This is a genomic window from Streptomyces sp. NPDC091416 (assembly GCF_044756845.1).
Taxonomy (GTDB): domain Bacteria; phylum Actinomycetota; class Actinomycetes; order Streptomycetales; family Streptomycetaceae; genus Streptomyces.
The window spans coordinates 414564-470494 of record NZ_JBIVTU010000008.1 but is presented as its reverse complement, the minus strand read 5'-3'; the positions used below and the strand labels follow the sequence as shown (position 1 = coordinate 470494).

Below are 55931 nucleotides of genomic sequence, written 5' to 3'. Positions count from 1 at the left end.
GCCGTCCGAACGCCCGGGCGGAGCCGCCCGCTGTTATTCGCTGTGCAGTTCCCCGGTGCGCGACGAGCAACTGAAGGTGACCGTCAAGCGCACGGCGGGCGGGTACGCCTCCCACTGGATCTGCGACCACGTCACCGAGGGCGACACCCTGGAGGTGCTGCGGCCCGCGGGCACCTTCACCCCGGACTCGCTCGACGGCGACTTCCTGCTCCTGGCCGCGGGCAGCGGCATCACCCCCGTGATGTCCATCCTCACCTCAGCCCTGCACGCGGGCACCGGCGCGGTCACCCTCCTCTACGCCAACCGTGACGAGCAGTCCGTCATCTTCCGCGACGAACTGGACGGCCTGGCGCGGGAGTACGGAGACCGGCTCACCGTCCTGCACTGGCTGGAGTCCGTCCAGGGCCGGCCCACCGCATCCGGTCTGCGCGGGCTGGCCCGCCCGTACGCCGGGCGGCCCGCCTTCGTCTGCGGGCCCGGCCCGTTCATGGACCTGGCGGCCGGCGCGCTCACGGACCTGGGCCTGCCACCCGGCCGGATCACCGTGGAGCGCTTCACCTCACTGACCGGCGACCCGTTCGGGGAACGCGAGCCCGTACCGGAGCCGGACACCGCCGGGCCCGTCAGCACGGCCGAGGTGGAGCTGGACGGGGTGAGCCACACCGTCGACTGGCCCCGGAACAAGCCCCTGCTCGACGTGCTGCTCGCCGCCGGACTCGACGCGCCGTACTCCTGCCGGGAGGGCAGTTGCAGCGCCTGCGCCTGTGTCCTGACCGAGGGCGAGGTGGCGATGGAACGCAACGAGGTCCTGGACGCCGCGGACCTCGCCGACGGTCTGATCCTCGCCTGCCAGGCCCGCCCGCTCAGCGACCGGCTGAAGGCCACCTACGACGGCTGAGCCGCCCCTCCCGCACCCGTTCTCCGTTCCCACTCGACCCGGATGAGGTTCGAACCGTGACCAAGGCGACCGCCGCGATCGTCGGATCCGGCAATATCGGCACCGACCTGATGTACAAACTCCTGCGCTCGCCCGACATCGAGCCGCGCTGGATGATCGGCATCGACGAACAGAGCCCCGGCCTCAAGCGGGCCGCCGACCACGGACTGCACGCGAGCGCCGACGGCGTCGACGCGCTGCTGGCCGGTGACGAGCGCCCGGACCTGGTCTTCGAGGCCACCTCCGCCTACGTCCACCGGGCCAACGCCCCCAAGTACGCCGGACTCGGCATCCAGGCCATCGACCTGACCCCCGCCGCGATCGGCCCGGCGGTCGTGCCGGCCGTCAACCTCGGCGACCACCTCGACGCGCCGAACGTCTCCCTCATCACCTGCGGCGGCCAGGCCACCATCCCGATCGTGCACGCCGTCTCCCGGATCACCGAGGTCGCCTACGCGGAGATCGTCGCGAGCGTCGCCTCGCCCTCGGCCGGGCCCGGCACCCGCGCCAACATCGACGAGTTCACCCTCACCACCGGCCGGGGCATCGAGACGATCGGCGGCGCCGCCAGGGGCAAGGCGATCATCATCCTCAACCCGGCCGAACCGCCGATGCTGATGCAGGACACCGTCTTCTGCGCCATCCCCGCCGATGCGGACCAGGACGCCGTCACGGCGTCGATCCGGAAGACCGTCGCCGAGGTGGCCGGGTACGTACCCGGCTACCGGCTGCGCGCCGAGCCGCAGTTCGACCGGCCGACCGCGGTCAGCGGCGGCCTCGCCCGCGTCGCGGTCTTCATCGAGGTGGAGGGCGCGGGCGACTTCCTGCCGCCGTACTCCGGAAACCTCGACATCATGACCGCCGCCGCCACCAGGGTCGGCGAGGGCTTCGCCCAGCGGATCACCGCCCGCCGCACCGGCGCCTGACCGCCGCTCACCGAGGAGTACACGAGCCATGCCCTACAGCTCCGACCTGGACATCCGGGTCACCGACTCGTCCCTCAGGGACGGATCGCACGCCAAGCAGCACCAGTTCACCGTCGACCACGTCACTTCCATCGTCGGCGCCCTCGACGACGCGGGCGTGCCCGTCATCGAGGTCACGCACGGCGACGGCCTCGGCGGGTCCTCCTTCAACTACGGCTTCAGCCACACCCCGGAGCAGGAGCTCATCAAGGCCGCGGTGAAGACCGCCCGCCGGGCGAAGATCGCCTTCCTGATGCTGCCCGGCCTCGGCCTCCAGGACGACATCCGCGAGGCCGCCGGAAACGGCGCCGCGATCTGCCGGATCGCCACCCACTGCACCGAGGCCGACATCTCCGTCCAGCACTTCGGCCTCGCCCGCGAACTGGGCCTGGAGACCGTCGGGTTCCTGATGATGTCGCACAGCCGGCCGCCGGAGGACCTGGCCCGGCAGGCCCGCATCATGGCGGACGCGGGCTGCCAGTGCGTGTACGTCGTCGACTCCGCCGGCGCCCTCATCATGGAGCAGACCAGCGACCGCATCGCCGCCCTGGTCGCCGAGCTCGGCGACGACGCGCAGGTCGGCTTCCACGGCCACGAGAACCTCGGACTCGGCGTCGCCAACTCGGTCCTCGCCGTCCGCGCCGGGGCCACACAGATCGACGGGTCCACCCGCCGCTTCGGCGCGGGCGCGGGCAACACGCCCGTCGAGGGCTTCGCGGCCGTCGCCGAGAAGCTGGGGATCCGTACCGGCATCGACGTACTGAAGATCATCGACGCGGCCGAGGACGTGGTCCGGCCCGTCATGGACGGTGAATGCCTGCTCGACCGGCTGTCACTGACGATGGGGTACGCGGGCGTCTACTCCAGCTTCCTGAAGCACGCCGCGCGTCAGGCCGCCGCCTACCAGGTCTCCGGCGCCGAGATCCTCATGGAGGCGGGCCGCCGCAAGCTCGTCGGGGGCCAGGAGGACCAGCTCATCGAGATCGCGGTCGCCCTCGCGGCGAAGAACAGCTCCGGGACCGCCCAGCACTCCTCGGGGAAGTGAGAACCGCCATGTCCAATCCCGTACTCGAAGCAGTCGAGGCACGCGCCGACGAGATCCGCGCGCTCGGACCCGCCAACGAGGCGCTCGGCCGGCTCGACGACCAGGCCGCGAAGATTCTCCGGGACGTCGGGGCGATGCGCATGCTCCAGCCGAAGACGTACGGCGGCCTCGAACTGCATCCGCGCGAGTTCGCCGAGACGGTCATGAGGATCGCCGCCCTGGACGGGGCGACCGGCTGGGTCACCGGTGTCGTCGGCGTCCACCCGTGGGAGATGGCGATGGCCGACCCCCGCGTCCAGGAGGAGATCTGGGGCGAGGACCCCGACACCTGGATCGCCTCCCCGTACGCGCCGATGGGACTCCTGCGGCCCGTCGACGGCGGGTACGTCTTCAACGGCCGCTGGCAGTTCTCCTCCGGCACCGACCACTGCCGCTGGATCTTCCTCGGCGGCTTCCTCGCCGACGCCGACGGAAACCGGATCAACCCCCCGCAGTCCGTGCACGTCATCCTGCCCCGCGCCGACTACGAGATCGTCGAGGACTCCTGGGACGTCGTCGGGCTGCGCGGCACCGGCAGCAAGGACGTCATCGTCAAGGACGCCTTCGTGCCCGGCTACCGCGTCATCGAGTACAACAAGGTCGTGGACGGGTCGCTGGCCGCCGAGGCCGGGCTGACCAACCCCGCATACCGGCTGCCGTTCTCGGCCGCGTTCCCGCTCGGCATCACCGCCGCCGTGATCGGCATCTGCGAAGGCGCTCTCGCCCACCACCTCGACTACCAGCGCGGCCGGGTGCAGATCACCGGCCAGGCCGTGAAGGACGACCCGTACGTCCTGTACGCCATCAGCGAGGCGGCGGCCGAGATCGCGGCGGCCCGTTCGGCGCTCCTGGACAACATCTGCCGGATCCACGACGCGGTGGCCGCGGGCGAGGAGATCGGCTTCGGGCGCCGGGCCGTCGGCCGGCGCACCCAGGCGGCCGCGGCCTGGCGGGCCGTTCGCGCGGTCGACGAGATCGTCGCCCGGTCCGGCGGCAACGCGATGCGGCTGGACAACCCGATCCAGCGCTTCTGGCGCGACGCGCACGTGGGTCTCACGCACGCCATCCACGTGCCGGGATCCGTCTTCCACGCCTCGGCCCTCACCGAGATCGGCGTCGAGCCGCCGCAGGGCCCGATGCGCTCGATGATCTGACTCCTTCGACCGACCGCTGACCGGTTCAGAGAGGAACACTCATGACACAGATCCGCCAACTCGGCTATCTCCGGGTCCAGTCCAGCGACATCGGGCGCTGGCGCGAACTCACCGTGGACGCCCTCGGCTTCGCCGAAGGATCGGGGCCGGACCCCGAAGGCCTGTACCTGCGCATGGACGAGCGCCGCTCCCGGCTCGCCGTCCTGCCCGGCGACACCGACCGGGTGCTGTCGGTCGGCTGGGAGGTGCGGGACCAGTTCGCCCTCGCCGCCGTCGGCCGTGCCGTCGAGGCGTCCGGTACGGGAGTGCGGCCGCTCAGCCGTGAGGAGGCGGACGACCGGGGCGTCGAGCAGGGCATCAGGTTCGAGGACCCGGCGGGCGTGCCCGTCGAGGTGTTCTTCGCTCCCGTCCTCGACCACAGCCCCGTGGTGACCGCGCTCGGCCAGCGGTTCGTGACCGGCGGTCAGGGAATGGGACACATCGTCCTGCCCACCACCAGCCCGGACGAGACGATCGCCTTCTACACCGAGGTGCTCGGATTCCTGCCCCGCGGCTCGATGAGGCTCGGCGGCGGGTCGCCGCGCCGGGTGCGTTTCATGGGGGTCAACGAACGCCATCACAGCCTCGCCGTCTGCCCCGCACCGCACGGCGAAGCGCCCGGCCTCGTGCACCTCATGGTCGAGGCCGACAGCCTGGACGCGGTCGGCCGCGCCCTCGACAACGTGGGAAGGCAGGGCTTCTCGCTCTCCTCGACGCTGGGCCGGCACACCAACGACAAGATGGTGTCGTTCTACGTGCGCGCGCCGGGCGGCTGGGACGTCGAGTACGGATACGACGGGATGCGCGTCGACGAGGCGCACTACACCGCCGAGGAGATCACCGCCGACAGCTACTGGGGCCACGACTGGTCCGGCTCCGAACCCCTGGCGGCCTTCACCCCGCCAGGGACGGCCACATGAGGGCCACCCGGCCGGTGACACCGGTGCCCGCCGCGACCGTCGGCCACTACGACGCGGAGAGCGACGTGCTGGTCGTCGGCTTCGGATGCGCCGGAGCCGCCGCGGCGTACGAGGCCGCGGCGGCGGGCGCCGAGGTCCTCGTCCTGGAACGCGCCGGCGGCCCCGGCGGGTCCTCCGCGCTGTCCGGCGGCGAGCTGTATCTCGGCGGCGGGACCCCGGTGCAGCGGGCGTGCGGTTTCGAGGACAGCGCGGACGACATGTTCGCCTATCTCGACGCCGCGCTCGGACCGCACGCCGACCAGGAGAAGCTGCGCCTGTACTGCGAGGGCAGCGTCGCGCACTTCCAGTGGTTCGTGGACCGCGGGCTGACCTTCGAGCCGGCCCTGTGGTCCGCGCCGACCTGGATGCCCACCACCAGGGACGGGCTGATGTGGCTGGGCGAGAACGCCTGGCCCTACAACGAGATCGCACGCCCGGCGCCGCGCGGTCACCGCTGCGCGACCGAGGCCTTCGGCGGCTGGCTGGTGATGGAGAAGCTGGTCGCCGCCGCCGAGGACGCGGGGGCGGCCGTGCAGGCCGACACCCTGGCCACGGCACTGATCGTGGACGGGAGCGGCCGGGTCGTCGGGGTCACGGCACGCCGTCACGGCCGGGACCTCGCCTTCCGGGCCCGCAAGGGCGTGGTGCTGACCACCGGCGGGTTCGCGGACAACGAGGCGATGCTCGCCGACCACGCCCCGCACCTCATCGGCCACGACAAGGTCAGCGACGGGCTCGACGACGGCAGCGGCATCCGGATGGCCGCCGCGCTCGGCGCCGCCACCCGGCGGATGGGCGTGGTCGAGCTGGCGCTGACCGCGCTTCCGGCGATGGTCACCCGGGGCATGCTGGTCAACGCCCACGGGCAGCGCTTCATCAACGAGGACGTGTACCCCGGCCTGTTCAGCGCGGCCGCCGTGCTGACGCAGCCCGCCCCCTACTGGGTGCTCATCGACGAGGAGGGCTACGAGTCGATTCCGGAGGCGGAGCGCTGGGGCGTGGTGCCCCGGTTCGTCACGGAGACCCTGGCGGAGCTGGAGACCGAACTCGAGATGCCGCAGGGCGCCCTGGAGTCCACGGTCGGCACGTACAACACGCATGCGGCGCAGGGCCGGGACCCGTACTTCCACAAGGACCCGCGCTGGCTGAGGCCGTTGAAGGGCCCGTTCGCGGCGGTCGACCCGAGGGCCGGCTTCCACCGGGGCGGTCGGCCCGGCGCGGCGGGCGCCGGAACGGGCGCCGCGGGGTTCACGCTCGGCGGGCTGCACACCACCGTGGACGGGGTGGTGCTCGACGTGTCCGGTGAACCGGTGCCCGGGCTGTACGCCGCGGGTCGGGCCGCCTCCGGCATCCACGGCGAGGGGTACGTCAGTGGCACGTCACTCGGCGACGGGACGTTCTTCGGGCGGCGGGCGGGTGTTGCCGCCGCCGGCGGCTGAGCGCGGAGCGGGGGGTTGCGCGCGGCTGCCCGGGTGTCCTCTCCCGGCTCTGCGGCCGGGAGAGGACAGGCCCCGGCGGGGCGCCGGTGCTCAGCCGGCGACCGCGGCCAGATCGCCCGGGGCGTAGGCCCCGCCCTGGTTGCCGAGGATCACGCCGAGCCGGTTGGTCGCGTTGATCATGGCGATCAGCGAGACCAGCGCGATGGTCCGGTCGTCGTCGTAGTGCTTGCGGACCCGGGCCCAGGTCTCGTCCGAGACCCCCTGGCAGCCGTCGATGATGCGGGTGCCCTCCTCGGTCAGCGCCAGCGCGGCCCGCTCGGCCTCGCTGAACACCGTGGAATGCCGCCAGGCGGCGACCAGGTTCAGCCGGGCCGCGCTCTCGCCCGCCGCCGCGGCGTCCTTGCCGTGGATGTCGACGCAGAAGCCGCAGCCGTTGATCTGGCTGGCCCGCAACTGCACCAGCTCCTGGGTGGACCGCGGCAGCGCCGATGCCTGGATCAGCTGGCTGACGGCGAAGATCCGCTTGCCGATCCTGGCACCGGTCTCGTTCTCGAACAGGTTCATACGGGGTTCCATCTCGGCGTCCTCGCTCATGGGATCGTGTGCCACGCGGTTCGTCCGTGCGGCGTGCTGATGCCCATGAGTCGCCGGCCGCACCGGCCCTGTGACAGGACGGCGATGTGACGCGGGCCACCCGGATTTCCTGTCACAGGAGCGCGGGCGGCGGCGACTTGTGCGTGACACGGCAAGGACACGACGGACAGGGGCCGACGATGGACGAGTACACGGGGCGGGCGGCCGGGGCGGGCGGCGGCCCGCGAACGGCGCGAACGGACGCGGCCACCGAGGCGTTCGTCGCCCACCGCAACCTGCTCTTCACCGTCGCTTACGAGATGCTCGGCTCGGCCGCCGACGCCGAGGACGTCCTCCAGGAGACCTGGCTGCGCTGGGCGGGCGTCGACCGGGCGACGGTGCGGGAACCGCGCGCCTTTCTGGTCCGCATCACCACACGCCAGGCGTTGACCCGGCTGCGTACGCTGCGCCGGCGCAAGGAGACCTACGTCGGCCCCTGGCTGCCCGAACCCCTGCTCACCGCGCCCGATGTCGCCGAGGACGTCGAGCTTGCGGACAGCGTGTCCATGGCGATGCTGCTGGTACTGGAGACGCTCGCGCCGACCGAACGGGCGGTGTTCGTCCTGCGCGAGGTATTCGACCTCGGCTACGAGGAGATCGCGCAGGCCGTCGACAAGTCCGCTGCCGCGGTTCGGCAGATCGCCCACCGGGCACGGGCCCACGTCGCGGCGCGCCGGCCGCGCGAGACCGTCCCGCCGGCCCGGGCCCGCGGTGTGCTCGCGGCCTTCCAGCAGGCGGTCGCCACGGGCGACCTGCAGCGTCTGCTCGACATGATCGCCCCCGACGTCGTACTGCTGACCGACGGCGGCGGAGTCGTCCGGGCCGCCCTGGAGCCCGTCGTGGGTGCACGCTCGGTGGCCGACGTACTCCGCAGGATCGGCGCGGCGGAGATGCGGCCGGCCGAGGTCAACGGCCACCCGGCGCTGATCGTGCGCACGGGCGGTGCGATCGACACCGTCCTGGCGGTACGCCTGGAAGGCGGCCTCATCGCCGGGCTCTACGCCGTACGCAACCCGGAGAAGCTGTCACGCGTCGAGCGGGAGACCCCTGTGGTCCGCTGAGCCCGCACAGGCGCGAGAGCGACGCCGGCCACCGGTGGTCAGGTGAGCTGCCGGCCGGTTCCGGCCGGTGCGGCGCCGCTCCCGTCGGCGAGTTCGATCGTGCCCCGCACCGTGGCCTCGCGGATCGTGTCGCGCAGCGACCCGCAGCCCTCGAAGGCCGGGCCGGCCCCTTCGCGCTCCGCGCAGAGGGCGCTCGCGCCGCTGTTCCACTGCACGCTCGTCTGCTGAAGGCTGCTCTTGCGTACGAGCACCTGCGCCGCGCACCGGCCGCATGCCAGGGGCCGCATCGGCGTGCCGTCGACGAGTCGGTTGTCGACCCGCATCAGACCGGCCGGCCCTCGGCGGCAGCGGCGGCCTTGCGGGCCAGGTTGGCCTCGACCTCCTTCTGCCACGCCTCCACGGGCCGCGTGGTGTCCAGCTCGAACTCGAACCGGTCGGTCATCTCCGGCTTCACGTCGGCCGCGTCCACGTAGAACTGCTCGTACCAGCGGCGCAGTTGGTAGACAGGGCCGTCCTCCTCGCAGAGCAGCGGGTTGTCGATGCGGGCCTTGTTCTGCCAGATCTGGATGTCCTGCTCGAAGCCGAGCTTGATGAACTGGGCCATTCCGGCCGCGAGTTCGTCGGCCGCGCTGCCGGGCATCGACGGCGAGCGCTTGACGATGATGCCGTACTGGAGGACGAACCGGTTCGCGTCGACCGGATAGTGACAGTTGATCAGCACGGACTGCTGGTCACCGGTGTCGTAGTGGTACGTCAGGTCGTCGATCATGAAGGACGGACCGTGGTACGAGGCCAGCGAGTCGCTGCCGGTGGTCTTCGGCTTGTCGCCCTGCTCCTGGGGGCGGGCGTCGGGGCGGCCGGTCGCGCGCATGTGCTGGGTGGCGGTGTGCCCCTCGAAGACGTTCTTGAAGAACGTGGGGAAGGAGTAGTGGACGTAGAAGAAGTGGGCCATGTCCACCACGTTGTCCACGACTTCGCGGCAGTTGGCGTCGATGGTGGTCTCGTACCAGAGCCAGTCGGTCCACTCGTCGCTCGTCGCGCCCTGGATCCGGGGGATGACCACGTCGGCGGGCGGGGGATTGCCCTCGGGGTCGTTCCAGACGAAGAGCATGCCGTCCTGGTCCAGCGTGGGCCAGGACGCCGTGCGGGCCCGCAGCGGCACCCGCTTGGAGTACGGGATCTGCTTGCAGCGGCCGTCACCGCCCCAGCGCCAGTCGTGGAACGGGCAGGCGACCTCGTCGCCCTTGACGGTGCCCTGTGAGAGGTCGCCGCCCATGTGCCGGCAGTAGGCGTCCAGCACACTGAGCGTGCCGTCGCCGCTCCGGAAGACCACGAGCTTCTGGCCGAACGCCCGGACCGAGTGCGGCTTTCCGTCGCGGTACTTCTCCGAGAGGCCGAGGCAGTGCCAGCCACGGGCGAAGCGCGTGGGTGCCGCTGCGGCTTCGATGGCCCTGACGTCGTCGGGTGCTGATTCGACTGCGCTCACGTTCTCTCATCCCCTTAAGGACGCATGGTTTCCGGGTTCCCGGACGGTAGGCCCGCCCGCCGGTGCCCGGCCGGGAGAGTCCCACTGACCGGAACCGTGATCCCGGGCGGGCGGCCGACCGGTCCCGGTCGGTGGGACCGGGGCTTCGCGATGCCTGCGGCCGCCCGTACGGTCCGCCGACCTCTGCACCGCACGACACAGCCAAGGAGCCCGTGATGAACCGATTCGACGGCGTGAAGGTCCTGCTCACCGGAGCGGGATCGGGCATCGGGCGGGCGACCGCGCTGCGCCTGGTGTCCGAAGGCGCGGTCGTGTTCGCCGTCGACCTGTCACGCGAGGGCCTGGCGGACACCGTCGCGGCGGCGGACGGGCCGGGGCGGATCGTGACCCGGGTCGCCGATGTCGCCGAGGAGGACGCGGTGGTCGAGAGCGTACGGGCCGCGGCCGAGGTCCTCGGCGGCATCGACGTCCTGGTCAACGTGGCGGGCATCCACCGGACGACGCCCATCGGCCGGCTGACGGTGGCGGACATGGAGCGGCTCTTCGCGGTCAACACGGTGGGCACGGCGCTGTTCTGCCGGGAGGCGCTGCGTCATCTGCCGGACGGCTCCGGTGTCATCGTCAACGTGGCGTCCTCGGCGGCGGCGCACGGGAACCCGTACATGAGCGCGTACGCCGCCTCCAAGGGGGCGGTCCTCGGCTTCTCGCTGTCCCTGGCCGCCGAGGTCGCCCACCGCGGTATCCGGGTCGTGCCCGTCTCGCCCGGGACCGTCGCCACGCCCCTGGCCGGCCCGCACGTGCTGCCGCCGGACCTCGACACCTCGTACTACGCGCGGATCCGCGCGCCGTTCGGAGCGGCACGGCCCGAGCAGATCGCCGGGGTGATCGCCTTCGCCGCCTCGCGGGACGCGGGCTACCTCACCGGGGCGGAGCTGCGGGCCGACGGCGGATCCCACATCTGACGCGGAGGCCGGCCGCGGAAAGTGAACAGCCGGGCCACTGAGCGGGACTGGCTCTTGCCTGATTCGAGAATGAATTCTAGTTTTCGGACTCATCAGTGTCCCGGCCCAACGGGCCCCTCACACCCCTATGGAGAGCCATGACCGAGGCCGTCATCGTCGAAGCCGCGCGGACACCGGTCGGACGGCGCCGCGGTGTCCTGTCCGGACTCCATCCGGCGGAGCTCCTCGGGTTCGCCCAGAAGGGGCTGCTGGAGCGGGCCGGCATCGCCCCCGACACCGTGGACCAGGTCATCGGCGGCTGTGTCACCCAGGCCGGTGAGCAGTCCAACAACGTCACCCGCAACGCCTGGCTGCACGCCGGACTGCCGTACACCACCGCCTGCACCTCGATCGACTGTGCCTGCGGATCGTCCCAGCAGGCCGTCCACCTGGTCGCGGGACTGATCGCCTCCGGCGCCATCGAGATCGGCATCGGCTGCGGTGTCGAGTCCATGAGCCGGGTCTTCCTCGGCGCCGCGCTCACCCCGGACAACGGCTCCCCGGCCCCGGAGGGCTGGACGCTGGACATGCCCGACCAGTTCACCGCCGCCGAGCGCATCGCCCGCAACCGGGGCATCACCCGGGCCGACGCGGACGCCCTCGGCCTCGCCTCTCAGCAGAAGGCCGCCCGCGCCTGGGCCGAGGGCCGCTTCGACGGGCAGATCATCGACGTCCCGGCCCCCGTCATGGGGGCCGATGGGCCCACCGGCGAGACCGCGCCGGTCAGCCGCGACCAGGGGCTGCGCGCCACCACCGCCGAGGCGCTGGCCGCCCTGCGGCCCGTGCTCCCCGACGGCATCCACACCGCAGGCAACTCCTCCCAGATCAGCGACGGAGCCGCCGCCGTCCTGATGACGAGCCGGGAGCGCGCCGCCCGCGAAGGACTGCGCCCCCGCGCCCGGATCGTGGCCTCCGCCATGGTCGGCTCCGACCCGTACTACCACCTCGACGGACCCGTCGCCGCGACCGAACGGGTCCTGCGCACCGCCGGGATGAGCCTCGCCGACATCGACCTCGTCGAGATCAACGAGGCCTTCGCCTCCGTCGTCCTGTCCTGGGCCCGGGTCCACGAGGCGGACATGGACAAGGTCAACGTCAACGGCGGCGCCATCGCGCTCGGTCACGCCGTCGGCTCCACCGGAGCCCGGCTCGTCACGCAGGCCCTGTACGAACTGGAGCGGACCGGGAAGTCCACCGCGCTGATCACCATGTGCGCCGGTGGAGCGCACGCGACCGCCACCGTCATCGAACGCATCTGAGGGGCGCGCCATGACCATCGGACTCACCCAGGAGCACCTCGACCTGCGCGACGCCGTACGCGCCTTCGCGAACCGGCACATCACCGAGGACACCCTCCGAGCGGCGGCCGACGCCGACAAGGAGACCCTCCCCGCCCACTGGAGCGGCCTGGCCGGCCAGGGCCTGCTCGGGCTGCACCTGCCGGAGGAGGACGGCGGCGCCGGGTACGGGCTCGTCGAACTCGCCGTCGTCACCGAGGAGCTGGGCCGCGCGACAGCCCCCGGGCCCTTCCTGCCGACGACACTCGCCTCGGCCGTTCTGCACGCCGCCGGACACCGCACTCACCTCGCCGCGCTCGCCGCCGGCAGCACGCTCGGCGCGGTCGGACTCGCCCCCGGCACCCTCGCCCTGACCCGCGCGGCGGACGGCACCGTCACCGTCACCGGGACCTCGGAGCTCGTCATCGGCGGACAGCTCGCCGACGTGTTCGTGCTGCCCGCGTCGGACGAGGGCCGGACCGCCTGGCTGGTGCTGCCCCGCGCCGCCGTGGAGACCACCGACGTCCGCAGTCACGACCTCACCCGCCGCTCGGCCCGGGTGACCGTACGCTCGCTGGCGGTCCCCGCCGTCGACCTGCTGGACCTCGACCCACGGGTCCCGCGGGACCTCGCCGCGACGCTGTTCGCCGCGGAGTCCGCCGGCCTCGCCGACCGCTGCGTGAGCACCGCCGCACAGTACGCGGGCGTCCGGGAGCAGTTCGGCCGGCGCATCGGCCAGTTCCAGGGCGTCAAGCACCGCTGCGCACGCATGCTCGCCCGGGCCGAACAGGCCCGCGCCTGCGCCTGGGACGCCGCCCGCGCGCACGACGTCGTGGACCGGGCGGAGGCCTCGCTGGCTGCCGCGGTCGCGGCGGCGGTCGGTGTCGACGCGGGTTTCTCCGTCGCCAAGGACTGCATCCAGGTGCTCGGCGGCATCGGCTTCACCTGGGAGCACGACGCACACCTCGCACTGCGCCGCGCCCAGACCCTCCGGATCACACTGGGCCCGGCCGCCGCCTGGCGCCGCCGCGTCGCCCGCCTCACCCTGGACGGCACCCGCCGCACCCTGAGCGTGGAGCTGCCGGCCGAGGCCGAAACCGTACGCGAGCACATCCGCGCCGAACTGCGCCGCGCCGCGGCCCTGGACGGCAAGGACCGGCTCACCCACCTCGCCGACCACGGCTACACCGCACCCCACCTGCCGGCTCCCTGGGGCAAGGGCGCGGGACCGGTGGACCAGCTCGTCATCGCCGAGGAGCTCGGGGCCGCCGGCCTCGCCCCCGTCGACATGATCATCGGCGGCTGGGTGGTGCCCACGATCATCGCCCACGGCGACCCGGCCCAGCAGGAACGCTTCCTCGCGCCGAGCCTGCGCGGCGACATCCGCTGGTGCCAGCTGTTCAGCGAACCGGGCGCGGGATCCGACCTCGCCGGACTCACCACCCGCGCCGAGAAGGTGGACGGCGGCTGGCGGATCACCGGGCAGAAGGTGTGGACGTCCATGGCCCGGGACGCCCACTGGGGCGTCCTGCTCGCCCGTACCGACGCCGGCGTGCCCAAGCACAAGGGCATCTCCTACTTCCTCCTCGACATGACGAGCCCCGGAATCGACATCCGGCCGCTGCGGCAGATCACCGGGGACGCCGAGTTCAACGAGGTCTTCCTCGACGGCGTGTTCATCCCCGACGAACTGCTCGTCGGCGCCCCGGGCGCCGGCTGGAAGCTCGCCAGGACGACGCTCGCCAACGAACGCGTCGCCCTCTCCCACGACTCGGTCGGCTCCGGCGCCGAGGCGCTGCTGGAGATCGCCGCGGCGTCGGAAGGCCTCGACGACGAACGGCTCAGCACGCTCGGCGGCCATCTCTGCGACGCCCAGACCGGTGGCGTCCTCGCCCTGCGCACCACCTTGCGCACCGTGTCAGGGCAGCAGCCCGGCGCCGAGGCGTCCGTCGCCAAACTGCTCGGCGTCGAACACCAGCAGCAGGTCTGGGAGACCTGCATGGACTGGCAGGGCACCGCCGCGCTCACCGGTGAGGGCGAACGCCTCGATGCCACCTGGCAGTTCCTCAACGCCCGCTGCCTTTCCATCGCGGGCGGCACGACGGAGATCCAGCTGAACATCATCGGCGAGCGCATGCTCGGCCTGCCCCGTGACCCCGAGCCCACCGAGAAAGGCTGACCATGTCCATCGACCGCGACAAGGCGCTGACCGCGGACCCTTCCGTCCGCGAGATCCACTGGACCACCCGTGACGTGCTCCTGTACCACCTGAGCCTGGGCGCCGGCGGAGACGCGGCCACCGGGCCCGAGCTGCACCTCACGTACGAGAACGGACTCGGCGTGCTGCCCACCTTCGCGATGGTGGCGGGCTCCGGCATCTCGGCCGGTGAGGCGGACCCGCCGGGCCTTCACCTGCCCGGCATCGACATCGACCTGCGGGCCGTGCTCCACGCGGGCCAGGGCCTGGAGGTCCACCGGCCGCTGCCGGCCTCGGGCACCGCCACGCTCACCTCACGCGTCGCCGAACTGTGGGACAAGGGCAAGGCCGCCCTCATCGTCCTGGAGTCCGCCGCCACGGGCCCGGACGGCGAACCGCTGTGGACCTCCACCACCCGCATCTGGGCGCGCGGCGAGGGCGGCTTCGGCGGAGAGCCGGGCCCGGCGGAGGAACCGGCGGCGCCGGACCGTCCGGCCGACGCCCTGCTCATCTCCACCACCACGCCCCAACAGGCCTTGTTGTACCGGCTCAACGGCGACCTCAACCCGCTCCACGCCGACCCGGCCTTCGCGCGGGCAGCCGGCTTCGACCGGCCGATCCTGCACGGGCTCGCCTCGTACGGCCTCCTCTGCAAGGCCCTCGTCGACGGTCTCCTCGACGGCGACGTCACCCGGCTCACCGCCCTCACCGTGCGCTTCGCCGGCCCCCTCGTCCCCGGTGAGTCCCTCGCCACCTCCGTATGGCGTGAGGAACCGGCAGGCGACGGTACGCGGCGGCTCGTGCTGCACGCCGGCTGCCCCGAACGCGACGGCTCGCCCGTGCTCACCCACGCCACGGCGACGGTGACGGCATGAGCGGCCTCCGGCACCAGAGCGATGCGGACACGGCACCGGTCACCGGCCCCCGGCTGGTCGCCGAACCGCACAAGGACGGCGTCGACGTGGCGGTCGCCGCGGCCCGCCGGGTGGTCACCGCCCTGCTGCGCGCGGGCGACGGCACCGGCGCGGACATGAACGAGATCGCCGCCCGCCTCGACGCCGTCGCCGACGGACTCGGCGCGAAGGCGCCCCCCATGGGCGACCGCCTCGCCGAGATGTGGCGCGGCGAGGGCGTCACCCGGCACGACCCCGTCACCGGCCCCGAGAACGCCCTGGCGCCGCCGCTGCACCTGCACGGCAAGGAGGACGGCTCCGTCGAAGGCGTCGTCACGCTCGACCTGCCCTACCAGGGACCGCCCGGCCATGTGCACGGCGGGATCTCGGCGCTGCTCCTCGACCACACGCTGGGGGTGGCCAACCACTGGGGCGGGCCGTCCGGGATGACGGCGGAACTGACCCTGCGCTATCTGCGGCCCACCCCGCTGTTCGAGCCGCTGACGGTCATCGGGCGCCAGATCTCGGTGGAGGGTTCGCGGATCCGTACCGTCGGCGAGATCCGGGCCGGCGGCCGCACCTGCGTCACCGCGGAAGGTCTGTTCATCAACAAGCAGCTTCCCCGGCCGAGTTGAGGAGCACCGAGTGACGGGAAACCTGGAAGGCAAGGTCGCGCTGATCACCGGCGCCGGGCAGGGCGTCGGTCAGGGCATCGCCCTGGCTCTCGCCGCCGAAGGAGCTTCGGTGGCCGTCCTCGGGCGGACCGCGGCGAAACTGGAGGCAACCTGTGAACTGCTGCGCGAACGGGGCGTGAAGGCCGAGCCGTTCGTCCTCGACGTACGCGAGACGGACCGGATCCCGGCCGTGGTGGAGGACGTCGCGGAGCGCTTCGGCTCCCTCGGCATCCTGGTCAACAACGCCTACTCCGGCTGCTACGGACCGCTCCTGTCGCTCAGCGACGAGGAGTTCCGCCGAGGCTTCGTCAGCGCCCCGTTCGCGGCCTTCGCCTTCATGAAGGCCGCCCATCCGTACCTGAAGCGCGACGGCGGCGGAAGCGTCATCAACCTCGTCACCTCCGCCATGGTCCGCTGGGACCTGAGCACGTACGGGGCCTACGCGGCGGCCAAGTCGGCCCTGCGTTCCCTGACCAGGACCGCCGCCAACGAGTGGGGCCGCGACGGCATCCGGGTCAACGCGATCGCTCCGCACGCCGTGTCACCCGCCTACGCGGGCTGGCAGGCCGCCCACCCCGAGGAGGCCGCGGAGTTCTGCGCGTCCATCCCGCTCGGGTACGTCGGCGACTGCGAGCAGGACATCGGCCGGGCCGTGGCGATGCTGTGCGGCCCGGACGCCCGCTATCTGACGGGCGCCACCGTGCCCCTCGACGGGGGCCAGGCCAACTTCGGCTGAGGCCCCTCCCGGTCAGCGGGACGGCCCGGCCCGGGCCGTCCCGCCCGGGGCTAGCGTCGCCACGCCGGGCGCCACGATCACCACGGGACGCGCCGCGGCCACCACGGGACGCGCCGCCACCAGCACGGGAGACGCCGCGCGCCCCGCCCCCGTAACCACACCGGCAGACCCGGCCACCGGGTGAGAGGGACCGACGTTGCCACACGAGACGATTGCCGACCTGCTGCTCGCCAGGGCCGGGGACGACCACCCGGGCCTGCTGACCCGTGAACGGTCCTGGACCTGGGGACAGGTCGTCGAGGAGAGCGCGGCCCGCGCCGCCTGGGCCAGGAGACTGCGGACCGACGGGCCGTTCCACATCGGCGTACTCCTGGACAACGAACCCGAGTACGTCTTCTGGCTGGGCGCCGCGGCCCTCGCGGGCGCGGCCGTCGTGGGCATCAACCCCACCCGGCGCGGCGCCGAACTGGAGCGGGAGGTACGGCACACCGACTGCCAGGTGATCGTCACCGACCGGGCGGGCGCCGCCCTGCTCGACGGACTGGACATCGGCGTCGGCCGGGACCGCTTCCTCGTCGTCGACGCACCGCAGTACGCGGACCGCCTCGCCACCCAACCCCGCCGGCCCGCCCCGGACCCCGAGGTCACCGCCACCACACGGATGCTGCTGCTCCTGACCTCCGGCACGACCGGCACGTCCAAGGCGGCGCTCTGCTCGCAGGGCCGGCTCGCCGCGCTCGGCGCCGCCAACAGCGCCAAGTACGACGTCACCCGCGAGGACGTCTGCTACTGCCCGATGCCGCTGTTCCACGGCAACGCACTGATGGCGCTGTGGGCCCCCGCCCTGTCCGCCGGCGCCACGATCGCGCTCACCCGCAAGTTCTCCGCCTCCGGGTTCCTCCCCGACGTGACCCACTTCGGCGCCACCTTCTTCACCTACGTCGGCAAGGCGATCGGCTACATCCTGGCCCGCCCCGAGACCCCGGGCGACGCCGACAACCGGCTCACCCACGCCTTCGGCACCGAGGCCTCGCCGGAGGACGCGGCCCGCTTCCTGGAGCGCTTCGGCTGCCGTCTCGTCGAGGGCTACGGCTCCAGCGAGGGCGCCGGCATGCTCAGGCGGGTCCCCGACGCGCCCACGGGCGCGCTCGGCATGCCCGCCCGGGACGGCGTCCGCATCGTGCACCCCACGGACCGGACCACCTGCCCGCCCGCCGTGCTCGACGCCTACGGCAGGGTGCGGAACCCGGAGGAGGCCATCGGCGAGATCGTCGACACCGAGGGCGCCGCCCGGTTCGAGGGCTACTACAACAACGAGGCCGCGAACGCCGAACGCGTCCGGCACGGCTGGTACTGGACCGGCGACCTCGGATACGTGGACGAGGCCGGCTACTTCTACTTCGCGGGCCGCTCCGGCGACTGGATCCGCGTCGACGGCGAGAACATCTCGGCCCTGCTCACCGAACGCATCCTGCGCAGGCACCCCGGTGTCGTGGCCGCCGGAGTGTTCGGCGTACCCGACCCCCGCTCCGGCGACCAGGTCATGGCCGCCGTCGAGATCGCCGGGGGCGCCCGCTTCGACGACCTGGACCTGCCGGCCTTCCTGGAGCTCCAGGAAGACCTGGGCACCAAGGGGGCCCCGCGCTTCGTCCGCGTCTCCCACGCGCTGCCGACCACCGGGTCCAACAAGCTGCGCAAGAAGGAGATGCAGCTCGACGGCTGGCGCACCGACGACCCGGTCTACCGCTGGGCAGGCCGGGGCCGGCCCGCGTACGCGCCGATGACCGTCGCGGAGAAGGCCGCGCTGCGCGCCGAGTTCGAGGCCAACGGGCGTGCGCGTTTCCTTCCCTGACGCATCGTCAAAAACTAGCGGTAGCGAGCGAGGAGAACCACACATGCAACTGCGCGAGAGCGCCGCGCACCAGGAGCTGCGGCGGGAACTGCGAGCGTACTTCGCGGGTCTGATGCCCGAGGACGAACGCCGCCGCGTCGGTGAGGAGGGCGTGGGCGGCGACCGCTTCCGGGAGGTCGTCAAAAGGCTCGGTTCCGATGGCTGGCTCGGCATCGGCTGGCCCACCGAGTACGGCGGCCAGGGACGCTCGGTGGAGGACCAGTACGTCTTCTTCGACGAGGTCCAACGGGCCGGTCTGCCCTTCCCGTTCGTCACCGTCAACACCGTCGGTCCGACGCTGATGGCGTACGGCTCCGAGGAGCACCGCAAGCGGTTCCTGCCGGGCATCCTCTCCGGCGACATCGTCTTCGCGATCGGCTACACGGAGCCCGGCGCGGGCACCGACCTGGCCTCGCTGACCACCCGCGCGGTCCGGGACGGCGACACCTACGTCGTCGACGGCAGCAAGATCTTCACCAGTGGCGCCAACACCGCCGACTACGTCTGGCTCGCCGCCCGTACCGACCCGGACGCCCCCAAGCACAAGGGCATCTCCATCCTGATCGTGCCCACCGCCGACGACGGCTTCTCCTGGAGCCCCATCCGGACCGTCGGCGGCATGGTCGTCACCGCGACGTACTACAGCGGGGTGCGCGTCCCGGCCGCCGACGTGGTCGGCGAGGCGGACGGCGGCTGGCGGCTGATCACCGCCCAGCTGAACCACGAACGCATCGGACTCGCCGCCCTCGGCGGCCGCATGATCCAGCTGTGGGAACGGGTCCTGGACTGGGCCCGGGACAACGGCACGGCCGACATCCCCTGGGTACGGCAGGAGTTCGCGCGCACGTACGCCCGGCTGGAGGCGATGCGGCTGATGAACTGGAAGATGACGTCCGCCGTCGCCCACGACGCCCTGACCGGAGCGGACGCGGGAGCCGCCAAGGCCTACGGAACCGAGACCCACATCGCCGTCCAGCGCGGGCTCACCCAGATCCTCGGCGCCGCCGGCCGCATCCGGCCCGAGTCGCCGGGCGCGGTCCTCGCCGGACAGGTCGAACAGCTCTCCCGCCAGGGCATCGTGAACACCTTCGGCGGCGGCGTCAACGAGATCCTGCGCGACATGGTCGCGACCCAGGGACTCGGGCTGCCGCGCAAGGGGCGTGGCGCATGACCGGGACCGCCGGGCAGACCGGGCCGGGGTACGAGGAGCGCCTCCAGTCGTTCGCCGGGCGCGAACTGCGGGCCACCACCCCGGGACAGGACCCCGTCAACCAGCCGATGATCCGGCACTGGGCCGAGGCGATGGGGGACACCAACCCGGTGTACACCGACGCCGAAGCGGCCCGCGCCACCGGCCGCGAGGCAGTGGTGGCACCCGCGTCGATGGTCCAGGCGTGGACGATGCGCGGATACGCGGCGACCGCCGGCCCGCCGGAGGGCGCCGCATGCGGCTTCGACGAGCTCGTCGCCACGCTCGACGAGGGCGGCTACACCTCCGTGGTCGCGACCGACTCGGAGTTCACCTTCCTGCGGGAGCTGGTCCCGGGGGACCACATCGCCGTCCGCGAGCGTGTCGAGTCGGTCTCGGCGGAGAAGCGGACGGGCCTGGGCACCGGACGGTTCGTCACCACGCTCAAGACGTACACCGACCAGCGGGGCGAGACGGTCGCCACCCAGCGGTGGCGCACCCTGAGGTTCCGGCCCGCGCCCGCGCCCGAAGCCGCGCCGGCCCTGCGCCCGCGCCCCGCCGTCAACCGTGACAACGCCTTCTTCTTCGAGGGAGCGCGAGCGCACCGGCTGCTCGTGCAGCGCTGCGCCACCTGCGCCGTGCTGCGCCACCCGCCGGGGCCGTGCTGCCCCGAGTGCGGGTCGCTGGAGTGGGACACCGTCGAGGCCGCCGGCCACGGCCGGGTCCACAGCTTCGTCGTGAACCACCACCCACGGCACCCCGCCTTCGACTCCCCCTACCTCGTCGCCCTCGTCGAACTCGCCGAAGGCACCAGGCTCATCACCAACCTGACCGGTGTCGCCCCCGGCGACGTCACGATCGGTATGCCCGTGGTCCTCGACTGGCTCGACGCCGACCCCGAACTGACCCTGCCGGTGTTCCGGCCCGCCCCGACGGAGGCGCCCTGATGGATTTCTCCCTGGGAGAAGAGCTCGAAGCGGTCCGCGACCTGGCCCGCGAGATCCTCACCGACCGCGTCACCCCCGAGCGGCTGCGTGAGGTCGAGACCTCGGCCGGCCGCGTGGACGAGGAACTGTGGGCGGACCTCGCCAGGGCCGGGCTGCTCGCGGCCGTCCTGCCCGAACCGGACGACGGGGCGGGACTCGGCATGGCCGGGCTCTGCGTCCTCCTGGAGGAACAGGGCCGCCACGTCGCCCCGGTGCCGCTCTGGCCCGCGCTGACCGGCGCGCTCGCCGTGGCGGCGTACGGAACGGTCGCGCAGCGGACACGGCTCCTGCCCGGCCTCATGGACGGTACGGACCGGCTGACCGTCGCCCTGGAGGAGTTCGGCCCCGCCGAACCCCTGGCGCCCCGCGCGGCCGCGGTCGCCGACGGACCGGGGTGGCGGGTCAGCGGGGTCAAGGCCGTGGTGCCCGCTCCCGCCGGGGCGGGGCACGTCCTGGTGACGGCGGCGACGGGGAGCGGGCCCGGCCTCTTCCTCGTCGCCTCGGACGCGACGGGCGTGAGCTGGGAGTACGCGCAGACCACGAGCCACGACATGAGCGCCCACCTGACCCTGCGCGACGCCCCCGCCGAGGCCGTCGGCACACCGGGCGGCGGGGCCGTCGCCCACCTCGTGCGCAACGCCTTCATCGCTCTGGCCGCCGTCCAGACCGGCGTCGCCGACGGTGCGCTGGCCCACGCGGCCGGGCATCTGCGCGAGCGCGAACAGTTCGGCCGTCCGCTCGCCACGTTCCAGGCCGTCCAGCACCAGCTCGCCGACTGCTACATCGACATCGAGGCGATGCGGGTCACGCTCTGGCAGGCCGTCGACTCGACCGCGGAGCCCTTCGACGCGCCGAGCGCCGACCGGGCCGCCACGGTCGCCAAGTGGTGGGCCACCGAAGGCGGACTGAACACCGTGCACCGCGTCCAGCACGTGCACGGCGGCATCGGCGTCGACACCGACTACCCGGTGCACCGGCACTTCCTGTGGGGCAAGCAGATCTCCACCACCCTGGGCGGCGCGGGCGCCGACCTCGAACGCCTCGGAGCCCTGCTCACCGGCGCGGCGGTGAGCTCATGACCGCGGCCCCGGGCAGCCTCCCGCCCTCCCGTACCTACACCTCGGTGGCCGTCGGCGACGTACTCCCCGAGCTGCCGGTCCCGGTCACCCGCACCCTGATCGTCGCCACGGCCCTCGCCGGCCGCGACTACCAGGATGTGCACCACGACCCCGAACTGGCGCGGGCACGCGGCTCCAAGGACATCTTCATGAACATCCTGACCAGCAACGGGCTCGTCGACCGGTACGTCACCGGCTGGGCCGGCCCCGCCTGTGTCGTCAAGGCCATCCGGATCAGGCTCGGTGCCCCCAACCACCCCGGCGACACGATGGTGCTCACCGGAACGGTGACCGCGAAGTCGGACGCCGGCCGCCGCGTCGAGATCGCGGTCACGGGCGCCAACAGCCTGGGTGCCCATGTCACCGGGAGCGTCTCGGTGCAGCTTCCGGAGGAGGACCGATGAGCGCCGTACCGCTGTCGGGTGCCGCGGCCGTGGCAGGCATCGGCGCCACCGAGTTCTCCAAGAACTCCGGCCGCAGCGAACTCCAGCTCGCCTGCGAGGCGGTGCTCGCCGCTGTCGCGGACGCGGGTCTGCGACCGTCCGACGTGGACGGGCTCGTCACCTTCACCGCGGAGACCAACGCCGAGAACCACGTGGCCCGCAACACCGGCATGGGCGATCTGACGTTCTTCTCCCGCATCGGGTACGGCGGCGGAGCCGGCTGCGCCACCGTGCAGCAGGCGGCCATGGCCGTGGCCACCGGGATCGCCGATGTGGTGGTCTGCTACCGGGCGTTCAACGAGCGCTCCGGCGAGCGCTACGGGCTCGGCCAGGCGGCCCGCCCCATGGACACCACCGCGGACCGGGCGGCCTACGCCTGGATGACCCCTTTCGGGCTGAGCACCCCGGCCCAGTGGGTGGCCATGTTCGCCCGCCGCTATCTGCATGAGTACGGTGCCACCACGGACGATTTCGGCCGGGTCGCCGTGGTCGACCGCAAGCACGCCGCGAACAACCCGGCCGCCTGGTTCCACGGCCGCCCCATCACCCTCCAGGACCACCGGGACTCCCGCTGGATCGCCGAACCGCTGCGGCTGCTGGACTGCTGCCAGGAGACCGACGGCGGCCAGGCCCTCGTGATCGTCTCCGCCGACCGCGCCCGCGACCTCCCGCACCCGCCCGCGATGATCCGCTCCGCCGCCCAGGGCCTCGGCGCCGACCAGCACATGATGACCAGCTACTACCGGCCGACGATCACCGGAATCCCCGAAATGGGTCTGGTCGGACGACAGTTGTACGCGCAGAGCGGCCTCGGGCCCGACGACATCGACGCGGCCGTGCTCTACGACCACTTCACTCCGCTGGTCCTTCCCCAACTGGAGGAACTGGGCTTCTGCAAGCCCGGCGAGGCGAAGGACTTCATCGCCGACGGCCATCTGGAGCTCGGCGGCCGGCTGCCCTTCAACACGCACGGCGGGCAGCTCGGCGAGGCGTATCTGCACGGCATGAACGGCATCGCCGAGGGGGTCAGGCTGGTCCGTGGCACCTCGGTGAACCAGCCGGACAGGGCCGAACACGTCATGGTCACCGCCGGAACCGGGGTGCCCACCAGCGGCCTGATCCTGGGAGTTGACCGATGACCGCGTCCCCGTGGCAGGGCCGTGCGCTCGGCACCCGTACCGTCTCCTGGACCGAGCGGGACGCGATCCTGTACGCGCTCGCGGTCGGCGCCCCCGCCGACCGGCTCGACCTCGTGTACGAGGAGCGGCTGCGGGTGCTGCCGACCTTCGCGCTGACCCTGGCCCAGTGGGCGCCCGACGCGCTCGGTGCGCTGGGCGCCTTCGATGTCACCACGGCCGTGCACGGCAGCCAACACCTGTGCGTGCACGGTCCGTTGGGGCCCTCCGGCGAGCTGACCACGACGGCCCGGGTCTCCGCAGTCCGGGACAAGGGCGCGGCCGCCGTGTTCGACGTCGAGGTGTCCTGCGAACGGTTCACGGCAACCTGGTCGATCTTCGCTCCGGGCCGCGGAGGCTTCGGCGGCGACCGCGGCCCGTCCGCCCCGCGCCGCCCGGACCGCCCGGCCGAACACGCCCTCACCGTCGCCACGCACGCCCGGCAGGCGGCCCTCTACCGGCTGCTCGGCGACCGTCACGCCATGCACATCGACCCCGGGGCGGCGAAGGCGGCCGGGATGGACCGGCCGTTCCTGCACGGCCTGTGCACGCTCGCCGCGAGCCTGCTGCCGCTGGCCGGCGCACTCGGGGTCCATCCGGCCGAGCTGACCGAACTGGAGGCCCGGTTCGCCGCACCGGCCTTTCCCGGCGACCGGCTCGGCCTGGCCGGCTGGGCCGAGGACCCGGGCGACGGTGCCCCGGGCCGCCGTGGCGTGCGCTTCGAGGCGACGGCCGACGACGGCCGTGCGGTGCTCACCGGCGGCCGGGCCCGATTCCGCGCCACCACCCCCGACCGGACGGAGAACCCCGATGCTTGATCCCGCGCAGCGCGCCGAGGCCGCCGCGGTGCTGTGGGCCGCCCAGTGCGACCGCAGCCCGGTGGAGCCGCTCACCACCACCTGGCCGGGCATCGACGCGAGCGACGCCTACGAGATCCAGCTGATCAACATCCGCCGGCAACTGGCCGGCGGCCGCACCGTCCGGGGGCACAAGGTCGGCCTGTCCTCCAAGGTCATGCAGCAGATGATGGGCGTCGACGAGCCGGACTACGGCCATCTGCTCTCCGACATGGTGCTGCCCGAGGAGACGCCCGTCGAGGCGGACCGCTACTGCTACCCACGGATCGAGGTCGAGATCGGCTATGTGCTCGGCCGGAGCCTGCCGGGGGAGGGCTGCACCACCGAGGACGTCCTCGCGGCCACCGAGTACATCGTCCCGAGCCTCGAACTCATCGACAGCCGGATCAAGGACTGGCGGATCGGCCTCGCCGACACCGTCGCCGACAACGCCTCGTCCGCCGGCGTGATCCTGGGCTCTGCCCGCAGGCGTCCGGCCGAGCTGGACCCGGCCGACATCGAGGCGGTCCTGTACCGGGACGGGACGGAGATCGCCCGGGGCAACACCAGCGCCGTGCTCGGCGACCCCACCGAGGCCGTCGCCTGGCTGGCCCGCAAGGTCGCGTCGTTCGGGGTGCGCCTGGAGGCCGGCCATGTGATCCTTCCGGGCTCCTGCACCAAGGCCGTCGACGTGCGGCCGGGGGAGTCCTACCGGGCCGAATTCGCCGGGCTCGGGTCCGTCTCGGCCGGCTTCGTCCACTCAACGGGACACGACCCGGCCGAGAACTGAAATCAATACTAGTTTCGTGTGTGTGGCGCACCCCGGAGACGGTTCTCCGGGGTGCGCCCGCGTATCCAGCGGATCGACGGAACACGGAATGAGGCAGCATGAGCGCGACGCACACCCCCTCGGCGAAGACCCTTCAGGGGCGCACCGCCGTCGTCACCGGTGCAGGAGCGGGGCTCGGCCGCGCCGAGGCACTGGCACTCGCGGCGCTCGGCGCCGATGTCGTGGTGAACGACATCGGGCCGGCGGCCGACGACGTGGCCGCGGAGATCAAGGCGCTCGGCGCGGGGGCCGTGGCGGTGACCGGTGACGTCGGCGACTGGTCCATGGGCGACCGGCTGGTCGAGGCCGCCGTGGAGAGCTTCGGCAGCCTCGACATCGTCGTCAACAACGCGGGCGTCCTCCGCGACAAGATGCTGTTCAACCTCACCGAGTCCGACTGGGACGACGTTCTGCGGATCCACCTCAAGGGGCACGCCGCGGTCTCCCGCGCCGCGGCCGTCCACTGGCGCGCGGCGAGCAAGGCCTCCGGTGCCCCGGTCTACGGCCGCGTGATCAACACCTCGTCCGAGGCCTTCCTGTTCGGGTCCCCCGGCCAGCCGAACTACTCCGCCGCCAAGGCCGGCATCACCGCGCTGACCCTCGCCACCTCGCAGGGCCTGGCCCGCTACGGCGTACGCGCCAACGCGATCTGTCCCCGGGCCCGCACCGCGATGACGGCCGAGGCCTTCGGCGAGGGCTCGACCGCACCGGGAGGACTCGACATCATGGCCCCCGAGCGCGTGGCCACCCTCGTCGGGCACCTGGCCTCACCGGCCGCCGACGAGATCAACGGGCAGGTCTTCGTCGTCTACGGCGACATGGTCGCGCTGCTCGCGCCGCCCACCGTGGAGCAGAAGTTCACCGCCGCGGACGGCACCTTCACACCGGCCGAACTCGACGCGCAGCTGACCGGGTACTTCCGTGGCCGCGACCCGCACCGGACCTACGCCGCCTACAGCGTCGCCGGACTCGACACGACGGGCACGCAGCAGGCCCGCTGAGGCGACGAGGAGACGGCGGACCCACTGAACCGGCGGGCGCGCCCGCCGGTTCGGCCGCGCACCGGGTTCAGCCGGCGTCCGTCTCCGGAGCGAGCAGGAGGTGGCAGGCCATCCGCAGATCGGCGTCGGCCTCCTGCGGGGTCAGCCGCTCGTTGAGCCGGGACTGCAACACCCCGTACCAGAGCAGGATCAGCAGCCGCAGACGGGTGATGTGGTGGTCCGTGGGCTCCTCCACACCCCAGGCCCGCACCAGCAGATCGATGAACCCCGAGTCGATGCGCGCCAGATCGGGGACCGTCGAGGCGCGGGCCGCGTTCGCCGACTGGATCATCGCCGTGGCGAGGGCCGGCCTGCGCAGCAGATTGCGCGTCGCGCTGCCCAGCGTCTCGAAGACGGCGTCCTCGGGCGAGGTGCCCGCCGGGCGCTTGGGCACCCTCGCGGCGAAGCCCTCGATCTGGTCGGCCATCAGCGCGGTGAACAGATGGGTCTTCGACGGGAAGTACCGGTACAGGGTGGCGATGGCGACGCCGGCGGACTTGGCGACCTCCTGCATCTGCACCCGTTCGAGCCCCGTCGTGGCGGCGATGTCCGCCGCCACCTTCAGGATGCTCTGACGGCGCGCGCGCTGCCGGGGCGAACTGGGCTCGGCCCCGGCCCTGGCCTCGGCGATTCTGGGCACGCACTCTCTCCCGGAGCTCGGTGGTGTCTACAGCTGCACCGACAATACGCCGGGCCCGGCCACGCGTCAGGTGCGCTCGCCCGCCGTACCGCTCAGCGGGACGGGACCCGCGGACCCCGGCCCCGGAGGGGTCTGCTGAGGAGGCACACCACCGAGCGGCAGGAGGGGTCATCCCATGCAGGACGGCCGGCAGGACTGGGACGCCACCCACGACGTGATCGTGGTCGGATCCGGGGCGGGAGCCATGACCGGGGCCCTGGTGGCCGCGGGCGACGGCCTCGACACGGTCGTACTGGAACGGACGGCGCTGCTCGGCGGCACCTCCGCCTACTCCGGGGCCGCCTGCTGGCTGCCTGGAACCCAGGTGCAGGAACGCGCCGGGCTCGGCGACTCCACCGAAGCGGCCGGCACCTACCTGCGCGCCCTCACCGGCGACGCCGAAGCGCCCCGCAGGACCGCCTTCCTGCGCCACGCCCCCGAACTCGTGAGCCGGCTCGAACGCGACCCCGCGATCGAGTTCGAGTGGCGCGCCTTCCCCGACTACGTGGCAGCCCCTGGCCGGATGGACGCCGGGCGCTCCTTCGTCCCGCTGGACCTGGACCCGGAGCTGCTCGGCGCGCTCCTGCCCCTGGTACGTCCGGCGGTCGACCGGGACCGTGCGGGACAGGGCCACCCCGCCGGCGCACCGCTGACCGCCGGCCGCGCCCTGATCGGCCGCCTCCTGCTCGCGGTCTCCCGCACCGGCAACGCGCTCGTCCGCACCGGGCACCACGTCACCGCTCTTGTCACCGAGGACGGCCGGGTCAGCGGCGTCGAGGCCCGCACTTCGCACGGCACGGTCCGGATACGGGCCCGCCGCGGCGTGCTGCTGGCCGCCGGCGGCTTCGAGGGCGATGACGTCCTGCGCACCGCGCACGGAGTGCCCGGCGGGGCGGCTTGGAGCATGGCGCCCCGCGGCACCAACACCGGCGAGCTGCTCGGCGCGGCCGTCGCGGCCGGCGCCGCCACCGGACTCATGGACGAGGCGTGGTGGTGCCCGGGCACCGAACTCCCGGACGGCTCCGCCGCGTTCACGCTCGGCCTGCGCGGCGGCCTGATGGTGGACGGCTCGGGGCGGCGGTTCGCCAACGAGTCGCTGCCGTACGACCGGATGGGCCGCGCCATCGCCGCTCACGGGAGTTCGGACGCGCCCGTCCACCTGATCTTCGATTCCCGCGAGGGCGGCTCGCTGCCCGCCATCACGGTGCCTCCCGCCGACCCGGCGGACCACCTGGCGGCCGGCACCTGGGTCCGGGCGGATTCGCTGCCGGAACTCGCCGCGCTCATCGGCGTGCCGGCCGGCACCCTGACGGACACCGTCGGCCGCTTCAACGGCTTCGCGGCCGCGGGGACCGACGAGGACCACCACCGCGGCGAGGACCCGTACGACCTGTTCTTCGCCGACCGGAGGAACGCCCCCGGACCCAACCCGTGCCTGGTCCCGCTCGACCGGCCGCCGTACTACGCGGCCCGGGTGGTCCTGGCCGACCTCGGCACCAAGGGCGGTCTGCGCACGGACGTGGACGCCCGCGTCCTGGACGCCGACGGCCGTCCGCTGGCCGGCCTGTACGCCGCCGGGAACACCAGCGCCTCGTTCACCGGTGGCGTCTATCCGGGGCCCGGCGTCCCCATCGGCACCGCCATGGTCTTCGCCTCCCTGGCCGTCCGGCACATGGCAGGGCAGCCCGCCGACGCCGTCTGACCGGCCCGGACCCGGGCATCCCGGCCAGTGGGATGCCCGGGGCGCGCCCACCGGGGAGCGCTCTACGGTCGCGGCACCGCGGCGGCCAGGACGGTCGAGGCACCGCGCCGAGGGCGGGAACAAGAGAGGTACTCCATGACCGACAAGAACGTGTACGGGCCCTGGGCGGTCGTCGCCGGCGGCTCCGAAGGAGTCGGCGCCTCGTTCGCCGGCCGGCTCGCCGACGCCGGGATCAACCTGGTGCTCATCGCCCGCAAGCCGGGCCCCCTGAACGAGACCGCCGAGAAGCAGCGCGCCAAGGGCGTCGAGGTCCGCACGCTCGAACTGGACCTGCTCGACCCCGGAGCCCTGGCCGCGATCCGTACGGTCACCGACGGCCTCGAGGTCGGTCTGCTGATCTTCAACGCGGGAGCCAACAGCTACGGCCACGAGTTCGTCACCGGCGACCTGGCCCGCGTCCAGGGTGTCCTCGACCTCAACATCACCGCGCAACTGGCCCTCACCCACCACTTCGGTGCCCTGATGAAGGAGCGCGGGCGGGGCGGCATCATGCTGGTCGGCTCGCTCTCCGGATACCTCGGCCAGGCGCAGATCAGCATCTACTCGGCGGCCAAGGCCTTCAGCCGGGTCTTCGCCGAGGGCCTCTGGCTGGAACTCCGGCCGCACGGTGTGCACGTCCTCGAGCTCGTCCTCGGAGTGACCCGGACCCCCGCCATGGAGCGCGCCGGACTGCGCATGGACCTGCCCGGTCTTCGGGTCGCGGAACCGGACGACGTCGCCCGTGAAGGGCTGGAACACCTCGCCGACGGCCCCGTTCTGGTCGCCGGCGGCAATGCGGCGGCCGCGGAGAAGCGCAGCGGGTTCCCCCGGGCCGATCTCGCCCTCGCCGCACATGAAGCATCCAAGAAGATGCTGCCGCCGTCCTCCTGACGACCAATCACTTCCTGTCCGCGCTGGCCGTCCGTCCCCTCCCGGAGAGCAGATGAGCGAAACCGAGCACCCTTCCACCCTTCCCGGCGCCCTCGACCTCGCCGCGCGGCTCCACCCCGGCAGGGAAGCGGTCGTGGACGGTGACGTGCGGCTGACCTGGGCCCAACTGCACGCGGCGGTACGCGCGGCCGTGAAATCGCTCGTCGCGCTCGGCATCCGGCCCGGCGACCGGATCGCCCTGTGGGCGCCCAACAGCCACCACTGGATCACCGCCGCACTCGCCACCACATCGGCGGGCGCGGTGCTGGTCCCCGTCAACACCCGCTACAAGGGTGCCGAGGCGCGTCTGCTCCTGCAACGCAGCGGTGCACGCCTGCTGTTCGTCGAGAACGGCTTCCTCGGCAAGGACTACGTGTCCATGCTGGCCACCGGGGAGGAGGGCGCCGCGGAGCCCCGTCCGGCCGCGCTGGAACACGTGGTGACCCTCGACGCCGCCACCCCGCCCGGCACCCTGCCCTGGGAGGAGTTCCTGGCGCGCGGCGCACACGTCCCGGACGCCGAGGCCACGGCCCGTACCGCCGCCGTCCACCCCGACGACCCCTGCGACCTGCTCTTCACCTCGGGTACGACGGGCCGCCCCAAGGGCGCCCTGACCACGCACCGGCAGAACCTCGCCACCTACTGGGCCTGGAGCGGCCGGACCGGAGTCACCGGCGACGACCGCTACCTCGTCATCAACCCGATGTTCCACTGCTTCGGCTACAAGGCCGGCGTACTCGCGTGCCTGCTGCGCGGCGCCACGATGGTGCTGCAGCCGGTGTTCGACGTGGACCGGGCGCTGCGCACGGTCGAGTCCGAGCGGATCACCGTACTGCCCGGCCCGCCCACGATCTACACGGAACTGCTGGACGCGCCCGGCCGGGACCGTTTCGACCTGTCGTCGCTGCGGCTGGCGGTGACCGGTGCGGCCGTCGTCCCGGTCGCTCTCGTGCGGCGGATGCGCGCCGAACTGTTCCCCGAGGTCCTCACCGCGTACGGACTGACCGAGACCTGCGGCACCGTCACCGTGTGCTCGGCGGACGACGACGCCGAGACCGTGGCGCTGACCGCCGGCCGCCCCATCGACGGCACCGAGGTCCTCGTCGCCGACGGCGGCCGGGGCCCGCTGCCGGCCGGGCAGGACGGCCGGATCCTGGTCCGCGGCTACCACGTGATGCACGGATACCTCGACGATCCCGAGGCCACCGCGGCGGCGATCGACGCCGACGGCTGGCTGGACACCGGCGACATCGGCCACCTCGACCCCCGCGGCAATCTGGTGGTCACCGGACGGTCCAAGGAGATGTTCGTGGTCGGCGGGTTCAACGTCTATCCGGCCGAGGTCGAGCAGGTGCTCGCCGGCCACGACGCCGTCGCCGAGGCCGCCGTGATCGGCGTCCCCGACGCCCGGCTCGGTGAGGTCGGCCGCGCGTACGTGACGGTCCGGCCGGGCACCGGAACGGCGCCGGACGAGCTCGTCGGCCACTGCCGCGAGCGGCTCGCCAACTTCAAGGTCCCCCGCGAGGTCGTCATCCTCGGGGCCCTTCCCCGCAATGCCACCGGAAAGGTGGACAAGACCGTCCTGCGGACGGTCTGACCGACACGCCTCACCGGGCGACAAGGTATGGAGGACGGACTATGGGCAACGAGGTTCTGGAATCGGTACGCGCCCTGCTGCCGGCCATCGGGAAGAGGGCCGTCACGACGGACGAGGCACGGCGCATCCCGCCCGCCACGATCCGTGAGCTGTCCGGGGCCGGGGTGTTCAGGATGCTCCAGCCGTCCCGGTTCGGCGGCCTGGAGAGCGATCCGGTGGATTTCTACCGGGTGGTGCGGGAGATCTCCGCGGTGTGCTGCTCCACGGGCTGGGTGGCATCCGTCCTGGGCGTCCACCCGTGGCAGCTCGGCCTGTTCCCCGAACGGGCGCAGAGGGACGTGTGGGGCGAGGACCCGGACACCCGCATCTCCTCCTCCTACGCACCCGTGGGCCGGCTCACCCCCGTCGACGGCGGCTACGAGCTGGCCGGCCGGTGGAGCTTCTCCTCGGGCTGCGAGCACGCCTCGTGGGCGCTGCTCGGAGCCCTCGTCGTCGGGGCGCAGGGCCGGCCGGTGGACTTCCTCACCGTGCTGGTGCCCCGGGCCGACTACCGCATCGAGGACATGTGGGACGTGGTCGGGCTCCGCGGAACCGCGAGCAACGACGTCGTCGTCGAGACGGCGTTCGTCCCCGCGCACCGGGTCCTGCGCAACTACGAGCAGGCCCAGCTGAAGGTGCCGGGGCAGCAGGTCAACCCGGGGCCGCTGTACCGGCTGCCGTTCGGCGCGATCTTCACCAGCGCGGTCACCGCACCGGTGCTCGGGGCCGTCTCCGGCGGCTACGCCTCGTACGTGACGCGCATGAAGGAGCGGGTGCGACTCAGCCTGGGCGGCGGGAACTTCGCCGAGGACCCGTTCGCCCAGGTCGCCATCGCACGGGCCGCCTCCGACATCGACGCGACCGTGCTCCAGATGGACCGGAACATGCGCGAGCTGCTCGAACTCGCCTCCGCCGGGCAGGAGATACCGATGGAGCTGAGGCTGCGCACCCGGCGCGACCAGGTCCGGGGCACCGAACGGGCGGTCGCCGCCATCGACCTGCTCTTCAAGACCGCCGGCGGCAACGCGCTGCGGCGCGGCAACCCCGTCGAACGCGCCTGGCGCGACGCCCACGCGGGCAGCGTCCACGTCGCCAACGACGTGGAACGCGCCCTCGCGATGTACGGGCGCGGAGCGTTCGGCCTGACGGTCGAGGACAACCTGGTCTGATCCGCGGTCGCCCGCAGGTCAGCCCTCCCGGGCACGGAGCGCCCCTCGCGCCGGGAGCGTGACGGCGAGCAGGGCGAGGCCCACCGCGACGGCGGCGAAGGACCCGTACGCGAGCGGGGGCACGTACGGGGTCTCACCGGTCAGGCCGCGCACCATCGGGAAGAGGGTGGCCGCGGCGATGGCCGTACCCAGGACGACGCCCGCCACCGCCACCAGCAGGCCCTCCCAGCGCAGCATGTCCATCACCTGACGCCTGGTGGCCCCGACGAGACGGAGCATGCCGAGCTCGCGGCGGCGGTCCAGGACGGTCATCACGAGGGTGTTGACGGCGGCGATCGCGGCGAAGCCGCCCAGGACCCCGGCCATCGTGTAGTTGGCCCAGGCGTTGAGTGCGCGGTCGGCGGTCTCCTCGACCGCGTAGCCGGACGCGTCGGTGACCGTGCCCAGCGGAACGAGGGCCTTCGCGTCTGCGCCGCGTACCAGCAGCGTGGTGGCGAAACCGGACGTGACGTGGCCGGTCAGCGAGGCGCGGTCCATGGTGACGGCGGCGAGCCCGAGCCCCCGGCCGTACACGGCGATGATCTCGGGGCTGGTCCTGGTGCCGTCCGGCAGGTACATCGGCAGCCTGTCGCCCACTTCCACCTTCGCCGACATCGCGAGCGTCCTGTCGATGGCGATCCGGCCCGGCCCGAGCCGGTCCAGGCCGCCGCTGCGCACATCGAGATCCTGCACCCGAGCGAGCTGCGCGCCGGAACCGGTGACGCCCTGGACCGACGAGCCCTGGAGCCACCGGTCGCCGCCCGAGCCGACGGGCACGAGCACCTGCGTGTCGAGCAGGCCCACCGCCGCGTCCACTCCTGGCGCGCGGGCTGCCCGGCCGACGGCGTCGGCGGGCAGCCCGGCAGGGTGGGTGACGACGTGGTCCGCGGTCACTCCGGCGCGCAGCTGCCCGGCCGCGGCATGGCTCTCGCTCGTGTGCATGAAGGCGAGCGTCGAGGCGAAGGCCATGGCCAGCACGATCGGTGTGATGGCGGAGGCCAGCCGACGGGCGTTCGTACGGGAGTTGGCGGCGGCGAGCGCGGCCGGGGCGGCGCCGTGGACGTCCAGCGCGAGCCCGGCCAGCGCGGCGCACAGCCGCGCCACCAGCGGGCCCAGCAGCGCGACGGCGAGCATGAACAGCATGACGACACCGAGCGCGGCGTTGGCCGCGTCGTCCCCGGCCGAACGGGCGGCGAAGACGGTGAAGAACCCGCCGCCGACGAGGGCGCCCAGCCCCAGCACGGTACGGATCACGCCGGGACGCAGCCGCTCCACCGACGCCTCGGCCAGTGCCCGGCCCGGCTTGATCCTCGCCGGCCGGCGCCCGGCGGCCCAGCCTGCGACGAGCGCGGTCAGCAGCCCGGTGCCGATGGCGACGACGAGCGGGATCCAGGAGACCCGCAGGTCCACCGCGTCCGGGACCGCGCCGCGGTCCTTCAGCTGAGCGAACCACCAGTGCGCGAGTCCGATGCCCGGCAGGCAGCCGACGGCCCCGGCCAGGGGCGCGACGAGCAGCGCCTCGGAGGCGACCGCGCGGCGGATCTGGCGCGGGGTGGCGCCGACGGCCCGCAGCAGTGCGAACTCCCGGGCGCGCTGGCCGACGGAGAGGGCGACCGTGCCGGACATCGTGAAGACGGCGACCAGGGCGGCGATCGAGCCGAACGAGCCCCCGAGCCCGGTGAGGGTTTCCTTGGCGTAGGCCAGCCCGTGGTTCTCGACGGCGCCGCGGCCCTCGCCCGTGCGGACCTCGGCTCCCGTGCCGGCGAGCGCCTTCCGCACACCGGCGGCGACAGCCGTGCTGTCCGCGGGGGAGGCGCCGTCCTTCGCCAGGACGGCGATGGCATCGGCCTTGCCGGGATGCCCGGCGAGTACGGGTGACTGCACGTCGGCGAACCAGCCCGTCGCCCTCCCGGCCGCGTCGCCCGGACCCGCGCCCGCCAGCCCGGACACGCGGAAGTCCGCCCGGCCGGCCGCGGTTTCGAGCGCGACGGTGTCACCGACGCCGGCCTTCGCCGCGTGAGCGGCCGCCGCGTCGAGCACGACCTCGCCCGCCCGGGGTGCGGCACCGGAGGTGAGCGCGGTGCCGGTGAAGGCGTGCGATCCCCAGCCGTGGCCCGTCAGCGCGCCCTCGCCCAGGCGCACCGGGAACTCGAAGTCCGGTACCGCCGCCGCGACGCCCGGCACGCGGGCAGCCTCGCCGGCCAGCGCGGTGTCCACACGAGCCGTGTCCGGCAACGGGTTCGCCGACTCGGACCGGCTGTCGCCGCTGCCCGTGACGAGGCGGGCGTACTGGTCCGCGGCGACGACGACCGGTGCCCGTGCGTACCGCTGGGCCGGCACCGACGCGCGGGCGCCCGTCTCCAGCAGGATCCCGCAGGCCGAGACGATCAGCGCAGCCATCATCAGCGCCACGAAGGTGCCGGCGAACGACGCGGGCTTGAAGCGGACGGCCGCGCGGGCGAGGCCGTTGGGGGTGAGCCGCCTCATGCCGCGATCCCCGTCAGCGGGCCGGGGCGGGAGGCCAGAGCGGCCATGCGCGCTCCGATCTGTGCCGCCGAACCCCGGTCGAGGGCGCCGGCCAGGACGCCGTCGGCGAGGAAGAGCACGCGGTCGGCCCAGGCGGCCGCCGCCGGGTCGTGCGTGACCATGACGACGGTGGCTCCGAGGGTGTCGACGGCATGCCGGAGCAGGCCGAGGACCTCGGCGGCGGTGACGGTGTCGAGGGCGCCGGTGGGCTCGTCGGCGAAGATCACGTCGGGGGCGGTGATCAGGGCGCGGGCGATGGCCACGCGCTGCTGCTGGCCGCCGGAGAGCTCACCCGGCCGGCGCTTCGCCCTGTCGGCGAGGCCGACCCGCGCCAGGACCGCCTCCGCCCGGCGACGGTCCTGGCGTTGCCCCGCGAGACGCATGGGGAGCAGCACGTTCTGTTCCACGGTCAGCGAGGGCAGCAGGTTGAAGGCCTGGAAGACGAAACCGATACGGCTGCGGCGCAGCTCGGTGAGCTTGTTCTCGCCCATGCCGGTGATCTCCGTACCGCCCAGGCGCACCGAGCCCGCAGACGGCCGGTCGAGGCCGGCGGCGCACTGCAGGAACGTGGACTTGCCGGACCCGGACGGGCCCATGACGGCGGTGAACGTACCGCGCGGCAGAACCAGATCGATGCCCGCGAGAGCGTGTACGGTGCCGGCGCCGCGGCCGTACCGCCGCCGCACGCCGCGCAGTTCGACGGCGGGACCGGTCGCACCCTGTGAGGCCTCCGTTTGCTCGCCCGTCTCCTGTCGTCTGCCGCCGCGCAGCCTCATGTCCGTCCTCTCGCGATCCTTCGAGCCGATGACTCCGACGCTACGGATCACGGCGGGGGCGGACCATGGCGACTGCCGGAGGATCAGAGGTGGGGATAACCCGAGGCCGGGCCTTGTCCCTCGTCAGGGACGGGGACAAGGCCCCGGCCGGTCCCGGTGCTCACCGGCCGCCGGAAGCGCCGCGGCTCGCCGGCCCGTCGGCGCCCGGTCGATCAGCCCGCGCCCGGCCCCGTCCCGGGCGTCCCGCGGCGCTCACTCCGGTCCGGCGGCCGACTTCGCCGCGAGGTAGCGGGCGGGGAACTCCCCGCCGCCGTGCACCGCGAGGTCCGCACCGCTGATGTACCCGGACAGACCGCCCGCGAGGAACAGACAGGCGTGGGCGACGTCCGTGGGCACGGCCATCCGCGCCATCGGGATGACGCCCGCCACCGCCGCGCCGCCGTCCGGACCGTAGACCGACGCGGCGCTCTCGGTGCGGATCAGACCCGTGGTGATGTGGTTGACCCGGACCGCCGGTGCCCATTCCAGGGCCAGCGCCTTCGTGAGGGCCAGCAGACCGGCCTTGGCGGCCGTGTAGGCCGCGGTGCCCGGCTGCGGGTCCTGGCCGGAGACGCTGCCGATGTTGATGACCGAACCGCCGCCGTCCTGGGCCCGCATGACGCGGTGGGCGGCCTGCGCCACGTAGAACGGCGCGAGCAGGTTGAGCGCGACGATCTTCTCCACGAAACGCGGCGAGACGGTGGCGGCGTCGGCGTCCGGGGAACCGCCCGCGTTGTTGACCAGCACGTCGAGCCGGCCGAAGCGTTCCACCGCCGCGTCCACCAGCGAGGACGCCGCGGCCGGATCGCGCACGTCGGCCGGGACGAAGACCGCCTCCCGGCCCCCGGCCGCGGGCAGGACCTCCGGGGTGCTGCGGCCGCAGACCACCACGTCCGCCCCGGCACCGAGAAACGCCCCGGCAATGGCGGCGCCGATTCCCTTGGTGCCGCCGGTGACCAGCACCACGTGTCCCGTGAACTCCAACGGCATTCCGGTGTCCATGTGTTGCGCCCCTTCCTCTGTCTGATGAGATCTGCTCAGTGGCTGGTCAGGCCGAGCCCGGCGGCGAGCCGTGCCCGGTGGAGGGCCGGCGGCCCGAACAGCTCGCCGGACCCGTGCGCCCGTTTGAAGTAGCGGTGCGCGTCGTGCTCCCAGGTGATCCCGATCCCGCCGTGCAGCTGGATCATCTCGCCGGCCACCGCCGCGAACGCCTCGGAGCAGACGGACTTGGCGACGGCGGCGGCCCGTGGCAGCGCGCCCGGATCCTCGTCGGCGGCGAACGCGGCACCGAGCGCCGCCGAACGCGCCGACTCCACCAGCACGTAGGCATCCGCCAGCCGGTGCTTGACCGCCTGGAACGAGCCGATGGCCCGTCCGAACTGGACCCGGGTCCTGGCGTAGTCGACGGTGAGCTCCAGACAGCGCTCGGCCGCACCCACCTGTTCCGCGGCCAGTGCCGTGCAGGCCAGATCCCGCACGTGCTCCAGATACCGTCCGCCGTCTCCGGCCGCGCCCAGCAGGCGCGCCTCGGCGCCGTCCAGTACCCACCGGGCCTGGGCCCGGGTCCCGTCCATGGTGACGACGGGCTCCCGGCGGACCCCGGGGGCATCGGGCGCCACCTCGAAGAGCGCGACCCCGTGTGCCGTACGGGCGGCGACGAGCAGGACGTCCACGCCCGGCCGGTCCAGCACGTGTTCCTTGGTCCCGGTGATCAGCCAGGCGCCGCCGGAGGGCCGTACCGCCTCGGCGCGTATCGCCTCGTGGTCCCAGGAACCCCGTTCGGCCCAGGCCAGGGCGCCCACCGTGGTGCCTTCGGCAAGCCCCGGCAGCAGCCGCCCGCACGCCTCCTTGTCCCCGGAGGCCAGCAGAGCGCCCGTCGTGAGGACCGCGGAGCCCAGACAAGGCAGCGGACTCAGGGCCCGGCCCAGCTCCTCCATCAGCACATGGACATCGCGCGCGCCGCCGCCGGCCCCGCCGTACTCCTCGGGCACCGCCAGACCCGCCGCGCCGATCTGTCCGGTCAACGGCTCCCAGGCAGCCTCGGCATGATGCTGCGCCAGCAACGCCCGTACGGCGGACCGCAGTTCCGCCTGCTCCTCGGTGAGCCTCATCGGGCAACTCCCATGACGCGGGCCCGGCAGGCGGCCGGGGTGCCCCACGCGTCCCGCAGGGGGCGGGCCTTGCGGATCCACAGGGACAGGTCGAGCTCATCGGTGTAGCCCACGGCGCCGTGCAGTTGCAGGGCCGTGCGCGCCGCCGCGTACGCGGCCTCGCCCGCCGTGACCTTGGCCGCGGCGATGTCACCGCCCGCGCCCTCGTCGCCCGCGGCGAGCGCGAGCGCGGCGCCGTGCACCAGCGGCCCGGCGAACTCCAGGGCCAGCAGCGTGTCGGCCAGCCGGTGCTTGACCGCCTGGAAGGAGCCGATATGCACCCCGAACTGGGAGCGCTGGGTGACGTATTCGACGGTGCGGGCCAGCAGGGTCCGGCCGGCCCCGAGGGCCTGGGCGGCCGTGGCGAGCGCGGCCACATCCGCGGCGTACCGGGCGGCGGCCGCCACCGCGGGCCCCTGGGCGAGGACCGCGCCCTCCGAAGGCCGCGACAGTCGCCGCGCGGGGTCCGCCGAGGGCTGCACGCTCCCCGTCCCGCCGGCGAGGCGCAGGATGTCGCCGTCCACCACGAACACCGCGTCGGCCATGTCGGCGTCCAGGGCGTACGGGCCGAGCGAGGTCACACAGAGGGAGAAGGCCGACTTCCCGGAGGCGATCGCGGGCAGCTTGGCGGCGGCGATGCGGTCGTCGCCGAGCCGGTCCAGCAGGGCCGCCGCGGCCACCGTCTCGACCAGGGGTCCGGGGACCGCGTGGCGCCCCAGCGCCTCGAAGGCGAGGGTGAGTTCGAGCGGGAGGGGCCCGAACCCCTCGTACTTCTCCGCGACCGCGAGCGCGAAGACTCCGGCCTCGGCCAGCCGGGCCCAGACGGCACGCCCCGGGACGTGGTCTCCGGCCGCCCAGGACCGCACGACGGCCGGGGTGTCGCAGGAGGCGAGCAGGGCGTCGAGGGAGCGGGCGAAGTCCCGCTGCTCGGCGTCCAGGAGGAAACGCATCAGCGGCGTCCCTTCGGCAGGCCGAGCAGCCGCTCGGCGATGATGTCGCGCTGGATCTCGTTGGTGCCCGCGTAGACGGGACCGGCCAGCGAGAAGGTGTATCCCTCGGACCAGCTGCCGTGGTCCGGCGACTGGGTCGCGTGGTCGGCGAGTTCGCCGTACGGGCCGAGCAGGTCGAGCGCCGTCTCGTGGAGGGCGATGTCGAGCTCGGACCAGTAGATCTTGTTGAGGCTGGAGACGGCTCCGGCGGGCCCGCCGTCGCCGTGCAGGACCTGGGAGGCGCCCGCGTAGGAGAACAGCCGGTAGGCGCGGGCCCCGATCACCGCGTCGGCGACCCTGTCCCGCAGGGCCGTGTCCGCCGGGTCGCCGTGCTCCCGCCACAGGGCCGTCAGGCGGTCCGCGGCGGCTGTGAAGCGGCCCGGGCTGCGCAGGGTGAGCCCGCGCTCGTTGCCGGTGGTGCTCATCGCGACCCGCCAGCCCTGACCGGGCTCACCGATGACGTCCTCGTCGGGTACGAACACCTCGTCCAGGAAGAGTTCGGCGAAGGCGGGCTTTCCGTCGAGCCGCCCGATGGGGCGTACGGTCACGCCCTCGGCGTCCAGCGGGAACATCAGATACGTGAGCCCCCGGTGCGGCCGGTCCGCGTCCGGGTCGCTGCGGAACAGGCCGAAGGCCCGGTCGGCGAAGGCCGCCCGCGAGGACCAGGTCTTCTGGCCGCTGAGCAGCCAGCCGCCCTCGGTCCGTACGGCCCTCGACTTCAGCGAGGCCAGGTCCGAGCCGGACTCCGGCTCGGACCAGGCCTGCGCCCAGATGACCTCACCGCGCGCCATCGCGGGCAGTACCCGGGCCCGCTGTTCGGCAGTGCCGTTCTCGAAGAGCGTCGGGGCGAGCAGGTTGATGCCGTTCTGGCTGACCCGGCCCGGAGCGCCTGCGGCGTAGTACTCCTCCTCGAAGATCATCCAGTGGAGCAGCGAACTTCCGCGCCCGCCGAACTCCCCGGGCCAGGAGACCACCGACCAGCGGTCCGCGGCCAGGGCCGCCTCCCACTCCCGGTGTGCGGCGAAGCCCTCGGCGGTCTCCAGGGACGGCAGCGGAGCGGCCGGGACGTGGGCGGCCAGCCAGTCGCGTACCTCGGTACGGAACGCCTCGTCGGCCGCGTCGAAATCGAGGTCCATCAGGCGCCCGCCTTCTTCATCGCCCGGATGTCCATGCCGCCGAGTGCGTCCGGTGCGGTCTCGGCGTTGTGCGCGTGCGCCAGGTGGTGCAGGCCGAACACCGAGTCCATCCCGGTGTGCATGCCCTGGAGGTCCTCGGCCTGGTTGACCGCGCGCTTGGTGAGCGCCAGGCCCATGCGCGGCATTTCGGCGATCTTCAGCGCCAACTCCTCCGTACGAGCGGCCAGTTCCTCCCGCGGTACGACCCGGTTGACCATGCCGACCTCGTACGCGCGCTGCGCGCTCATCCGGTCACCGGTGAAGAGGAACTCCTTGGCGATCCGTGGCGGCATCACCCACGGGTGGGCGAAGTACTCGACGCCCGGGATGCCCATCCGGACCACCGGATCGGCGAAGAATGCGTCCTGCGAGGCCACGATCAGGTCGCACACCCAGGCCAGCATCAGACCGCCCGCCACGCATGCGCCCTGGACGGACGCGATGACGGGCTTGGGCAGTTCCCGCCAGCGGCGGCACATCCCCAGGTACACCTCGGACTCGCGGGCGAAGCGGCTCTCCGCTCCTTCCTTGTCCGAGTGGTCCCACCAGAGTCCGGCCCGGCGCTCGAACGGCAGATGCGCGTCCCGCTCGGGGGTTCCGATGTCGTGGCCGGCCGAGAAGTGCTTGCCCGCCCCGGCCAGGACGACGGTCTTCACCTCGCTGTCGTCGGCCGCGCGGTAGAACGCCCGGTCCAGGGCGTAGGTCATCGCGGAGTTCTGCGCGTTGCGGTAGTCGGGCCGGTTCATGGTGACCGTGGCGACAGGGCCCCGCTTCTCGTAGCGCACCGGTTCGTCGTGGGCAGCGGACATCGGCCCCTCCTTCCCTAACAAGTGTTTGGTAGATTAACGTACCCCCATGAGCAGCGTCGAGGAGTTCCGCACCGAGATCCGCGGCTGGCTGGCCGCCAACCTCACCGGCGCCTTCGCGGGCCTCCGGGGCCGCGGCGGACCCGGCCGTGAGCACGAGGCATTCGCCGAACGGCTCGCCTGGGAAAGGCACATGGCGACCGAGGGCTGGACGTGTGTGGGCTGGCCCGAGGAGCACGGCGGCCGGGGCGCGACCATCGAGCAGCAGGTCGCCTTCCACGAGGAGTACGCACTGGCCGACGCTCCCGCCCGGGTCAACCACATCGGGGAGCAGCTGCTCGGCCCGACCCTGGTGGCGTTCGGCACACCCGAGCAGCAGGCCCGCTTCCTGCCGCCGATCGTCGCCGTCGAGGAACTGTGGTGCCAGGGCTACAGCGAGCCGGACGCCGGATCCGACCTGGCGAACGTACGGACCAGGGCCGAGCGGGACGGCGAGGACTGGGTGGTCACCGGGCAGAAGACCTGGACGTCACTCGCCCACGAAGCCCAGTGGTGCTTCGTCGTCGCCCGCACCGAGTCCGGCTCGGCCCGCCACGCGGGCCTGTCCTACCTCCTGGTCCCGCTCGACCAGCCCGGTGTGGAGATCCGGCCGATCCGGCAGCTGACCGGCACCTCCGAGTTCAACGAGGTCTTCTTCGACGGTGCCCGCACCGGCGCGGCGGACATCGTCGGCGAACCGGGCGACGGCTGGCGGGTCGCCATGGCCACCCTCGGCTTCGAACGCGGCGTATCCACCCTCGGCCAGCAGGTCGGCTTCCGGCGCGAACTGGAGACCCTCATCGGCCTGGCCCGGCAGAACGGCGCCGCGGACGACCCGCTGATCCGCGACCGGCTCGCCCGCGCCTGGACGGGCCTGGAGACCATCCGGTTCAACGCCCTGCGCATGCTCGACGGCGTCACGGCGGGAGCCCCGGGGCCCGAGGCGTCCATCGGGAAGATCTTCTGGGCCACCTGGCACCGCGAACTCGGCGAACTCGCCATGGCCGTCCTCGGTGCCGGCGGCATGACCGCCCCCGAAGCACCCTACGAACTCGACGACTGGCAGCGGCTGTTCCTCTTCTCCCGCTCCGACACCATCTACGCCGGATCCAACGAGATCCAGCGCAACATCATCGCCGAGCGCGTCCTCGGCCTGCCCAAGGAGATCCGCCCGTGACCCCCCAGCCGCCCTACGTACCGGGCCACTCCCTCCTGGCCGGACGCACCGCCGTGATCACCGCAGCCGCGGGCGCCGGAATCGGCGGAGCGACCGCCCGCAAGTTCCTGGAGGAGGGCGCCCGGATCGTCATCGGCGACGCCCACGAGCGCCGCCTGAAGGAGAGCGCCGCCGCCCTGGCCGAGGAGTTCGGCGCGGACAAGGTCGCCGCCCTGCCCTGCGACGTCACCGACCAGCGGCAGGTCGACGCCCTGTTCGCGCTCGCCGCCGAACGCCACGACGGGCTCGACATCGTCGTCAACAACGCCGGTCTCGGCGGCACGGCCGACCTCGTCGACATGACCGACGACCAGTGGTCCAAGGTCCTCGACGTCACCCTGAACGGCACCTTCCGCTGCACCCGCACGGCTCTGCGCCACTTCAAGGACCGCGACACGGGCGGCATCGTCGTCAACAACGCCTCCGTCGTCGGCTGGCGCGCCCAGCGCGGCCAGGCCCACTACGCCGCCGCGAAGGCCGGAGTCATGGCCCTCACCCGCTGCGCCGCGCTGGAGGCGGCCGACTTCGGCGTACGCGTCAACGCGGTCGCCCCGAGCCTGGCCATGCACCCGCACCTGGTGAAGGTGACCACCCCGGAGCTGCTCGCCGAACTCACCGAACGGGAGGCCTTCGGCCGGTACGCGGAGCCCTGGGAGATCGCCAACGTCATCGTCTTCCTGGCCAGCGACTACTCCTCGTACATGACGGGCGAGACCGTCTCCGTCAGCAGCCAGAGGGCGTGAACGCGATCACCGGGACCGCCAACGCCCGGCGGCGCGCCGAACTCCTGGCGACCGCCGCCGAGGTGTTCGCCGCCCAGGGCTACAACGCCACCACCGTCCGCCGCATCGCGGACGAGGCGGGGATGCTCGCGGGCAGCCTCTACTACCACTTCGACTCCAAGGAGTCGATGCTCGACGAGATCCTCTCGGCCTTCCTGGACGAACTGTGGACCGGCTACGACACCGTCCTCGCCGCCGGACTGGGGCCGCAGGAGGCCATCGGGGCGCTCGTCATCCAGTCCTTCCGGCAGATCGACCGGCACGGCCCGGCGGTGGCCATCTACCAGCGGGAGTCCCGGCACCTGTCCGCCCAGCCGCGCTTCGCCTATCTCGCCGACTCCCAGCTGAAGTTCGAGAACGCCTGGCTGCGCACCCTGGAGCGCGGAGTGGCCGAAGAAGCCTTCCGCGGCGACCTGGACGTGCGGCTGGTCTACCGATTCGTGCGCGACACCGTCTGGGTGGCCGCCTCCTGGTACCGCCCCGGCGGCACCCACAGCCCGGAGGAGATCGCCCGCCAGTACCTGTCGATGGTCCTCGCGGGCATCACCACCAGGACCTGATCCACCCTCACCTCTCATACGAAGGAGCAGTCATGGCCGAGGCCTACATCGTCGAAGCGGTACGCACCCCGGTCGGGCGGCGCAAGGGCGGCCTGTCCGCCGTCCACCCCGCCGACCTCGGGGCCCATGTCATCAAAGCACTGGTCGAACGCAGCGGCATCGACCCGGCCGCGGTCGAGGACGTCGTCTTCGGCTGCCTGGACACCGTCGGCCCGCAGGCCGGGGACATCGCCCGCACCGCCTGGCTCGCCGCGGGCCTTCCCGAGGAGGTGCCCGGCACCACCGTCGACCGGCAGTGCGGCTCCTCCCAGCAGGCCGTCCACTTCGCCGCCCAGGGCGTCATGTCCGGCACCCAGGACCTGGTCGTCGCGGGCGGCACCCAGAACATGTCGATGATCCCCATCGCCTACGCCAGCCGCCAGGCCGCCGAACCCCTGGGCCTGACCGAGGGCCCGTACGCCGGCTCCGAGGGCTGGCGCGCCCGTTACGGCGACGCACCGGTCAACCAGTTCCACGGCGCCGAGCTCATCGCCGAGAAGTGGGGCATCTCCCGCGAGGACATGGAGCACTTCGCGCTCCGCTCGCACCAGCGGGCCGCCCGCGCCATCGACGAGGGCCGGTTCACCCGCGAGATCGCCGCCTACGGGGACGTGGCGGTGGACGAGGGGCCGCGCCGTGACACCTCGCTGGAGAAGATGGCCGGCCTCAAGCCCGTCGTCGAGGGCGGCCGGCTGACCGCCGGAGTCTCCTCACAGGTCTCCGACGGGGCCTCGGCGCTGCTCATCGCCTCCGAGCGGGCGGTCGCCGAGCACGGCCTCACACCCCGGGCCCGCATCCACCACCTCTCCGTGCGTGGCGAGGACCCGATCCGGATGCTGTCGGCCCCGATCCCGGCGACGGCGTACGCGCTGAAGAAGGCCGGGATGTCCATCGACGACATGGACCTGGTCGAGATCAACGAGGCGTTCGCCCCGGTCGTCCTGGCCTGGCTGAAGGAGACCGGTGCCGACCCGGACAAGGTCAACGTCAACGGCGGCGCCATCGCGCTCGGCCACCCGCTGGGCGCCACCGGCACCAAGCTGATGACGACGCTGTTGCACGAACTGGAGCGCACCGGTGGCCGTTACGGTCTCCAGACCATGTGCGAGGGCGGCGGCCAGGCCAACGTCACCATCATCGAACGCCTCTGACGGAACGGACAGCCGGCCGGACCGGCTCCGCTTCGCGGGGCGGTCCGGCATGTGCCGTCATCCCCGGGCGAGTGCCCCGAACGCCTCCTGGCTGCCACCGCACCGAGGTCCGCTGATCCCCACGAGATGGCGGGGAGGGGCCTGGTCATCGTCGGGGCGCACGTTGCCCGTTGGGGGTGCTTCGTCTGCGACGCGTACACCAAGTGCGTCCGGGCAGAGCTGTCTTGCGGTACGGGAACCGCGCCCGGAGGCTTCGGCGGTGGTGCGAGACTTGATCGGACCGCCCGTTCCTACCTGGCGCCCGGAAAGGAAACGATGCACGCGAACGAGACAGCCAAGACCCCCGGGGAGAACAAACGCTCCTCCGGCACCCCGAGAACCGTGGCGCCGCCCGGAAGAACGCCTGGCGGGCTGTCCGTGCTGCAGGGCACGGTGGGCAATGCCGCCGTCATCCAGAGGCTGCGGCAGGCCGGCCACCCCTGGGCGCAGGAGGAGCACCAGCACGGTGCGGGCTGCGGTCACCAGCAGACCGAACAGCCGGCCGTACAGCGGTCTGCCGTGCACGATGTCCTGCGGGCGCCCGGTCGTCCTCTCGACGACGCCACCCGCACCGACATGGAAGCGCGGCTCGGGGCCGACTTCTCCGATGTGCGCATTCACACCGACAGCGCCGCCAGGACATCGGCCGCCGAGGTCGGCGCCCGTGCCTACACCTCGGGCAACCACGTCGTCATCGGCGACGGTGGCGCTGACAAGCACACCCTGGCCCACGAGCTCACGCACGTGATTCAACAGAGCAAGGGCGCGGTCGCGGGTACCGACAACGGCGCGGGGCTGAAGGTCTCCGACCCCTCCGACCGCTACGAACGCGAAGCCGTGGCCAACGCCCGACGGGTGATGGGCGGGCCGAGCCCTCTCCAGCGGACGGCATCCGCCCGTCCGGACAGAACGGCCCGGCGCCCGGACGTGACCACCACCACCGCTTTGCAGCGCGTCCATTACGAACAGGGGGACGAGGTCACGGCCCATCCGGGCTTCACGGTGACCTTGCAGGCCACACTCAACGGGACGCCCATCGGGACGTTCAGCAGCGAGACCTCCGCGTACTCGCCCATGGACCACGCGGAAGATCAACTGCTCGACGAAATCGATGCGGCCGTGGGGGGTCTTTACGGAAAGCCTCAGGTCAGCGCTGCGTTGGCGGCAGGCGGCCAGGCGCACACACTCGTGATCGATCTCACGGCGAGTCCGTGCTCCAGCACCCACGGAACGACGACCAAGACCGACGCGGAAGGCTGCGCCGAGAGGCTCGGCGAGTTCGCCAGAAACGGCTACATGGGCCACACCTTCGCCATCACGGTGATCGCCCACCATCTGTACGGCAGAAGCAATGCGTCCCGGGAAGCTTCCGTCCGGGCCATCAACGACATGAGGGCGGCAGGGATCACCGTGCAGTGCCCGGGTGCCTGAACCGGGCAGGCCACGTCATGGGGACGCCCCGGAACGAGGACGGGGCGTCCCTTTCGTGTGCCCGTGAACTCCCCGGTCGGCGACGGGCGGACTGATGGTCCTTGCGCGTACGGCCGCGCTCGGAATGCTGAGCCCGTGCCCACCGACTCTAGACATCTGATGTCTGACCTTAAGTAGAATGCGACACCATGAACATCGAACCACCCGCCGCTCTCGTCGGTGCCTATGCGGCCCTGCCCTCCTCGCGCGCCGACCGGGAACGCTTCTACGAGGGGCTCGCCGGCCGGAGGATCGCCGACGGGCTGGAGATCCCGTACCGCGACGGGCTGGGGGAGGACGTTCCCTGGCTGGCCGCGCAGTTGCGCGGCCGTTTCACCCGTTCCGTACTCACGCTGATTCCCGGCACGATGGCGCGCGTCGGTGTCTCGGATGCCTTCGGTCTCGCCTCCGCGGACCCCGACGGCCGGCAGGCGGCGCTCGGGTTTCTCCGTGAGGCCCGCACCGCCGCCGAGGAACTGAACCAGCTCACCGGCGAGCAGTCGGTCTCCGTCCTCCACATCCACACCGCGCCTTCGGTGACGGCCGTCGCGCAGGAGTTCGCCCGTTCGCTCGACGAGATCACGGCGAGCGATTCCTCCACGGCCGCCTGGTCCACCCGGCTCGTCCTGGAGCACTGCGACGCGTACGCGCCGACCGTTCCGGGCGAGAAGCGGTTCCTGTCGCTGGAGGCCGAGATCCCCCTCGCGCGGGCCGGAGGGATCGGCGTCGCCGTCAACTGGGGCCGTTCCGTGATCGAGGCACAGGACCCCCGCCGGCCGCTCGCCCAGATCACCCGGCTCGCCTCCGAAGGACTGCTGGAGGGCGTCATGTTCTCCGGCGCCGGCCCGGCCGCGAACGTGTACGGGGGGCCGTGGGCGGACGCGCACCTGCCTCTCGCCGAGGACGAGCCCGCATCCCTCATGGACGCGGACGAGGTGCGCCGGTGCCTCCGCGCGGCGGAAGGCGCGATCGCCTACGCCGGGGCGAAGATCCAGGTTCCCGGCGATGCCACGGTCGACGAGAGGCTCGCGATGGTGGGCCGCCTCATGCGGCTCCTGCCCGCGCGCGGGACCGCCCCGGCCGCCGGGAGCCGCTGACGGGGCGGCGGCAGCGCTGCGCCGGGCCGGGACCATGGAGTCCCGGCCCGGCGCGGTGGTCGTGCCCGTGGCCGGCCAACGGCCGTTCGTCAGTGCTGCTTGTGGCCCTTGCGCCCGGACGCCCTGACCGTCCAGGTCAGCTTCTCCGTGGCCTCGGCACGGACCTCGGGGTCGCGGACCGACGCGGTCCGGTCCACGGACGCGACCGTGACGGTGTGCGTCCTGCCGTCCGCCGGAACACCCAGTGCGGCGGGGACGGCGGAGGAGAGACCCTGCGCCCGCTTCACGGGGCGGCCGTCCACGTACCAGCGCAGCTCCGGCGCGGCGAGGCCGGTGAGCTGCGCCCGGGAGACCTTGATGCGGCTGGTCCGCAGGATCGCGGAGTCCGTGGCGACCTCGCTGCTCAGCGCGTTGGCCTCGCGGTAGAAGCCGGCGATCATGGCCTCGCGTCCGGGGAGGTTGAACTCGCTGACGTTCAGGGCCCGCATGATGGAGTTGGACGTGGGGCGGTAGATCCCGAACGGGTAGTAGCTGCTGCCCTCGTACGTACCGACGGTGCCGCCCGTGGGGTCGCTCTCGCCGAGCCAGCGGTACCACTTGGTCCGGTTGGCGGCCATCTGCTGCGCGGTGAAGGTGCTGGAGTTGATGTCGGGGACTTCGCCGCCCGTCCAGGTGCCGTAACTGTCGTACGTGTACTCGTCCGCCAGCAGGCCCACCGAGTGCGCGATCTCGTGAGCGGCGATCATGCTCGACTGCGCGTTGTCCGAGGAGAGGGTCGAGACACCGTCGAACGGGTAGCCCTCGGCTTCGAGCCCCGAGTAGCCGGCGCCGCCGTACTTGGCGGAGTTGGAGACGACGACGACCAGATCGGCCTCCGGGGCCTTGGCGGCGTAGGACGCGACCTTGTCGATGTCCGCGCAGATCAGTCGCTCGGTCTGCGAGCACCAGAAGTAGCTGCCGAGCGCGGTGTCCTTGGTGACGTCGGCGCCGGGATCGCCGGTGATGCCGGATTCGGCGGACACCGCGTCCACGGTCCACACGTTCATCAGGCCCTGATAGCTCGAGTAGGGCTCGATGCGGGTGATGTCCGCCCACTTGGCGGCCGCCGCGGTGTGGAAGGCCTCCTGCTGGTCGGCGGTGTAGCCGTCGCCCACGATCACCACGTCGAGCCGGTCGGCCGAGGGGCCGGTCACCGACAGCTCCCCGACCTCCCCGTCGCTCGTCTCCGCTGCGGGCGCCAGGCTCCGGGCGGCCGGACGGCCGCTCACCGTCTCCGTGTTGACCGGGACCTCGGTCCGGCGGCCCTCGCCACCGGGCTCGGGGAAGTACTCGACGGAGACCCGCGGCTTCTGGGCCGGCTCCGGGTCCAGGGCGGCCGCGGGGGCGGCGAGGGCCGTGCCGATGATCGCTGTGAACGCGATGCCCACGGATATGGCGGTGGATCTGTTCGTGCGCATGCCGATCCTCACTCCGGTGTCCGGTGCGCCTGTGGTCGACGTCCTCCAACATCCGGGCTGAATTAAGTCGTTGGTTCAGTCGGTTTGAGTTGCGGTTTAACTTAGGCTTCGGCAGGGAGGGCGCACAACGGGTGCGAGGGCGGGAAAGATGTTGCTTTTGGATAACTGGGCTCTTCGCCAACGGGAGAATCCGGGCATGGGCACAGGAAGAAGGACGGTCATGGCGCACACCAGCAGAGCGACGGCGGACGGCGGCGGGGCACCCGGGCCCGGCCCGGTACCGGAGGAGGCCCCGGACGCGCCCGCCGCCATCGGCCGCCGGGTCAAGCGGCTCCGCAAGGAACGCGGGCTGACCCAGCGACAGCTCGCCGAGCCCGAGTACACCGCCGCGTACGTCTCCACCCTCGAAGCCGGCAAGGTGCGGCCGTCCGAAGCGGGTCTCCGGCACCTCGCCGAGCGGCTCGGCGTCGCCCGCGAGGAACTCGCCACGGGCCGGCCCACCCACATCGCCACGGCGCTGCGGATGGGGCTGGCCGACGCCCAGCGGACCCTGGCCGTCGAGGACGCCGCCGACGCTCGGGCCGCCTACGAGGAGATCCTCGGCCGCGCCGAGGAGTACGGGCTCACCCAGGAACGGGCGGCGGCGCTCGTGGGCCTCGGGGAATGCGCGTTGGAGACGGGCGAACTGGCCGAGGCCCTGGCCCGGTTCGAGGCGGCCGAGCACGCGCTGGCGGACGATCCGCTGCCCGCCAGGGCGCGGGCGGTCCGGGGCAGGTCGGTCGCCCACTACCTGGCCGGTGAACTGCGCTACGCGTGCTACCTGCTGGAGAGCGCCATCGACGGACTGAACACGTCCGGGCTGCACGACCCGGGCGCGTTGCTCCAGCTCTACACGGCCTCGATCGCCCCGTACATGGACATGGGCGCCCACGCCCGTGCCGCGCAGGCGGCCGAACTGGCCCTGGCCCTGGAACCCCGGGTGTCCGACCCCGCCCTGGTCGCCACCATGCACCGGACAGTGGCGCGCACGCTGCTGGCCGAGGGCAGGGTCGACGCCGCCCAGGCGTCACTGGCACGGGCCACCGAGCTCTACGAACAGCTCCAGATCCGTACCGAACTGGCCCACTGCCACTGGATGCGGGGCTACGTCTGTGCCCAGCACGACGACCTCGCACAGGCGGAGGCGGAACTGCGCATCGCGCACTCGATGCTGGTCTCCAGACGGGCCGCCCTGTACGTCTCGCAGGTGGAGGTCGAACTCGCCGACGTCCTGCGAAGGAGCGGGAAGTCGGCGGAGGCCGCGGCACTCCTGGACAGCCTGCTGGCCGGACTCAAGCCCGGCCGCGGTGCGTTGCACGCGGGCGGTGCCCACCGGCTGCTCGGGATGATCGCCCAGGAGGCCGGTGACGCCGAGGCGGCCGAACTGCACTATGCCACCGCGCTCTCCCTGCTCGAACAGACGGGAGCCGCCGGAGACCTCGCCGACATCTGCCGGCTGCTGGGGGACCTGCTGCGCGGCGAGGGCCGGACGGAAGCGGCGCTGAACGCCTACCGGACCGGCCTCGGCCACCGCGCCGAACCGGGTACCACCACCCTCGGCCCCGCCCCCGCCCGGCCGCCGTTCGGCAGCTGGGCCTGAGGAGGGTCCGGAGCGACCGCCGCCCCCACGACGACATTTGTACAAGACCGGCGGCAGAGCGTCCCGGCACCATCCCGGCATGAGCGAATTCGACGTTCTCCCGCACGGCATGCACGTGGTCCACGACGGCCCGCGACAGGGTCCTCCGCTGTTGCTCATCCATGGATCGGGGGCCTCGGGCGGCACCTGGGGCCCGATGCTCCCGGCCCTCGCCGCCCGTCACCACGTCATCCGGATCGATCTCCCCGGCTGCGGCCAGTCCCCGCCCGCGGCGTCGTACGACGTGCCCGTACAGGCGGGCCGGGTGGCGGCGCTGCTCGACGGTCTCGGCCTCCGGCAGGTCGCCGTGGCCGGGCATTCCAGCGGCGGCTACGTCGCCACCGCGCTCGCGGAAGGACGCCCAGACCTGGTGAGCTCCCTCGCGCTGATCAGCACCGGCCCGGGCCTCGACGCGCTCCTTCCGCAGCCGGCCGTCCTCCGCCTCCTGCTGGGCCCGCCCTTCGGCCCGCTCCTGTGGGCGCTCCGTTCGGACGCGGCGATCCGCAGCGGGATCCGGGCGACGGCCGTGCGGACGGTGGACATCCCGGACGACCTCGTCGCCGGGGTACGGGGCACCACGTACCGCGCCTTCCGGGCGGTGTCCCGTCGCCACATCGCCTACATCGAGGAGCGGAACGTGCCCGAGAGGCTCGCGGCCCTCAAGGTCCCGCTGCTGGTGGTCTTCGGCGCGGCGGACCCGCGCTGGCAGCCGTCGTCGGCCCACCGGTACGAGGCGGTGCCGGACAGCAGGGTCGAGCTGCTGCCCGGCGTCGGGCACCTGCCGCTCCTCGAAGCGCCGGAGGCGACGAGTGCGCTGCTCCTGGGCTTCGCGGCGAGACCTTAGGGCGCGCCGCGAAAGCAGCGCCGTCCGCCCGAAGGGCGGGCCAGGCGTCGCCGGGCGGGCGGGACCTTCGGAACACGCCCTGGGACGGCCGTCGCGTCAGCCCGGACCCGGCAGCGCCTTCAGCGTCGCCCGTGCCTCGTCCATGATCCGCCCGACCAGCTCCGAACAGGACGGCAGATCCTCGATCAGGCCCGCCACCTGCCCCGAGGCCATCACTCCGATGTCCGTACGCCCCTCGACCAGTGAGGCCTTCAGAAGCATCGGGGTGTTGGCGGCCAGCAGCACCTGGCTCCAGCTCAGTTCCCTGCCGTGTTTCATCGCCATCCCGTCGCGGACCAGCTGGGGCCAGCTCGCACCGGACTCCTTCCGGAAGGCCGAGGCGTGCCGCAGTGCCCGCAGGGTCGAGGTGACGCGCCCGGAACGTTCCAGGGAGTCGACCATGGCGGTACGGAGCATGCGGTGCGGCAGGCCGTCCACCTGAGTGGTGACCGTGACGTCCTTGACGGTGGCGGCCAGGTACTTCGCCTTCACCGCGTCCGGGACCGTGCTGTCGGAGGTGAGCAGGAAGCGGGTCCCCATGCCGATCCCGGCCGCACCGTAGGCCAGTGCGGCGACCAGACCGCGGCCGTCGCGGAAGCCGCCCGCCGCGATCACCGGGATGCCGACGGCGTCCACCACCTGGGGGAGCAGCACGGTGGTGGCCACCTCGCCCGTGTGGCCGCCACCCTCGCCGCCCTGGACCATCACCGCGTCGGCTCCCCACGCGGCGACCTTCTCCGCGTGCCGGCGGGCGCCGATGGACGGGATGACGACGACGCCGGCGTCCTTCAGCCGGGCGATCAGGTCCTTGGACGGGGCGAGCGCGAAGGACGCCACCTTGACCCCCTCGTCGATGATGATCCGGACCCGCTCGCCCGCGTCGCCCGCGTCCGCCCGGAGATTGACGCCGAACGGCGCGTCCGTACGGGACCTGACCTCGCGGACCGCCGCGCGGAGCTGCTCGACGGTCATCGTCGCGGAGGCCAGGATGCCGAGCGCGCCCGCGTTCGCGGAGGCCGAGACGAGCCGGGGACCGGCCACCCACCCCATGCCGGTCTGCACGATCGGGTACCGCACCCCGGTCAGCTCGGTGAGCGCGGTGGGAAACGGCACGGGCCCGCTCATGCCGGGACCTCGCGCTCGCGCAGCCCTCTGGGGTCGATGACCTCACGGATCAGCCGGAGTTCGGCGGCCGTGGGCTCCCGCGTGAACGGGACCTCGTCCGGGACTGCGAGAGCGAACCCGGTTGCCCCGGTGACCTGTTCGAGGCTCACGCCGGGGTGCAGGGAGCGCAGCCGCATCGTCCGGTCCGGGGTCTCGAAGTCGAAGACGCCCAGATTGCTGACGACTTCGGGGATCCGGTGGAAGCGGGTCGCGGACGGACCGGCCGCGGCCGCCCGCTCGTATCCGACCCCGCTGACCATGTCCACGTGCTCCACGAACACCCGCGCCGAGTGCTTGGGCACCCAGTAACTCGTCCGATTGTTCAGGGTGTTGACGGGGGCGCCGCGCACCCCGAGCAGCTGGCGGGCGGGCCTGGCCCAGTCGCCGATGCAGGAGATGTTCTGGTTGCCGTGCCGGTCGATCTGACTGGCGCCCATCATGACGTGCCGGCGGCCCGTGGCGGTCAGCGTCAGATGCTGGCGGAACGGCAGCCAGCCCTCAACGCTCCCCGGCTTGGCCCCCACCGCCGGGGTGTCGGCGACGAGCAGCGCCTCCCCGTCGGTCAGCAGCAGCTCGGGGGAGAAGGTCAGCCGCGCCAGCCGGGCACCGATGGCCGGAACGGTGCCCATGGGGCTGGCGAGGATCTCGCCCGCGTCCCGCCAGGCCTCTGCGCAGGCCACCACGCAGTACTCGGCGCGGCTCGGCGCCTGGATGCCGGTGGTCTCGGTGCCGCTCATGCTTCCTCCTGGTGGAACGCGGTGACGGCGGCCTGGTAGGCGGCTTCGTCCCCGGACAGGAACCGTTCGACGAAGGCGGGCCAGGCCTCGGGGTCGCGGGCGGCCTTGACGTAGGCGCGCTGGAAGGCCTCGTCCCGGTCGTGGTCGGGCACGCAGGAAGTGAAGTGCGCGCCGTTCGGGGTCTCGATGACCCCGTCCACGAACATCCGCTTGATCAGCAGCGTCTGCGGCCCGTGCTCCTTCAGCAGGTCCGCCGTCTCCACGATCTGTTCGCAGGAGACGAATCCCTGGTCGGCGGCCTCGCAGAACAGGTCGTCGAAGTACGGGTCGGGGCCCAGGTACTGCCCGTTGCCCTGCACGTCGGAGCGGTTGAGGTGGACCAGTGCCGCGTCCAGCCGCAGCGCCGGGGCCGCGACCAGCTTCTCGCCGTCCTCGTACGGTGAGGTGACCGTACGCAGGGCGGGGTTGACCTCCATCAGGTCCGAGCCCATCCCGGCGCGCACCGGCATGAACGGCAGCCGCTGCGCGCCCGCCGTCAGGCTCCACATCATCATCGCCTCGTCCATCTCGACCATCTCGAAGGCGCCGCGCTGCCGGGCCGCCGTGAAGTGCGGCTCCAGCGGTATCGAGTCGAGCGTCCCGAAGGCCGCGACCAGTTTGCGGATCTTCCCCGCCGCCGCGAGCAGCCCCACGTCCGGGCCGCCGTAGGACACCACGGTCAGGTCGGTGACGTCCGAGCGCAGCAGCGCCCGCACCAGGGCCATCGGCTTGCGGCGCGAGCCCCAGCCGCCGATGCCGATCGTCATCCCGCTCTCCAGCCGGCCGACGACATCGTCGGCCGTCATCGTCTTGTCCTGTGTCACGTCTGCTGCTCCTTGTCCGTGCCGAAGGTGTCGCGCACACGGTCGGCGACGCCGCTGAGGTTGGCCTCGAAGGTGAAGCCCTGCTCGAAGCGGTAACTGCGGCGTACGTCGACGGGGTCGATGCCGTTGATGGCGGCCTTGGCCAGCCGGATCAGGTAGCCGTCCTTGGCGGCGATCTCCGCGGCCAGTTCCAGCGCCTCCCCGGTCAGCCGCTCGCGCGGCACGACGGCGAACACCGAGCCGTGCCGGTGCAGTTCCTCCGCGGTCACGGTGCGCGAGGTGTAGTAGAGGGTCCGCATCAGGTGCTGCGGGACCAGCCGGGCCAGGTGCGTGGCGGCGCCGAGCGCGCCGCGGTCCAGCTCGGGCAGACCGAACGCCGCGTCCTCGGCCGCCACGATCACGTCCGCGTTGCCCACCAGGCCGATGCCGCCGCCCAGGCAGAAGCCCTGCACGGCGGCGACCACGGGGACCTCGCACTCGTAGACGGCCGCGAACGCCTCGAAGCAGCCCCGGTTGGCGCCGATCAGCGCCTCGGGCCCGGTCGCGCGCTGCATCTCCTTGATGTCCACGCCCGCGTTGAAACCGCGTCCCTCGGCGGCCAGCACGACGCAGCGGATGTCCGGGTCGGCCCCGGCGGCGCGTACCGCCGCGGCCAGGTCGTACCAGCCCTCTACGGGCAGGGCGTTGACCGGAGGGAAGTCCACGGTGACGAGGGCGACGCCCTCGCGTGGGACGGAGGTGGAGACACCCATGAGCAGATCAGCTACCTTTCCACCAAACGTTTGTTAGGCCCAAAAGGTAGCAGCGATACGAACGCCGCGGGAGGGTGTCATGCCACTCAGTGGTACCGGCGCCCGTACCGGCTCCGCCGCTCGCCGCCCGTCGAAAGGACACTCGTCATGACCTCACCGACCGCCCTGTGCGCCGGACGCGTCGCCGTCGTCACCGGCGCAGGCCGTGGACTCGGCCGCGCCCATGCCCTGGCCCTCGCCGCCGAGGGCGCGAAAGTCGTCGTCAACGACCTGGGGGTGGGCCTCGACGGCTCCGGCTCGGGCACCGGTCCCGCGCAGCAGGTCGTGAAGGAGATCCGCGCGGCCGGAGGCGAGGCGGTCGCCCACAACGGTGACATCGCCACCTCCGAGGGCGCCGCCTCCCTCGTCGCCGCAGCGCTCGACTCCTTCGGCCGGCTCGACACGCTCGTCAACAACGCCGGATTCCTCCGCGACCGGATGCTGGTCAACCTGGACGAGGACGACTGGGACGCGGTGATGCGCGTCCACCTCAAGGGTCATTTCCTGCCGCTCAAGCACGCGGCGGCGCACTGGCGCGCCGAGGCCAAGGCAGGCCGGACACCGGCCGCCCGGGTCGTCAACACCAGCTCCGGGGCCGGGCTGCTGGGCAGCGTCGGCCAGGGCAACTACGCGGCCGCCAAGGCGGGCATCGTGGGACTGACCCTGGTGGCCGCCGCCGAGATGGGCCGCTACGGGGTCCAGGTCAACGCGATCGCCCCGGCCGCCCGGACCCGGATGACCGAGGCGACGTTCGCCGAGACGATGGCCGCCCCCGGCGAGGGCGTCTTCGACGCGATGGCCCCGGAGAACGTCTCGCCGCTCGTCGTCTGGCTGGGCTCCGCCGCGTCCCACGGGGTCAGCGGCCGGGTCTTCGAGACCGAGGCGGGGCGGATCACCGTGATGGAGGGCTGGCGGCCCGGCCCCACCGCCGACAAGGGCGCCCGCTGGACCCCGGCCGAGGCCGGAGAGGCGGTGACCGGTCTGCTGGCGGCGGCCGGGACCCCGCAGCCGGTGTACGGCGCCTCCTGACACACCGCGGCGCGGGGTGGTGACCGGGTCGTCACCACCCCGCGCGGGCACAGGCGTTCAGGACGCGGCCGGCTCGCCCCGCACTCCGGCCACCAGCAGCGCGGGGGACTCCGCGCGGCCGTCCAGGATGCGGTTGGTACGGGTCACGACCTGCCACCCCGACGGCGTGCGCCGCAGCCGCCAGTGGTTGGCCGTCGCCCGGCGCACCACGTACCGGCCCGGCTCGTGCACCACCATCA

52 protein-coding genes (2 of these 52 cut by a window edge) are annotated in these 55931 nt (G+C 72.8%); 35 read left to right on the top strand and 17 right to left on the bottom strand.

The genetic code is table 11. The features are described from left to right. The 6 genes from ACIQMX_RS25445 to ACIQMX_RS25420 all read left to right on the top strand — a co-directional run. Positions 1-898 carry the 3' portion of a 2Fe-2S iron-sulfur cluster-binding protein gene (locus tag ACIQMX_RS25445; protein WP_402481375.1) on the top strand. Its footprint begins 140 nt before the window's first position, so only the last 898 of its 1038 coding nucleotides appear in the window; its start codon lies off the left edge, out of view; the stop codon is at positions 896-898. Positions 899-1008: 110 nt separating this feature from the next. Further along, a complete protein-coding gene (locus ACIQMX_RS25440) occupies positions 1009-1863 on the top strand; it encodes an acetaldehyde dehydrogenase (acetylating) (protein ID WP_402481429.1) in 855 nt (284 codons plus the stop codon). Positions 1864-1891: 28 nt separating this feature from the next. Next, complete coding sequence (gene dmpG, locus ACIQMX_RS25435) at positions 1892-2947, top strand: 4-hydroxy-2-oxovalerate aldolase (RefSeq protein ID WP_402481373.1); 1056 nt, start codon at positions 1892-1894, stop codon at positions 2945-2947. An 8-nt stretch (positions 2948-2955) separates the two neighbouring features. Beyond that, positions 2956-4140 (top strand): acyl-CoA dehydrogenase family protein, encoded by a 1185-nt coding sequence (locus tag ACIQMX_RS25430; protein ID WP_402481370.1) that lies wholly within the window; start codon positions 2956-2958, stop codon positions 4138-4140. A gap of 41 nt (positions 4141-4181) precedes the next feature. Beyond that, positions 4182-5099, top strand: coding sequence for a VOC family protein (locus ACIQMX_RS25425; RefSeq protein WP_363070627.1), 918 nt, complete (start codon positions 4182-4184; stop codon positions 5097-5099). Beyond that, entirely contained in the window at positions 5096-6577 is a 1482-nt protein-coding gene (locus tag ACIQMX_RS25420) for an FAD-dependent oxidoreductase (protein ID WP_402481367.1), read from the top strand. Before ACIQMX_RS25425 ends, ACIQMX_RS25420 begins: the two co-directional genes overlap by 4 nt. 90 nt (positions 6578-6667) lie before the next feature. Here the strand turns inward: ACIQMX_RS25420 and ACIQMX_RS25415 are convergent, their stop codons facing one another. Beyond that, entirely contained in the window at positions 6668-7153 is a 486-nt protein-coding gene (locus ACIQMX_RS25415) for a carboxymuconolactone decarboxylase family protein (RefSeq protein WP_363070918.1), read from the bottom strand. A 197-nt stretch (positions 7154-7350) separates the two neighbouring features. Between ACIQMX_RS25415 and ACIQMX_RS25410 the strand changes: the two genes are divergently transcribed. Continuing rightward, a complete protein-coding gene (locus ACIQMX_RS25410) occupies positions 7351-8271 on the top strand; it encodes an RNA polymerase sigma-70 factor (protein WP_363070631.1) in 921 nt (306 codons plus the stop codon). Positions 8272-8309: 38 nt separating this feature from the next. Here ACIQMX_RS25410 and ACIQMX_RS25405 read toward each other — a convergent pair whose 3' ends face one another. Beyond that, entirely contained in the window at positions 8310-8594 is a 285-nt protein-coding gene (locus ACIQMX_RS25405; RefSeq protein WP_363070633.1) for a ferredoxin, read from the bottom strand. After that, positions 8594-9757 (bottom strand): Rieske 2Fe-2S domain-containing protein, encoded by a 1164-nt coding sequence (locus tag ACIQMX_RS25400; protein WP_402481364.1) that lies wholly within the window; start codon positions 9755-9757, stop codon positions 8594-8596. Before ACIQMX_RS25400 ends, ACIQMX_RS25405 begins: the two co-directional genes overlap by 1 nt. Before the next feature lie 215 nt (positions 9758-9972). Here ACIQMX_RS25400 and ACIQMX_RS25395 point away from each other — a divergent pair, with 215 nt between their 5' ends. The 15 genes from ACIQMX_RS25395 to ACIQMX_RS25325 all read left to right on the top strand — a co-directional run bounded on the left by ACIQMX_RS25395 (position 9973) and on the right by ACIQMX_RS25325 (position 26003). After that, positions 9973-10719, top strand: a complete 747-nt coding sequence (locus ACIQMX_RS25395; RefSeq protein WP_402481361.1) for an SDR family NAD(P)-dependent oxidoreductase — start codon at positions 9973-9975, stop codon at positions 10717-10719. A gap of 137 nt (positions 10720-10856) precedes the next feature. Then, on the top strand, positions 10857-12017 hold the full coding sequence (locus ACIQMX_RS25390) for a steroid 3-ketoacyl-CoA thiolase (protein WP_402481358.1): 1161 nt from the start codon (positions 10857-10859) through the stop codon (positions 12015-12017). A 10-nt stretch (positions 12018-12027) separates the two neighbouring features. Then, positions 12028-14214, top strand: a complete 2187-nt coding sequence (locus tag ACIQMX_RS25385; RefSeq protein ID WP_402481355.1) for an acyl-CoA dehydrogenase — start codon at positions 12028-12030, stop codon at positions 14212-14214. Between the two features lie 2 nt (positions 14215-14216). Then, positions 14217-15107, top strand: coding sequence for a MaoC/PaaZ C-terminal domain-containing protein (locus ACIQMX_RS25380; RefSeq protein WP_363070643.1), 891 nt, complete (start codon positions 14217-14219; stop codon positions 15105-15107). Beyond that, entirely contained in the window at positions 15104-15760 is a 657-nt protein-coding gene (locus ACIQMX_RS25375; RefSeq protein ID WP_402481353.1) for a PaaI family thioesterase, read from the top strand. The genes ACIQMX_RS25380 and ACIQMX_RS25375 overlap by 4 nt, the downstream gene beginning before the upstream one ends. Positions 15761-15770: 10 nt before the next feature. After that, on the top strand, positions 15771-16535 hold the full coding sequence (locus ACIQMX_RS25370) for an SDR family NAD(P)-dependent oxidoreductase (RefSeq protein WP_402481350.1): 765 nt from the start codon (positions 15771-15773) through the stop codon (positions 16533-16535). Positions 16536-16731: 196 nt separating this feature from the next. Further along, complete coding sequence (locus ACIQMX_RS25365; protein WP_402481347.1) at positions 16732-18387, top strand: AMP-binding protein; 1656 nt, start codon at positions 16732-16734, stop codon at positions 18385-18387. A gap of 43 nt (positions 18388-18430) precedes the next feature. Continuing rightward, entirely contained in the window at positions 18431-19597 is a 1167-nt protein-coding gene (locus ACIQMX_RS25360; protein WP_363070651.1) for an acyl-CoA dehydrogenase family protein, read from the top strand. Continuing rightward, positions 19594-20562 (top strand): MaoC family dehydratase N-terminal domain-containing protein, encoded by a 969-nt coding sequence (locus tag ACIQMX_RS25355; RefSeq protein WP_363070653.1) that lies wholly within the window; start codon positions 19594-19596, stop codon positions 20560-20562. The genes ACIQMX_RS25360 and ACIQMX_RS25355 overlap by 4 nt, the downstream gene beginning before the upstream one ends. Then, entirely contained in the window at positions 20562-21680 is a 1119-nt protein-coding gene (locus ACIQMX_RS25350; RefSeq protein WP_363070655.1) for an acyl-CoA dehydrogenase family protein, read from the top strand. The genes ACIQMX_RS25355 and ACIQMX_RS25350 overlap by 1 nt, the downstream gene beginning before the upstream one ends. Continuing rightward, the gene (locus tag ACIQMX_RS25345) at positions 21677-22123 is read left to right on the top strand and encodes a MaoC family dehydratase (RefSeq protein WP_363070657.1); all 447 of its coding nucleotides are present in this window, start codon (positions 21677-21679) and stop codon (positions 22121-22123) included. The genes ACIQMX_RS25350 and ACIQMX_RS25345 overlap by 4 nt, the downstream gene beginning before the upstream one ends. Beyond that, on the top strand, positions 22120-23301 hold the full coding sequence (locus ACIQMX_RS25340; RefSeq protein ID WP_402481342.1) for a lipid-transfer protein: 1182 nt from the start codon (positions 22120-22122) through the stop codon (positions 23299-23301). Before ACIQMX_RS25345 ends, ACIQMX_RS25340 begins: the two co-directional genes overlap by 4 nt. Further along, complete coding sequence (locus ACIQMX_RS25335) at positions 23298-24155, top strand: MaoC/PaaZ C-terminal domain-containing protein (protein ID WP_402481339.1); 858 nt, start codon at positions 23298-23300, stop codon at positions 24153-24155. The genes ACIQMX_RS25340 and ACIQMX_RS25335 overlap by 4 nt, the downstream gene beginning before the upstream one ends. Next, positions 24148-24963: a 2-keto-4-pentenoate hydratase gene (locus ACIQMX_RS25330; protein ID WP_402481337.1), complete on the top strand. Its 816-nt coding sequence runs from the start codon at positions 24148-24150 to the stop codon at positions 24961-24963. Before ACIQMX_RS25335 ends, ACIQMX_RS25330 begins: the two co-directional genes overlap by 8 nt. A gap of 98 nt (positions 24964-25061) precedes the next feature. Beyond that, positions 25062-26003, top strand: a complete 942-nt coding sequence (locus tag ACIQMX_RS25325) for a 3-oxoacyl-ACP reductase (RefSeq protein ID WP_363070665.1) — start codon at positions 25062-25064, stop codon at positions 26001-26003. Between the two features lie 67 nt (positions 26004-26070). On the opposite strand, the gene ACIQMX_RS25320 is transcribed toward ACIQMX_RS25325, so the two are convergent. After that, positions 26071-26682: a TetR family transcriptional regulator gene (locus tag ACIQMX_RS25320; protein ID WP_402481334.1), complete on the bottom strand. Its 612-nt coding sequence runs from the start codon at positions 26680-26682 to the stop codon at positions 26071-26073. Between the two features lie 175 nt (positions 26683-26857). On the opposite strand from ACIQMX_RS25320, the gene ACIQMX_RS25315 reads away from it, so the two are divergent. The 4 genes from ACIQMX_RS25315 (at position 26858) to hsaA (ending at position 32197) form a co-directional block, all read left to right on the top strand. Beyond that, positions 26858-28423, top strand: coding sequence for an FAD-dependent oxidoreductase (locus ACIQMX_RS25315; RefSeq protein ID WP_363070669.1), 1566 nt, complete (start codon positions 26858-26860; stop codon positions 28421-28423). A 135-nt stretch (positions 28424-28558) separates the two neighbouring features. Continuing rightward, positions 28559-29353, top strand: a complete 795-nt coding sequence (locus ACIQMX_RS25310) for an SDR family NAD(P)-dependent oxidoreductase (protein WP_363070671.1) — start codon at positions 28559-28561, stop codon at positions 29351-29353. A gap of 52 nt (positions 29354-29405) precedes the next feature. Beyond that, complete coding sequence (locus ACIQMX_RS25305) at positions 29406-30989, top strand: FadD3 family acyl-CoA ligase (protein ID WP_402481330.1); 1584 nt, start codon at positions 29406-29408, stop codon at positions 30987-30989. Positions 30990-31030: 41 nt separating this feature from the next. Beyond that, positions 31031-32197, top strand: coding sequence for a 3-hydroxy-9,10-secoandrosta-1,3,5(10)-triene-9,17-dione monooxygenase oxygenase subunit (gene hsaA / locus ACIQMX_RS25300; RefSeq protein WP_363070675.1), 1167 nt, complete (start codon positions 31031-31033; stop codon positions 32195-32197). Positions 32198-32215: 18 nt separating this feature from the next. Here the strand turns inward: hsaA and ACIQMX_RS25295 are convergent, their stop codons facing one another. The 7 genes from ACIQMX_RS25295 to ACIQMX_RS25265 form a co-directional block, all read right to left on the bottom strand. Then, a complete protein-coding gene (locus ACIQMX_RS25295) occupies positions 32216-34723 on the bottom strand; it encodes an FtsX-like permease family protein (protein WP_402481327.1) in 2508 nt (835 codons plus the stop codon). Next, on the bottom strand, positions 34720-35538 hold the full coding sequence (locus tag ACIQMX_RS25290; RefSeq protein WP_402481324.1) for an ABC transporter ATP-binding protein: 819 nt from the start codon (positions 35536-35538) through the stop codon (positions 34720-34722). The genes ACIQMX_RS25295 and ACIQMX_RS25290 overlap by 4 nt, the downstream gene beginning before the upstream one ends. 252 nt (positions 35539-35790) lie before the next feature. Further along, a complete protein-coding gene (locus tag ACIQMX_RS25285; protein WP_402481321.1) occupies positions 35791-36579 on the bottom strand; it encodes an SDR family oxidoreductase in 789 nt (262 codons plus the stop codon). 35 nt (positions 36580-36614) lie between these two features. Continuing rightward, positions 36615-37688: an acyl-CoA dehydrogenase family protein gene (locus ACIQMX_RS25280; RefSeq protein WP_402481318.1), complete on the bottom strand. Its 1074-nt coding sequence runs from the start codon at positions 37686-37688 to the stop codon at positions 36615-36617. Beyond that, on the bottom strand, positions 37685-38677 hold the full coding sequence (locus ACIQMX_RS25275) for an acyl-CoA dehydrogenase family protein (protein ID WP_402481315.1): 993 nt from the start codon (positions 38675-38677) through the stop codon (positions 37685-37687). Before ACIQMX_RS25275 ends, ACIQMX_RS25280 begins: the two co-directional genes overlap by 4 nt. Further along, positions 38677-39852, bottom strand: a complete 1176-nt coding sequence (locus tag ACIQMX_RS25270; protein WP_402481313.1) for an acyl-CoA dehydrogenase family protein — start codon at positions 39850-39852, stop codon at positions 38677-38679. Before ACIQMX_RS25270 ends, ACIQMX_RS25275 begins: the two co-directional genes overlap by 1 nt. Then, entirely contained in the window at positions 39852-40700 is an 849-nt protein-coding gene (locus ACIQMX_RS25265; RefSeq protein WP_402481310.1) for an enoyl-CoA hydratase, read from the bottom strand. The genes ACIQMX_RS25270 and ACIQMX_RS25265 overlap by 1 nt, the downstream gene beginning before the upstream one ends. Before the next feature lie 46 nt (positions 40701-40746). Between ACIQMX_RS25265 and ACIQMX_RS25260 the strand changes: the two genes are divergently transcribed. From ACIQMX_RS25260 to ACIQMX_RS25235, 6 genes are all read left to right on the top strand, one after another. Next, positions 40747-41913, top strand: a complete 1167-nt coding sequence (locus ACIQMX_RS25260; protein ID WP_402481307.1) for an acyl-CoA dehydrogenase family protein — start codon at positions 40747-40749, stop codon at positions 41911-41913. Continuing rightward, positions 41910-42695: an SDR family oxidoreductase gene (locus tag ACIQMX_RS25255; RefSeq protein WP_402481304.1), complete on the top strand. Its 786-nt coding sequence runs from the start codon at positions 41910-41912 to the stop codon at positions 42693-42695. The genes ACIQMX_RS25260 and ACIQMX_RS25255 overlap by 4 nt, the downstream gene beginning before the upstream one ends. Next, positions 42692-43294, top strand: a complete 603-nt coding sequence (locus tag ACIQMX_RS25250) for a TetR/AcrR family transcriptional regulator (RefSeq protein ID WP_402481302.1) — start codon at positions 42692-42694, stop codon at positions 43292-43294. Before ACIQMX_RS25255 ends, ACIQMX_RS25250 begins: the two co-directional genes overlap by 4 nt. 32 nt (positions 43295-43326) lie before the next feature. Then, positions 43327-44484 (top strand): acetyl-CoA C-acetyltransferase, encoded by a 1158-nt coding sequence (locus tag ACIQMX_RS25245; protein WP_402481299.1) that lies wholly within the window; start codon positions 43327-43329, stop codon positions 44482-44484. 315 nt (positions 44485-44799) lie between these two features. Continuing rightward, positions 44800-45954 (top strand): DUF4157 domain-containing protein, encoded by a 1155-nt coding sequence (locus ACIQMX_RS25240; protein WP_402481297.1) that lies wholly within the window; start codon positions 44800-44802, stop codon positions 45952-45954. A 188-nt stretch (positions 45955-46142) separates the two neighbouring features. Further along, on the top strand, positions 46143-47090 hold the full coding sequence (locus tag ACIQMX_RS25235) for a DUF4862 family protein (protein WP_402481295.1): 948 nt from the start codon (positions 46143-46145) through the stop codon (positions 47088-47090). 89 nt (positions 47091-47179) lie between these two features. Here ACIQMX_RS25235 and ACIQMX_RS25230 read toward each other — a convergent pair whose 3' ends face one another. Then, positions 47180-48547, bottom strand: a complete 1368-nt coding sequence (locus ACIQMX_RS25230) for a M64 family metallopeptidase (protein ID WP_363070703.1) — start codon at positions 48545-48547, stop codon at positions 47180-47182. A 196-nt stretch (positions 48548-48743) separates the two neighbouring features. Here ACIQMX_RS25230 and ACIQMX_RS25225 point away from each other — a divergent pair, with 196 nt between their 5' ends. Both ACIQMX_RS25225 and ACIQMX_RS25220 read left to right on the top strand, forming a co-directional pair. After that, on the top strand, positions 48744-50186 hold the full coding sequence (locus ACIQMX_RS25225) for a helix-turn-helix domain-containing protein (protein WP_402481292.1): 1443 nt from the start codon (positions 48744-48746) through the stop codon (positions 50184-50186). A gap of 79 nt (positions 50187-50265) precedes the next feature. Continuing rightward, positions 50266-51069: an alpha/beta hydrolase gene (locus ACIQMX_RS25220; RefSeq protein WP_363070707.1), complete on the top strand. Its 804-nt coding sequence runs from the start codon at positions 50266-50268 to the stop codon at positions 51067-51069. Between the two features lie 96 nt (positions 51070-51165). On the opposite strand, the gene ACIQMX_RS25215 is transcribed toward ACIQMX_RS25220, so the two are convergent. The 4 genes from ACIQMX_RS25215 to ACIQMX_RS25200 are packed head-to-tail and all read right to left on the bottom strand — an operon-like array spanning position 51166 to position 54624. Next, positions 51166-52233: an NAD(P)H-dependent flavin oxidoreductase gene (locus tag ACIQMX_RS25215; RefSeq protein WP_402481289.1), complete on the bottom strand. Its 1068-nt coding sequence runs from the start codon at positions 52231-52233 to the stop codon at positions 51166-51168. Then, positions 52230-53009 carry a CoA-transferase subunit beta gene (locus ACIQMX_RS25210; RefSeq protein WP_402481286.1) on the bottom strand — a complete coding sequence of 260 codons (780 nt, stop codon included), beginning with the start codon at positions 53007-53009 and terminating at the stop codon, positions 52230-52232. The genes ACIQMX_RS25215 and ACIQMX_RS25210 overlap by 4 nt, the downstream gene beginning before the upstream one ends. Then, positions 53006-53854 (bottom strand): CoA transferase subunit A, encoded by an 849-nt coding sequence (locus ACIQMX_RS25205; RefSeq protein ID WP_402481426.1) that lies wholly within the window; start codon positions 53852-53854, stop codon positions 53006-53008. The genes ACIQMX_RS25210 and ACIQMX_RS25205 overlap by 4 nt, the downstream gene beginning before the upstream one ends. Before the next feature lie 14 nt (positions 53855-53868). Next, a complete protein-coding gene (locus tag ACIQMX_RS25200; protein WP_402481283.1) occupies positions 53869-54624 on the bottom strand; it encodes an enoyl-CoA hydratase family protein in 756 nt (251 codons plus the stop codon). Positions 54625-54771: 147 nt separating this feature from the next. Between ACIQMX_RS25200 and ACIQMX_RS25195 the strand changes: the two genes are divergently transcribed. After that, on the top strand, positions 54772-55692 hold the full coding sequence (locus ACIQMX_RS25195; protein ID WP_363070715.1) for an SDR family oxidoreductase: 921 nt from the start codon (positions 54772-54774) through the stop codon (positions 55690-55692). A gap of 57 nt (positions 55693-55749) precedes the next feature. Here the strand turns inward: ACIQMX_RS25195 and ACIQMX_RS25190 are convergent, their stop codons facing one another. Further along, positions 55750-55931 carry the final stretch of a nuclear transport factor 2 family protein gene (locus tag ACIQMX_RS25190; protein WP_402481280.1) on the bottom strand. The gene runs 310 nt beyond the window's last position, so 182 of the gene's 492 nt are visible here — the last part of the coding sequence; the start codon falls outside the window, past its right edge; its stop codon occupies positions 55750-55752.

Excerpts from the sequence above, each read along its gene's own strand:
- ACIQMX_RS25225 (WP_402481292.1), top strand. The coding sequence starts at position 48,744 with ATGGGCACAGGAAGAAGGACGGTCATGGCGCACACCAGCAGAGCGACG.
- hsaA (WP_363070675.1), top strand. The coding sequence starts at position 31,031 with ATGGGCAACGAGGTTCTGGAATCGGTACGCGCCCTGCTGCCGGCCATC.
- ACIQMX_RS25230 (WP_363070703.1), bottom strand. The coding sequence starts at position 48,547 with ATGCGCACGAACAGATCCACCGCCATATCCGTGGGCATCGCGTTCACA.
- ACIQMX_RS25360 (WP_363070651.1), top strand. The coding sequence starts at position 18,431 with ATGCAACTGCGCGAGAGCGCCGCGCACCAGGAGCTGCGGCGGGAACTG.
- ACIQMX_RS25260 (WP_402481307.1), top strand. The coding sequence starts at position 40,747 with ATGAGCAGCGTCGAGGAGTTCCGCACCGAGATCCGCGGCTGGCTGGCC.
- ACIQMX_RS25295 (WP_402481327.1), bottom strand. The coding sequence starts at position 34,723 with ATGAGGCGGCTCACCCCCAACGGCCTCGCCCGCGCGGCCGTCCGCTTC.
- ACIQMX_RS25415 (WP_363070918.1), bottom strand. The coding sequence starts at position 7,153 with ATGGAACCCCGTATGAACCTGTTCGAGAACGAGACCGGTGCCAGGATC.
- ACIQMX_RS25310 (WP_363070671.1), top strand. The coding sequence starts at position 28,559 with ATGACCGACAAGAACGTGTACGGGCCCTGGGCGGTCGTCGCCGGCGGC.
- ACIQMX_RS25390 (WP_402481358.1), top strand. The coding sequence starts at position 10,857 with ATGACCGAGGCCGTCATCGTCGAAGCCGCGCGGACACCGGTCGGACGG.
- ACIQMX_RS25345 (WP_363070657.1), top strand. The coding sequence starts at position 21,677 with ATGACCGCGGCCCCGGGCAGCCTCCCGCCCTCCCGTACCTACACCTCG.
- ACIQMX_RS25265 (WP_402481310.1), bottom strand. The coding sequence starts at position 40,700 with ATGTCCGCTGCCCACGACGAACCGGTGCGCTACGAGAAGCGGGGCCCT.
- ACIQMX_RS25285 (WP_402481321.1), bottom strand. The coding sequence starts at position 36,579 with ATGGACACCGGAATGCCGTTGGAGTTCACGGGACACGTGGTGCTGGTC.
- ACIQMX_RS25195 (WP_363070715.1), top strand. The coding sequence starts at position 54,772 with ATGACCTCACCGACCGCCCTGTGCGCCGGACGCGTCGCCGTCGTCACC.
- ACIQMX_RS25200 (WP_402481283.1), bottom strand. The coding sequence starts at position 54,624 with ATGGGTGTCTCCACCTCCGTCCCACGCGAGGGCGTCGCCCTCGTCACC.
- ACIQMX_RS25355 (WP_363070653.1), top strand. The coding sequence starts at position 19,594 with ATGACCGGGACCGCCGGGCAGACCGGGCCGGGGTACGAGGAGCGCCTC.
- ACIQMX_RS25335 (WP_402481339.1), top strand. The coding sequence starts at position 23,298 with ATGACCGCGTCCCCGTGGCAGGGCCGTGCGCTCGGCACCCGTACCGTC.
- ACIQMX_RS25325 (WP_363070665.1), top strand. The coding sequence starts at position 25,062 with ATGAGCGCGACGCACACCCCCTCGGCGAAGACCCTTCAGGGGCGCACC.
- ACIQMX_RS25330 (WP_402481337.1), top strand. The coding sequence starts at position 24,148 with ATGCTTGATCCCGCGCAGCGCGCCGAGGCCGCCGCGGTGCTGTGGGCC.
- ACIQMX_RS25245 (WP_402481299.1), top strand. The coding sequence starts at position 43,327 with ATGGCCGAGGCCTACATCGTCGAAGCGGTACGCACCCCGGTCGGGCGG.
- ACIQMX_RS25385 (WP_402481355.1), top strand. The coding sequence starts at position 12,028 with ATGACCATCGGACTCACCCAGGAGCACCTCGACCTGCGCGACGCCGTA.
- ACIQMX_RS25305 (WP_402481330.1), top strand. The coding sequence starts at position 29,406 with ATGAGCGAAACCGAGCACCCTTCCACCCTTCCCGGCGCCCTCGACCTC.
- dmpG (WP_402481373.1), top strand. The coding sequence starts at position 1,892 with ATGCCCTACAGCTCCGACCTGGACATCCGGGTCACCGACTCGTCCCTC.
- ACIQMX_RS25240 (WP_402481297.1), top strand. The coding sequence starts at position 44,800 with ATGCACGCGAACGAGACAGCCAAGACCCCCGGGGAGAACAAACGCTCC.
- ACIQMX_RS25270 (WP_402481313.1), bottom strand. The coding sequence starts at position 39,852 with ATGGACCTCGATTTCGACGCGGCCGACGAGGCGTTCCGTACCGAGGTA.
- ACIQMX_RS25290 (WP_402481324.1), bottom strand. The coding sequence starts at position 35,538 with ATGAGGCTGCGCGGCGGCAGACGACAGGAGACGGGCGAGCAAACGGAG.
- ACIQMX_RS25410 (WP_363070631.1), top strand. The coding sequence starts at position 7,351 with ATGGACGAGTACACGGGGCGGGCGGCCGGGGCGGGCGGCGGCCCGCGA.
- ACIQMX_RS25220 (WP_363070707.1), top strand. The coding sequence starts at position 50,266 with ATGAGCGAATTCGACGTTCTCCCGCACGGCATGCACGTGGTCCACGAC.
- ACIQMX_RS25395 (WP_402481361.1), top strand. The coding sequence starts at position 9,973 with ATGAACCGATTCGACGGCGTGAAGGTCCTGCTCACCGGAGCGGGATCG.
- ACIQMX_RS25420 (WP_402481367.1), top strand. The coding sequence starts at position 5,096 with ATGAGGGCCACCCGGCCGGTGACACCGGTGCCCGCCGCGACCGTCGGC.
- ACIQMX_RS25440 (WP_402481429.1), top strand. The coding sequence starts at position 1,009 with ATGTACAAACTCCTGCGCTCGCCCGACATCGAGCCGCGCTGGATGATC.
- ACIQMX_RS25210 (WP_402481286.1), bottom strand. The coding sequence starts at position 53,009 with ATGAGCGGCACCGAGACCACCGGCATCCAGGCGCCGAGCCGCGCCGAG.
- ACIQMX_RS25215 (WP_402481289.1), bottom strand. The coding sequence starts at position 52,233 with ATGAGCGGGCCCGTGCCGTTTCCCACCGCGCTCACCGAGCTGACCGGG.
- ACIQMX_RS25380 (WP_363070643.1), top strand. The coding sequence starts at position 14,217 with ATGTCCATCGACCGCGACAAGGCGCTGACCGCGGACCCTTCCGTCCGC.
- ACIQMX_RS25340 (WP_402481342.1), top strand. The coding sequence starts at position 22,120 with ATGAGCGCCGTACCGCTGTCGGGTGCCGCGGCCGTGGCAGGCATCGGC.
- ACIQMX_RS25425 (WP_363070627.1), top strand. The coding sequence starts at position 4,182 with ATGACACAGATCCGCCAACTCGGCTATCTCCGGGTCCAGTCCAGCGAC.
- ACIQMX_RS25280 (WP_402481318.1), bottom strand. The coding sequence starts at position 37,688 with ATGAGGCTCACCGAGGAGCAGGCGGAACTGCGGTCCGCCGTACGGGCG.
- ACIQMX_RS25275 (WP_402481315.1), bottom strand. The coding sequence starts at position 38,677 with ATGCGTTTCCTCCTGGACGCCGAGCAGCGGGACTTCGCCCGCTCCCTC.
- ACIQMX_RS25205 (WP_402481426.1), bottom strand. The coding sequence starts at position 53,854 with ATGACGGCCGACGATGTCGTCGGCCGGCTGGAGAGCGGGATGACGATC.
- ACIQMX_RS25350 (WP_363070655.1), top strand. The coding sequence starts at position 20,562 with ATGGATTTCTCCCTGGGAGAAGAGCTCGAAGCGGTCCGCGACCTGGCC.
- ACIQMX_RS25315 (WP_363070669.1), top strand. The coding sequence starts at position 26,858 with ATGCAGGACGGCCGGCAGGACTGGGACGCCACCCACGACGTGATCGTG.
- ACIQMX_RS25375 (WP_402481353.1), top strand. The coding sequence starts at position 15,104 with ATGAGCGGCCTCCGGCACCAGAGCGATGCGGACACGGCACCGGTCACC.
- ACIQMX_RS25430 (WP_402481370.1), top strand. The coding sequence starts at position 2,956 with ATGTCCAATCCCGTACTCGAAGCAGTCGAGGCACGCGCCGACGAGATC.
- ACIQMX_RS25405 (WP_363070633.1), bottom strand. The coding sequence starts at position 8,594 with ATGCGGGTCGACAACCGACTCGTCGACGGCACGCCGATGCGGCCCCTG.
- ACIQMX_RS25235 (WP_402481295.1), top strand. The coding sequence starts at position 46,143 with ATGAACATCGAACCACCCGCCGCTCTCGTCGGTGCCTATGCGGCCCTG.